The organism is Lentzea rhizosphaerae (assembly GCF_042649515.1).
Taxonomy (GTDB): Bacteria; Actinomycetota; Actinomycetes; order Mycobacteriales; family Pseudonocardiaceae; genus Lentzea; species Lentzea aerocolonigenes.
Genome location: NZ_JBHRZI010000015.1, coordinates 394526 through 449905, shown reverse-complemented (window position 1 = coordinate 449905; position 55380 = coordinate 394526). Strand labels below are relative to the sequence as shown.

57 protein-coding genes and 1 pseudogene (2 of these 58 only partly in view) are annotated in these 55380 nt (G+C 68.5%); 37 read left to right on the top strand and 21 right to left on the bottom strand.

Annotation, left to right across the window (positions count from 1 at the left end; translation table 11 throughout):
* A protein-coding gene (gene dprA / locus ACFOWZ_RS19085; protein WP_382374245.1) for a DNA-processing protein DprA crosses the window boundary here: on the top strand, positions 1–816 show its 3' portion. It extends 318 nt beyond the left edge of the window; only the last 816 of its 1134 coding nucleotides appear in the window; its start codon lies off the left edge, out of view; its stop codon occupies positions 814–816.
* Positions 817–926: 110 nt separating this feature from the next.
* Here dprA and ACFOWZ_RS19080 read toward each other — a convergent pair whose 3' ends face one another.
* The gene (locus ACFOWZ_RS19080; protein ID WP_382374243.1) at positions 927–1463 is read right to left on the bottom strand and encodes a hypothetical protein; all 537 of its coding nucleotides are present in this window, start codon (positions 1461–1463) and stop codon (positions 927–929) included.
* Positions 1464–1620: 157 nt separating this feature from the next.
* On the opposite strand from ACFOWZ_RS19080, the gene ACFOWZ_RS19075 reads away from it, so the two are divergent.
* Positions 1621–2598: a tyrosine recombinase XerC gene (locus ACFOWZ_RS19075; RefSeq protein WP_382374241.1), complete on the top strand. Its 978-nt coding sequence runs from the start codon at positions 1621–1623 to the stop codon at positions 2596–2598.
* Between the two features lie 178 nt (positions 2599–2776).
* Positions 2777–3568 (top strand): FliA/WhiG family RNA polymerase sigma factor, encoded by a 792-nt coding sequence (locus ACFOWZ_RS19070; protein ID WP_082157643.1) that lies wholly within the window; start codon positions 2777–2779, stop codon positions 3566–3568.
* 1106 nt (positions 3569–4674) lie between these two features.
* Here the strand turns inward: ACFOWZ_RS19070 and ACFOWZ_RS19065 are convergent.
* On the bottom strand, positions 4675–5157 hold the full coding sequence (locus tag ACFOWZ_RS19065) for a M23 family metallopeptidase (protein ID WP_382374239.1): 483 nt from the start codon (positions 5155–5157) through the stop codon (positions 4675–4677).
* Positions 5158–5527: 370 nt separating this feature from the next.
* On the opposite strand from ACFOWZ_RS19065, the gene rpsB reads away from it, so the two are divergent.
* The 7 genes from rpsB (at position 5528) to ACFOWZ_RS19030 (ending at position 10694) form a co-directional block, all read left to right on the top strand.
* On the top strand, positions 5528–6349 hold the full coding sequence (gene rpsB, locus ACFOWZ_RS19060) for a 30S ribosomal protein S2 (protein ID WP_030468031.1): 822 nt from the start codon (positions 5528–5530) through the stop codon (positions 6347–6349).
* Between the two features lie 72 nt (positions 6350–6421).
* Positions 6422–7237, top strand: coding sequence for a translation elongation factor Ts (tsf, locus tag ACFOWZ_RS19055; protein ID WP_030468032.1), 816 nt, complete (start codon positions 6422–6424; stop codon positions 7235–7237).
* 64 nt (positions 7238–7301) lie between these two features.
* Positions 7302–8069 carry a UMP kinase gene (gene pyrH / locus ACFOWZ_RS19050; RefSeq protein ID WP_372497493.1) on the top strand — a complete coding sequence of 256 codons (768 nt, stop codon included), beginning with the start codon at positions 7302–7304 and terminating at the stop codon, positions 8067–8069.
* 61 nt (positions 8070–8130) lie between these two features.
* Positions 8131–8688, top strand: coding sequence for a ribosome recycling factor (gene frr, locus ACFOWZ_RS19045; RefSeq protein WP_030468034.1), 558 nt, complete (start codon positions 8131–8133; stop codon positions 8686–8688).
* A gap of 66 nt (positions 8689–8754) precedes the next feature.
* Positions 8755–9609 (top strand): phosphatidate cytidylyltransferase, encoded by an 855-nt coding sequence (locus ACFOWZ_RS19040; protein WP_382374236.1) that lies wholly within the window; start codon positions 8755–8757, stop codon positions 9607–9609.
* A 31-nt stretch (positions 9610–9640) separates the two neighbouring features.
* Positions 9641–10177: an RNA polymerase sigma factor gene (locus ACFOWZ_RS19035; RefSeq protein ID WP_382374234.1), complete on the top strand. Its 537-nt coding sequence runs from the start codon at positions 9641–9643 to the stop codon at positions 10175–10177.
* Complete coding sequence (locus ACFOWZ_RS19030) at positions 10164–10694, top strand: hypothetical protein (RefSeq protein WP_382374232.1); 531 nt, start codon at positions 10164–10166, stop codon at positions 10692–10694. The genes ACFOWZ_RS19035 and ACFOWZ_RS19030 overlap by 14 nt, the downstream gene beginning before the upstream one ends.
* Here the strand turns inward: ACFOWZ_RS19030 and ACFOWZ_RS19025 are convergent.
* A complete protein-coding gene (locus ACFOWZ_RS19025; RefSeq protein ID WP_382374230.1) occupies positions 10691–11509 on the bottom strand; it encodes a VOC family protein in 819 nt (272 codons plus the stop codon). The two genes, ACFOWZ_RS19030 and ACFOWZ_RS19025, sit on opposite strands and share 4 nt — an antisense overlap.
* 94 nt (positions 11510–11603) lie before the next feature.
* Here ACFOWZ_RS19025 and ACFOWZ_RS19020 point away from each other — a divergent pair, with 94 nt between their 5' ends.
* Together ACFOWZ_RS19020 and ACFOWZ_RS19015 are read left to right on the top strand one after the other, a co-directional pair.
* A complete protein-coding gene (locus ACFOWZ_RS19020) occupies positions 11604–12347 on the top strand; it encodes a class I SAM-dependent methyltransferase (RefSeq protein WP_382374228.1) in 744 nt (247 codons plus the stop codon).
* Positions 12348–12390: 43 nt separating this feature from the next.
* Complete coding sequence (locus tag ACFOWZ_RS19015; RefSeq protein ID WP_382374226.1) at positions 12391–13368, top strand: aldo/keto reductase; 978 nt, start codon at positions 12391–12393, stop codon at positions 13366–13368.
* A gap of 1 nt (position 13369) precedes the next feature.
* Here ACFOWZ_RS19015 and ACFOWZ_RS19010 read toward each other — a convergent pair whose 3' ends face one another.
* Positions 13370–13885, bottom strand: a complete 516-nt coding sequence (locus tag ACFOWZ_RS19010) for a PadR family transcriptional regulator (protein ID WP_382374224.1) — start codon at positions 13883–13885, stop codon at positions 13370–13372.
* A 77-nt stretch (positions 13886–13962) separates the two neighbouring features.
* Between ACFOWZ_RS19010 and rlmN the strand changes: the two genes are divergently transcribed.
* Together rlmN and ACFOWZ_RS19000 are read left to right on the top strand one after the other, a co-directional pair.
* Complete coding sequence (gene rlmN, locus ACFOWZ_RS19005; protein ID WP_382374222.1) at positions 13963–15069, top strand: 23S rRNA (adenine(2503)-C(2))-methyltransferase RlmN; 1107 nt, start codon at positions 13963–13965, stop codon at positions 15067–15069.
* Positions 15070–15221: 152 nt separating this feature from the next.
* Positions 15222–16772: a serine/threonine-protein kinase gene (locus ACFOWZ_RS19000; RefSeq protein WP_382374220.1), complete on the top strand. Its 1551-nt coding sequence runs from the start codon at positions 15222–15224 to the stop codon at positions 16770–16772.
* A gap of 165 nt (positions 16773–16937) precedes the next feature.
* Here the strand turns inward: ACFOWZ_RS19000 and ACFOWZ_RS18995 are convergent, their stop codons facing one another.
* Positions 16938–17294: a winged helix-turn-helix transcriptional regulator gene (locus tag ACFOWZ_RS18995; RefSeq protein WP_382375088.1), complete on the bottom strand. Its 357-nt coding sequence runs from the start codon at positions 17292–17294 to the stop codon at positions 16938–16940.
* A 104-nt stretch (positions 17295–17398) separates the two neighbouring features.
* Here ACFOWZ_RS18995 and ACFOWZ_RS18990 point away from each other — a divergent pair, with 104 nt between their 5' ends.
* Positions 17399–18301: an NADP-dependent oxidoreductase gene (locus ACFOWZ_RS18990; RefSeq protein ID WP_382374218.1), complete on the top strand. Its 903-nt coding sequence runs from the start codon at positions 17399–17401 to the stop codon at positions 18299–18301.
* Here the strand turns inward: ACFOWZ_RS18990 and ACFOWZ_RS18985 are convergent, their stop codons facing one another.
* Positions 18302–18559 (bottom strand): DUF2631 domain-containing protein, encoded by a 258-nt coding sequence (locus tag ACFOWZ_RS18985; RefSeq protein WP_382374216.1) that lies wholly within the window; start codon positions 18557–18559, stop codon positions 18302–18304.
* 46 nt (positions 18560–18605) lie between these two features.
* Here ACFOWZ_RS18985 and ACFOWZ_RS18980 point away from each other — a divergent pair.
* From ACFOWZ_RS18980 to ACFOWZ_RS18970, 3 genes and pseudogenes are all read left to right on the top strand, one after another.
* Positions 18606–19235: pseudogene (locus ACFOWZ_RS18980) on the top strand (ABC transporter ATP-binding protein); the annotation flags it as partial.
* Positions 19236–19292: 57 nt separating this feature from the next.
* Complete coding sequence (locus tag ACFOWZ_RS18975; RefSeq protein ID WP_382375086.1) at positions 19293–19856, top strand: ABC transporter ATP-binding protein; 564 nt, start codon at positions 19293–19295, stop codon at positions 19854–19856.
* Entirely contained in the window at positions 19849–20988 is a 1140-nt protein-coding gene (locus ACFOWZ_RS18970) for an ABC transporter substrate-binding protein (protein ID WP_382374214.1), read from the top strand. The genes ACFOWZ_RS18975 and ACFOWZ_RS18970 overlap by 8 nt, the downstream gene beginning before the upstream one ends.
* On the opposite strand, the gene ACFOWZ_RS18965 is transcribed toward ACFOWZ_RS18970, so the two are convergent.
* Positions 20975–21994: a cytochrome P450 gene (locus ACFOWZ_RS18965; RefSeq protein ID WP_382374212.1), complete on the bottom strand. Its 1020-nt coding sequence runs from the start codon at positions 21992–21994 to the stop codon at positions 20975–20977. The two genes, ACFOWZ_RS18970 and ACFOWZ_RS18965, sit on opposite strands and share 14 nt — an antisense overlap.
* Before the next feature lie 193 nt (positions 21995–22187).
* On the opposite strand from ACFOWZ_RS18965, the gene ACFOWZ_RS18960 reads away from it, so the two are divergent.
* From ACFOWZ_RS18960 to ACFOWZ_RS18950, 3 genes are all read left to right on the top strand, one after another.
* Positions 22188–23027, top strand: coding sequence for an ABC transporter permease (locus ACFOWZ_RS18960; RefSeq protein WP_382374210.1), 840 nt, complete (start codon positions 22188–22190; stop codon positions 23025–23027).
* A complete protein-coding gene (locus ACFOWZ_RS18955) occupies positions 23024–23830 on the top strand; it encodes an ABC transporter permease (RefSeq protein WP_382374208.1) in 807 nt (268 codons plus the stop codon). The genes ACFOWZ_RS18960 and ACFOWZ_RS18955 overlap by 4 nt, the downstream gene beginning before the upstream one ends.
* Before the next feature lie 78 nt (positions 23831–23908).
* Complete coding sequence (locus tag ACFOWZ_RS18950; RefSeq protein ID WP_382374206.1) at positions 23909–24895, top strand: ArsR/SmtB family transcription factor; 987 nt, start codon at positions 23909–23911, stop codon at positions 24893–24895.
* A gap of 41 nt (positions 24896–24936) precedes the next feature.
* On the opposite strand, the gene ACFOWZ_RS18945 is transcribed toward ACFOWZ_RS18950, so the two are convergent.
* Positions 24937–25392, bottom strand: coding sequence for a peptidase inhibitor family I36 protein (locus tag ACFOWZ_RS18945; RefSeq protein ID WP_382374204.1), 456 nt, complete (start codon positions 25390–25392; stop codon positions 24937–24939).
* Between the two features lie 182 nt (positions 25393–25574).
* On the opposite strand from ACFOWZ_RS18945, the gene ACFOWZ_RS18940 reads away from it, so the two are divergent.
* Together ACFOWZ_RS18940 and ACFOWZ_RS18935 are read left to right on the top strand one after the other, a co-directional pair.
* Positions 25575–27179: a sensor histidine kinase gene (locus tag ACFOWZ_RS18940; protein ID WP_382374202.1), complete on the top strand. Its 1605-nt coding sequence runs from the start codon at positions 25575–25577 to the stop codon at positions 27177–27179.
* Complete coding sequence (locus ACFOWZ_RS18935; RefSeq protein ID WP_382374199.1) at positions 27176–27826, top strand: response regulator; 651 nt, start codon at positions 27176–27178, stop codon at positions 27824–27826. Before ACFOWZ_RS18940 ends, ACFOWZ_RS18935 begins: the two co-directional genes overlap by 4 nt.
* A gap of 76 nt (positions 27827–27902) precedes the next feature.
* Here the strand turns inward: ACFOWZ_RS18935 and ACFOWZ_RS18930 are convergent, their stop codons facing one another.
* Positions 27903–28169: a GlsB/YeaQ/YmgE family stress response membrane protein gene (locus ACFOWZ_RS18930; RefSeq protein ID WP_382374197.1), complete on the bottom strand. Its 267-nt coding sequence runs from the start codon at positions 28167–28169 to the stop codon at positions 27903–27905.
* Between the two features lie 135 nt (positions 28170–28304).
* Between ACFOWZ_RS18930 and dxr the strand changes: the two genes are divergently transcribed.
* From dxr to map, 6 genes are all read left to right on the top strand, one after another.
* On the top strand, positions 28305–29435 hold the full coding sequence (dxr, locus tag ACFOWZ_RS18925; protein WP_382374195.1) for a 1-deoxy-D-xylulose-5-phosphate reductoisomerase: 1131 nt from the start codon (positions 28305–28307) through the stop codon (positions 29433–29435).
* A 7-nt stretch (positions 29436–29442) separates the two neighbouring features.
* Entirely contained in the window at positions 29443–30654 is a 1212-nt protein-coding gene (locus tag ACFOWZ_RS18920; RefSeq protein ID WP_382374193.1) for a M50 family metallopeptidase, read from the top strand.
* 48 nt (positions 30655–30702) lie between these two features.
* Positions 30703–31833 carry a flavodoxin-dependent (E)-4-hydroxy-3-methylbut-2-enyl-diphosphate synthase gene (gene ispG, locus ACFOWZ_RS18915; RefSeq protein WP_035910414.1) on the top strand — a complete coding sequence of 377 codons (1131 nt, stop codon included), beginning with the start codon at positions 30703–30705 and terminating at the stop codon, positions 31831–31833.
* A gap of 143 nt (positions 31834–31976) precedes the next feature.
* Positions 31977–32828: a GNAT family N-acetyltransferase gene (locus ACFOWZ_RS18910; RefSeq protein ID WP_382374191.1), complete on the top strand. Its 852-nt coding sequence runs from the start codon at positions 31977–31979 to the stop codon at positions 32826–32828.
* 18 nt (positions 32829–32846) lie between these two features.
* A complete protein-coding gene (locus tag ACFOWZ_RS18905) occupies positions 32847–34637 on the top strand; it encodes a penicillin-binding transpeptidase domain-containing protein (RefSeq protein WP_382374189.1) in 1791 nt (596 codons plus the stop codon).
* A gap of 21 nt (positions 34638–34658) precedes the next feature.
* The gene (map, locus tag ACFOWZ_RS18900; RefSeq protein ID WP_030468062.1) at positions 34659–35516 is read left to right on the top strand and encodes a type I methionyl aminopeptidase; all 858 of its coding nucleotides are present in this window, start codon (positions 34659–34661) and stop codon (positions 35514–35516) included.
* Here the strand turns inward: map and ACFOWZ_RS18895 are convergent.
* Positions 35503–36183: a hypothetical protein gene (locus ACFOWZ_RS18895; protein WP_382374187.1), complete on the bottom strand. Its 681-nt coding sequence runs from the start codon at positions 36181–36183 to the stop codon at positions 35503–35505. The genes map and ACFOWZ_RS18895 overlap by 14 nt on opposite strands.
* A 28-nt stretch (positions 36184–36211) precedes the next feature.
* Here ACFOWZ_RS18895 and ACFOWZ_RS18890 point away from each other — a divergent pair, with 28 nt between their 5' ends.
* Complete coding sequence (locus ACFOWZ_RS18890) at positions 36212–37711, top strand: cobyric acid synthase (RefSeq protein ID WP_382375084.1); 1500 nt, start codon at positions 36212–36214, stop codon at positions 37709–37711.
* Here ACFOWZ_RS18890 and ACFOWZ_RS18885 read toward each other — a convergent pair.
* On the bottom strand, positions 37635–38528 hold the full coding sequence (locus ACFOWZ_RS18885) for an EamA family transporter (RefSeq protein ID WP_382374185.1): 894 nt from the start codon (positions 38526–38528) through the stop codon (positions 37635–37637). The genes ACFOWZ_RS18890 and ACFOWZ_RS18885 overlap by 77 nt on opposite strands.
* Positions 38529–38601: 73 nt before the next feature.
* Between ACFOWZ_RS18885 and ACFOWZ_RS18880 the strand changes: the two genes are divergently transcribed.
* A complete protein-coding gene (locus ACFOWZ_RS18880; RefSeq protein WP_382374183.1) occupies positions 38602–39495 on the top strand; it encodes a LysR family transcriptional regulator in 894 nt (297 codons plus the stop codon).
* On the opposite strand, the gene ACFOWZ_RS18875 is transcribed toward ACFOWZ_RS18880, so the two are convergent.
* From ACFOWZ_RS18875 to ACFOWZ_RS18865, 3 genes are read right to left on the bottom strand one after another with little or no spacing between them, the layout of a single operon-like run.
* Positions 39492–40580, bottom strand: a complete 1089-nt coding sequence (locus tag ACFOWZ_RS18875; protein WP_382374181.1) for a winged helix DNA-binding domain-containing protein — start codon at positions 40578–40580, stop codon at positions 39492–39494. The two genes, ACFOWZ_RS18880 and ACFOWZ_RS18875, sit on opposite strands and share 4 nt — an antisense overlap.
* Positions 40577–41680 (bottom strand): epoxide hydrolase family protein, encoded by a 1104-nt coding sequence (locus ACFOWZ_RS18870; RefSeq protein WP_382374179.1) that lies wholly within the window; start codon positions 41678–41680, stop codon positions 40577–40579. The genes ACFOWZ_RS18875 and ACFOWZ_RS18870 overlap by 4 nt, the downstream gene beginning before the upstream one ends.
* 43 nt (positions 41681–41723) lie before the next feature.
* Complete coding sequence (locus ACFOWZ_RS18865; RefSeq protein ID WP_382374177.1) at positions 41724–42395, bottom strand: FadR/GntR family transcriptional regulator; 672 nt, start codon at positions 42393–42395, stop codon at positions 41724–41726.
* A 48-nt stretch (positions 42396–42443) separates the two neighbouring features.
* Between ACFOWZ_RS18865 and ACFOWZ_RS18860 the strand changes: the two genes are divergently transcribed.
* Both ACFOWZ_RS18860 and ACFOWZ_RS18855 read left to right on the top strand, forming a co-directional pair.
* Complete coding sequence (locus tag ACFOWZ_RS18860; RefSeq protein ID WP_382374175.1) at positions 42444–43688, top strand: CynX/NimT family MFS transporter; 1245 nt, start codon at positions 42444–42446, stop codon at positions 43686–43688.
* Positions 43689–43736: 48 nt separating this feature from the next.
* Positions 43737–44141: a VOC family protein gene (locus tag ACFOWZ_RS18855; RefSeq protein ID WP_382374173.1), complete on the top strand. Its 405-nt coding sequence runs from the start codon at positions 43737–43739 to the stop codon at positions 44139–44141.
* A 138-nt stretch (positions 44142–44279) separates the two neighbouring features.
* Here ACFOWZ_RS18855 and ACFOWZ_RS18850 read toward each other — a convergent pair whose 3' ends face one another.
* The 3 genes from ACFOWZ_RS18850 to ACFOWZ_RS18840 form a co-directional block, all read right to left on the bottom strand.
* Positions 44280–44693: a hypothetical protein gene (locus ACFOWZ_RS18850; protein ID WP_382374171.1), complete on the bottom strand. Its 414-nt coding sequence runs from the start codon at positions 44691–44693 to the stop codon at positions 44280–44282.
* 65 nt (positions 44694–44758) lie between these two features.
* A complete protein-coding gene (locus ACFOWZ_RS18845) occupies positions 44759–46132 on the bottom strand; it encodes a mycothione reductase (RefSeq protein WP_382374169.1) in 1374 nt (457 codons plus the stop codon).
* A gap of 185 nt (positions 46133–46317) precedes the next feature.
* Entirely contained in the window at positions 46318–46845 is a 528-nt protein-coding gene (locus ACFOWZ_RS18840) for a YbhB/YbcL family Raf kinase inhibitor-like protein (protein ID WP_382374167.1), read from the bottom strand.
* Between the two features lie 299 nt (positions 46846–47144).
* Between ACFOWZ_RS18840 and ACFOWZ_RS18835 the strand changes: the two genes are divergently transcribed.
* The 3 genes from ACFOWZ_RS18835 to ACFOWZ_RS18825 all read left to right on the top strand — a co-directional run bounded on the left by ACFOWZ_RS18835 (position 47145) and on the right by ACFOWZ_RS18825 (position 48706).
* On the top strand, positions 47145–47705 hold the full coding sequence (locus ACFOWZ_RS18835) for a polysaccharide deacetylase family protein (protein WP_382375082.1): 561 nt from the start codon (positions 47145–47147) through the stop codon (positions 47703–47705).
* A 20-nt stretch (positions 47706–47725) separates the two neighbouring features.
* Entirely contained in the window at positions 47726–48169 is a 444-nt protein-coding gene (locus ACFOWZ_RS18830) for an AMIN-like domain-containing (lipo)protein (RefSeq protein ID WP_382374165.1), read from the top strand.
* A gap of 126 nt (positions 48170–48295) precedes the next feature.
* On the top strand, positions 48296–48706 hold the full coding sequence (locus tag ACFOWZ_RS18825; protein WP_382374163.1) for an AMIN-like domain-containing (lipo)protein: 411 nt from the start codon (positions 48296–48298) through the stop codon (positions 48704–48706).
* Positions 48707–48773: 67 nt separating this feature from the next.
* Here the strand turns inward: ACFOWZ_RS18825 and lon are convergent, their stop codons facing one another.
* Positions 48774–51122 carry an endopeptidase La gene (gene lon / locus ACFOWZ_RS18820; protein WP_382374161.1) on the bottom strand — a complete coding sequence of 783 codons (2349 nt, stop codon included), beginning with the start codon at positions 51120–51122 and terminating at the stop codon, positions 48774–48776.
* A gap of 166 nt (positions 51123–51288) precedes the next feature.
* Here lon and ACFOWZ_RS18815 point away from each other — a divergent pair, with 166 nt between their 5' ends.
* Positions 51289–52083 (top strand): SAM-dependent methyltransferase, encoded by a 795-nt coding sequence (locus ACFOWZ_RS18815; RefSeq protein ID WP_382375080.1) that lies wholly within the window; start codon positions 51289–51291, stop codon positions 52081–52083.
* Here the strand turns inward: ACFOWZ_RS18815 and srmL are convergent.
* The 3 genes from srmL to ACFOWZ_RS18800 form a co-directional block, all read right to left on the bottom strand.
* On the bottom strand, positions 52056–53084 hold the full coding sequence (srmL, locus tag ACFOWZ_RS18810) for a PheS-related mystery ligase SrmL (RefSeq protein WP_382374159.1): 1029 nt from the start codon (positions 53082–53084) through the stop codon (positions 52056–52058). The genes ACFOWZ_RS18815 and srmL overlap by 28 nt on opposite strands.
* A 162-nt stretch (positions 53085–53246) precedes the next feature.
* Positions 53247–54230, bottom strand: a complete 984-nt coding sequence (locus tag ACFOWZ_RS18805) for a GNAT family N-acetyltransferase (protein WP_382374157.1) — start codon at positions 54228–54230, stop codon at positions 53247–53249.
* 53 nt (positions 54231–54283) lie between these two features.
* On the bottom strand, positions 54284–55380 hold the 3' portion of the coding sequence (locus ACFOWZ_RS18800) for a patatin (RefSeq protein ID WP_382374155.1). 784 nt of this gene lie beyond the right edge of the window; only the last 1097 of its 1881 coding nucleotides appear in the window; its start codon lies off the right edge, out of view — the gene reads right to left on this strand; the stop codon is at positions 54284–54286.

Genomic DNA, 55380 nt, shown 5'->3' with positions numbered 1-55380 from the left:
GCGTTGTGGGTTCGGGGGCCGCACGACCTGGCCGAGGCTGTGGACAAGGCCGTGGCGATCGTCGGGTCGCGGGCTGCTAGCGGGTACGGCGAGCATGTTGCCGCCGAGTTCGCGTACGGGTTGGCGCAGGCCGGTGTGACCGTCGTGTCCGGTGCGGCGTACGGGATTGATGGCGCTGCTCATCGCGGTGCGCTCGGGGCCGGCGGGTTGACTGTCGCGGTTTTGGCGTGCGGGGCCGACTTCGCTTATCCCGCTGGGCATCAGGGACTGCTCGGCAAGATCTCGCGGGAAGGTCTGATCGTCAGTGAGTACGCGCCGGGCGTGATGCCTGCGCGGCATCGGTTTCTCACTCGCAACCGGCTCATTGCCGCGTTGGGTGGTGGCACCGTTGTCGTGGAGGCCGGGAGGCGTAGCGGGGCCAAGAACACCGCTGCGATCACGCTTGCGCTGGGGCGGCAGTTGATGGTGGTGCCTGGGCCCGTGACGTCCGCGAGTTCGGTCGGGTGTCACGAGTTGTTGCGGGACGGGCAGGCCGTGTCGGTGAGCTCTGTGGCCGAGATCGTCGAGTCGGTGGGGCGGTTCGGGGACGACCTCGCCACCGAGCCCGCCGAGAAGGAGAGCGAGCTCGGGGCGCCGCAAGGGGAGGCCATGCGCGTGTACGAGGCCCTGGGCAAGCGGTGCGGGGTCAGTGACGAGGTCGTGTCGGTCGAGTCCGGGGTGCCGTTGGAACGGGTTCGGGCGTTGTTGCCCGAGCTGGAGCTCGCCGGACTGGCGCTGCAGGCCGACGAGGGCTGGCAGAAGCTGGAGGTGCGGTGATCAGCTGACGTGGATTCCGAGGTCCGCCGCACCAGGTCTGTCCACTGTGGACTGGAAGGTGCGGGTCCGAGCGAGCGGTGTGGAGGACGTGACCTGCGGCTTCGCTTTCCTCATCGAGAGGTGTCGCCGGCCTCGTTCCTGGTGTCGTTGTCGGTGTCCTGGTCGTTGTCGCGCAGCACGAGGGCGGCGATCACGGCGTCGGCGAGGGCTTCGGCCTTCTGCTGCTTCATGCCGAGTGAGAGGGCGCGGGTGAGCGCGATCTGGCGCACCTCGGCCAGTTGGCTCGTGGTGAGCGGCGTCGACGGCAGTTCGAGGGGCTTGAGCTGCTTGCCCCGCAGCCTGTGCCACGCCTTGCGCATGGCGTTGGCGGTGCCGTCTCGCACGGCTTTGCCGACGCTGTCCGAGACCGCGGTGATCACGCTGCCGGACACGAGGGCGATCACCGGGGTCGCCATCGCGACGATGTCGCCCAGACCGAAGCCCAGCGGGTCGTCGTAGGCGCGGCGCAACCTGCGTTCCGCCTGCTTGGGGCTTTCCAGGTAGGGGGTCGCGACCACGTCGAACGAAGGCAGCTCCTCTGGAGCGATCTTGCGTACGACTCGGCGGGCGAGCTCGTCGGCTGTTCGGACGGTGGTGCTGGCTACCATCGCTACTCCGAAAGGTGATCTGTGCGGGCCACCAAACCCCTGGTCGTCACAGGGAGTTGAAACGTTATCGTGTTCGCGATCATGAGAGCGCTCTCAAACGGCGCGGGGGTGTGGCGATACTTGACCAAACGCCCCGACTGGCGCAGCGTCTTGGCCTATGTCCCCGCCGCCGCATGGTCGGACACGTCGTGTCGATCTCGTTCGCCTGCGCGAAAAACTGCCGGCGTCCGTCGCAGACGTGTTGCGGCAGTACGAACGGCACTTGACGTTGGAACGTGACCTGTCACCGCACACCGTGCGTGCCTACGTCGGTGACGCTGTGGCGTTGCTGGGACATGTCGCCGGGAATAACCCTGATGAAGCCGACATCGGACGAATCGACCTGACGAGCTTGCGGTCCTGGCTTGCCGCACAACGCACTGCGGGCGCCAGTCGCACGACGCTCGCACGACGTGCCGCAGCTGCGCGGACGTTCACCGCGTGGGCACATCGTGGTGGCCATCTGGCTGCGGATCCGGGCCCTCGGCTCGCTGCGCCGAGGCCGCACCGGACGTTGCCGTCCGTGTTGCGCGCGGACCAGGCGAAGGACGCGATGGCCGCCGTATCCTCCGGTGCTTCCGAGGGCGATCCGGTTGCGCTGCGTGATCAGGCCGTGGTGGAGTTGCTGTACGCCACAGGTATCCGCGTGGCTGAGCTCTGTGGTCTTGATCTCGACGACGTGGACTACTCCCTAAGGGTGATTCGGGTTCTGGGCAAAGGTGGACGCGAGCGCAGCACGCCGTTCGGCGTGCCGGCTGAGCGAGCGCTGCGCCGGTGGCTCGACGAGGGGCGAAACACCCTGGTAGCACCGGATTCGCCACCGGCTTTGTTCCTCGGCGCCCGCGGCGGCCGGCTGAACCAGCGAGCCGTTCGGACTCTGGTGCACGAGGTCGTCGCCGTGGTACCGGATGCGCCGGACATCGGGCCGCACGGGTTGCGCCACTCCGCTGCGACCCATTTGCTGGAAGGAGGAGCGGACCTGCGCACCGTCCAAGAACTGCTTGGTCACGCTACGCTCGCAACGACTCAGCTTTACACACACGTCACTGTCGAACGGCTGAAGGCGATCCATGACCGAACCCACCCCCGTTCCTGACGCCCCAGGGGGAGGATCGCGTACGGCGACCGTGCCCCCTGAACCCGTCCTGCCCGCACCTGCGGCGAAGCAGGCGAGCAACGGGCAGCGTCAGAACGGCGCGCCGCGCACCGAGGCGAGTTCCGAGCCCGGTGCCGACACGCATGTCAACGGCACTCCCGCAGCCGTTCCGACTGCCGTGACGCGCGCGGATGTCAGGTCTGGTGACGACGTCGAGGCCGGCATCGTCGCGCTGTGGCGCAGCTACGGCGAGTCCCGTGATCAGGGTCAGCGCGACCGCCTGGTGTTGCACTACGCGCCGCTCGTCAAGTACGTCGCCGGTCGCGTCGGCACGGGCCTTCCCGCCCACGTGGACGTGGCCGACCTGATCCAGTCCGGCATCTTCGGCCTGGTCGACGCGATCGAGAAGTTCGAGCCGGAACGCGGCCTCAAGTTCGAGACCTACGCCATGCAGCGCATCCGCGGCGCGATCCTCGACGACCTGCGCTCCCAGGACTGGGTGCCGCGCTCGGTCCGCAGCCGCGCCCGCGACGTGGAGCGCGCCCTCGAACGCCTCGGCGCCAAGCTGCAGCGCACGCCCACCGACCGCGAGCTCGCCGCAGAGCTCAAGATCGGCCTGGCCGAGCTGCGCGAGCTCTACGGCCAGCTCCAGCTGACCAGCGTCGTCGCCCTCGACGAGCTGATCGCCCCGAACAAGGGCGGCGCCTCCCTGGCCGAGTCGTTGCCAGACGACGACGCGGAAGACCCCGTGGCGAGCCTCGTCGACCAGGACAGCCGCCGTCAGCTGGCCGACGCGATAGCCCAGCTCGCCGAACGCGACCGCGTGGTGGTGACCCTCTACTACTTCGAGAACCTGACCCTCGCCGAGATCGGCAAGGTCCTCGGCGTCACCGAGTCCAGGGTCTGTCAGCTGCACACCCGCGCCGTCCTGCGCCTGCGCACCAAGCTCAACGAGCAGTCCGAAGCCTGACCAGAGACCGCCCCGAACACCGAAAACGGGCCTTCAAACCTCCTTCCGCCGCTTGCCACGGCTAATTCACTCGAACGGGTGGCCGTTGGACTGCTCCAACCACGGGCCGTGGCGCAGGCCCGGTGCGGTCCGAGGCCAGGAGCAGGTGAGCCGGGAGGCGGTCGGTGAGCGTTGCCACCTCCCGGCACCTGCCGGGCGCCTGCGGCGCGCAACGGGGTCGCGCCGCGATCAACCGCCAGGACAGCGGCGGGAAGCGCCCGATCGGACCGCCGTGCGGCGTGACGGGTCGCCGCGTGGCGGAGGTCTGGCTGGTTGAGGTTGGGTGCCGCGTCTTTCAGCGGCGGCGGGGTTGTCGGTGGCAGCCGGGTTGTCAGCGGCGGCCGGGTTGTTGAGCCGTACTGGTCGGGATGCGGCGCTGTGGGCGTGGGGGCTGGTGGCTGCGCCGGGCGTTCTGGTGCAGGTGCGCGGTAGTGCTCGACCAGGGTTGTCGTGGGCGTATTGGGCCGCAGCGCGGCGGGGGCTAGCGGGGTTGGGTGCCGCGTCTTTCAGCGCGGGAGGGTTGTAAGCGGCGTCAAGGTTGTTGGCCGTACTGGTCGGGATGCGGCGCTGTGGGCGTGGGGCCCGGTCGCCGCGTCGGGCGTTCTCGTGCGGGTGAGCTGGCGTTCTGCGGTGGAAGGGCGGTCGTTCGGCCGGCCGGGGGATGAGCCGCTGTGGAGGCACGGACCGGATCGGTGGCCGCGTTGGCGGGTTGCGTGCAAGCACGGCGGTGGGAAGGGCACGGGTGGGCTTGCGGGGCGCGGTGTGGTTGGGGTGCCGCGTGGGTGGGTTCCGGGCGCACCGTGAGCAGCCCCTGATGCGTCGCCGCCGCGTGTAGCCGTTACGTGCAATCGCCGCCACGTGCGACCCGCTGCGTGCTACTCCCGCCACGTGCGACCCGCTGCGTGCGACTCCCGCCACGTGCGCCCGCTGTGGCGTGCAGCTGCCGTGAGCGGTCGTTGCGTGCAGTCGCCGTGACCAGTCGCCGCGTGCAGCCCTCGCGCGCAGTCGCTGTGACGAGCGACGAACGACGAGCGACTGGCGCGGTTGGGGCGGGCGCTGTTCGTTGGCTAGCCGCCTCTGGCTGGTGGTGCGGGGCCTAGCGGCAGGAGGCGTACTCGGCCCGTCGAGACCAGGCGTAGCGGGTCCAGGTACTCGTGGCCTCGGCGTGCGCCCCAGTGCAGGCAGGGGGATGGGCAGTGGCCCTCTTGCAGGTGGCCGATCACCTCGCCTCGGCGCACCTGGCGGCCGGTGGTGACCGCGGGTTCGACGGGTTCGTAGGTCGTGCGCAGGTTGCCGCGGTGTTCCAGGGACACCAGCGTTCGGGCGGCTACTGCGCCTGCGTAGATCACCACTCCGTCTGCTGCGGCCAGGACTGCTGTGCCTGCTGGGGCGGACAGGTCGACTCCTCGGTGGCCTGGGCCGAAGAGGGACGTGGGGGCTTGGAACGCGCGTACTACCGGGTGGGGTGGGGGTAGGGGCCAGGTGAAGCGGGTGGTGGGTGTCGGGGCCAGGAGGGCCGTGAGGAGCAGGGCGGTGGGGAGGAGGGGCATGGGTTCACCGTGGGGGATGGGGCACCCCGGGGACCAGCGGTGATCGGGGAACTGTGGATTACTCGCCGGTTGTGGACAACTACCCCGGGCGAGATGGGGGCGATTCGAAGTTTGTCGGGGGTGGGGAGTAGACTTTTGGGTGCGTCCCGTCTGTGCGCGGGACGACTTCGCGTGCCAACGCAGATCCGACCGGCTGATTTCAGCAGGGTCGAGTCACGACGTCCGACGGTCCTGACGGTGCAGAGATGCTCCGCGGGTGCGGACGGCGGCCACGGCACCAGGGCTGAAGGCCGACCGGCCGGAGGCGTCAACCGAACCGACGCGCAAAGGCGAGACCTGGCGCGTCCGACAGATGAGGTGCGAACCGGCCATGGCCGTCGTAACCATGAAGCAGCTGCTCGACAGCGGCGTGCACTTCGGGCACCAGACCCGGCGCTGGAACCCGAAGATGAAGCGCTACATCTTCACCGAGCGCAACGGCATCTACATCATCGACCTGCAGCAGACGCTGACCTACATCGACCGGGCTTACGAGTTCGTCAAGGAGACGGTCGCGCACGGCGGGTCGATCCTGTTCATCGGCACGAAGAAGCAGGCGCAGGAGGCCATCGCCAACGAGGCGCTCCGCGTCGGCATGCCCTACGTGAACCAGCGCTGGCTGGGCGGCATGCTCACCAACTTCTCGACCGTGCACAAGAGGCTCCAGCGCCTCAAGGAGCTCGAGTCGATGGAGCAGACCGGCGGCTTCCAGGGTTTCACCAAGAAGGAAATCCTGATGATGAACCGCGAGAAGGACAAGCTGGAGCGCACGCTCGGCGGTATCCGCGACATGTCCAAGGTGCCCAGCGCCGTGTGGATCGTGGACACCAAGAAGGAGCACATCGCGGTCGGTGAGGCTCGCAAGCTGAACATCCCGATCGTGGCGATCCTCGACACGAACTGCGACCCGGACGAGGTCGACTACCCGATCCCGGGCAACGACGACGCGATCCGTTCCGCCGCCCTGCTGACCAAGGTCGTGGCCGAGGCCGCCGCCGCCGGTCTCATGCAGCGCTCCGGCGCCCGTCGCGACGCCGCCGAGGGCCAGGACAAGCCCGAGGTCGCCGCTGACGAGCCGCTGGCGGAGTGGGAGCAGGAGCTCCTCACCAACACCACGGCCGAGGCTCCGGCCGAGCAGCCCGTCCAGTCCTGATCTCCCCCACGCGGCGCCCGCACACCAGCGGGCGCCGCGTGACTCAAGCGCGTACATCGCAGAAGGAAAACGATGGCGAACTACACCACCGCGGACGTCAAGAAGCTCCGCGAGCTGACCGCCGCCGGCATGATGGACTGCAAGAAGGCCCTGGACGAGGCTGACGGCGACTTCGACAAGGCCGTCGAGATCCTGCGCATCAAGGGCGCCAAGGACGTCGGCAAGCGCGCCGAGCGCACCACGTCCAACGGCCTCGTCGCCGTCAAGGACGGCGCGATGGTCGAGCTGCGCTGCGAGACCGACTTCGTGGCCAAGAACGCCGACTTCATCGCCCTGGCCGACGACATCGTCGCGATCGCCAAGGCCAACAAGGTCGCCGACGTCGAGGCCCTCAAGGCCGTCGAGGTCGACGGCAAGACCGTCGACGCGCTGGTCCAGGAGTTCTCCGCCAAGATCGGTGAGAAGCTCGAGCTGGCCAAGGCCGTCGACTTCGACGGCACCGTCTCGGTCTACCTCCACCGGCGTGCCGCCGACCTGCCGCCGGCCGTCGGCGTGCTGGTCGAGTACACCGGCGACAACGCCGAGGCCGCCAAGGGTGCCGCGATGCAGATCGCCGCGATGCGCCCGAAGTTCGTCACCCGTGACGAGGTTCCCGAGGAGCTCGTCGCCAACGAGCGCCGCATCGCCGAGGAGACCGCTCGCGAGGAGGGCAAGCCCGAGGGTGCGCTCCCCAAGATCGTCGAGGGTCGCGTCAACGGCTTCTTCAAGGACGTCGTGCTCCTCGAGCAGGCTTCCGTGACCGACAGCAAGAAGACGGTCAAGGCTCTTCTGGACGAGGCCGGCGTGACGGTGACCCGTTTCGCTCGGTTCGAGGTCGGCCAGAGCTGATTCGCATGAGGGCGGGGTTGCAAGCACCGGCGACCCCGCCCTTGGCGTGTCTACAGACTTCCCAATGGCGCGAGGAGAAGGACCTGTGAGCGAAGAAGGTAGCCACGGCTACAGCCGGGTGATGCTCAAGCTCGGTGGCGAGATGTTCGGCGGTGGTGGCGTCGGTGTTGATCCCGACGTCGTCCAGACAGTCGCCAAGCAGATCGCGGCCGTCCACAAGTCCGGCGTGCAGGTGGCCGTCGTGATCGGTGGTGGCAACTTCTTCCGCGGGTCCGAGCTCCAGCAGCGCGGCATGGACCGTTCGCGCGCCGACTACATGGGCATGCTCGGCACGGTCATGAACTGCCTGGCGTTGCAGGACTTCCTGGAACGCGAGCACGGCATCGACACCCGCGTGCAGACGTCGATCCAGATGACGCAGGTCGCCGAGTCCTACATCCCGCGCCGCGCGATGCGCCACCTCGACAAGGGCCGCGTCGTGATCTTCGGTGGCGGCGCCGGCCTGCCGTACTTCTCCACGGACACCACGGCCGCCCAGCGCGCGCTGGAGATCGGTTGCGAGATCGTCCTGATGGCCAAGGCCGTCGACGGCGTCTACACGGCCGACCCCAAGATCGACCCCGACGCGTTGATGTTCGACAACATCACCCACCGCGAGGTGCTGGAACGCGGCCTCAACGTCGCCGACGCCACGGCCTTCAGCCTCTGCATGGACAACAACATGCCGATCCTCGTCTTCAACCTCCTCACCGAGGGGAACATCGCGCGCGCGGTGCGTGGTGAGAAGATCGGAACTCTGGTCAGCACCCCCGGTGGCCGCCCGGCCTTCTAGACCTGGTGGGATCTGACCAGGACCGGGATTTGGGCACGTAAACGCAGAGCAAGGAGCAGTCGTGATCGACGAGACCCTCCTCGACGCCGAGGAGAAGATGGAAAAGGCGGTTTCGGTGGCGAAGGAGAACCTCGCCTCCGTTCGAACCGGTCGTGCGACTCCCTCGATGTTCAACCGAATCCACGTCGACTACTACGGCTCGCCCACGCCGCTGAACCAGATGGCCAGCATCAGCGTGCCTGAGGCGCGGATGGCGGTCGTGAAGCCGTACGACGCGAGCCAGCTGAACGCGATCGAGAAGGCGATCCGGGACTCCGACCTGGGCGTCAACCCCGGCAACGACGGCACCGTGATCCGCGTCGTGATCCCGCAGCTCTCCGAGGAGCGCCGCCGGGACATGGTGAAGGTCGCCAAGGCCAAGGGCGAGGACGCGCGCGTCTCCGTTCGCGGTGTCCGCCGCAAGGCGAAGGAAGAGATCGACAGGCTCGTCAAGGACGGCGAGGTCGGCGAGGACGACGGCGCTCGTGGTGAGAAGGAGCTCGACGCTCTCACCCACAAGTACACCGCGCAGGTCGACGAGCTCGTGAAGCACAAGGAAGCCGAGCTTCTCGAAGTCTGATGTTCCTGAAGGTTCGCCCGGCCGAGTCACGGCAGGCGTAGCAGCCCTGGCCGGGCGGAGGTCGTGATGGGAGCACAGGTGGCAGGCGGTCCAACGGACGTGCCCGCGTCGAAGCCGTCGCGCGCGGGACGTGACCTGCGTGCGGCGATCCTGGTCGGCGTCGGGCTCGGCGCCCTGGTCATCTTGTCGCTGCTGACCGTCCGCCAGACCTTCATCGGCATCGTCGCGGCAGCCGTGGCGGTGTCGACGTGGGAGCTGACGAACGCCTTCAAGAAGGGCGGCATCAACGTCGCCCTGTGGCCCGCGCTCATCGGCGGTCAGGCGATCATCTGGCTGTCCTGGCCGCTGGAGCGCGCCGGCATGATGACCGGGTTCGTGGTCACCGTGCTGGTGTGCATGATCTGGCGGTTCCGCGGCGGTTCCGACGGCTACCTGCGTGACCTCAGCGCATCCGTGTTCACCGTCGCGTACATCCCGGTCTTCGCGTCGTTCGCGGCGATGCTCGTCGTACCCGAGGACGGTGCGGGCCGCGCGTTCGCGTTCCTCATCGGTGTCGTGCTGTCCGACGTCGGCGGCTACGTGGCCGGTGTCTTCCTCGGCAAGCACCCGATGGCGCCGACGATCAGCCCGAAGAAGTCGTGGGAGGGCTTCGCCGGCTCGATGATCGCGGGCATGGTCGGTGGCGCGATCACCGTCACCACGCTGCTCGACGGCCAGTGGTGGCACGGTGTCCTGTTCGGTGCCGCCCTCGTCATCACGGCCACCGCAGGCGACCTGGTCGAGTCGTTGATCAAGCGCGACCTCGGCATCAAGGACATGGGCACGCTGCTGCCCGGCCACGGCGGACTGATGGACCGGATGGACTCGCTCCTGCCGTCCGCCGTCGCCTCCTGGCTGCTGCTGCACCTGTTCGTGCAGTGACGGTTTCCGCGCAACGCCGCAACTAGTGGTCGTGAGAGACCACGAGGCAATGGCGGCGTTCGAGCGGATCTACCGCGACAACGTCGGCGCGATCACTCGGTACTTCGCCAGGCGGTGCCTTGAACCGCAGCTAGTGGCCGACCTGACCGCGGACACCTTCGTTCGTGCGATCACGTCGTTCCCGACGTTCGACTCTTCGAGAGGAACGGCGGCCAGCTGGCTGTACGGCATCGCCCGCAAGGCCTTCGCCGCACACTGCGAACAGTCGGCTCGGGGCGCCGAGCTGGTGCGCCGGGTCGGCGGCAGGCGGGAGCTCGGCCGCGACGAGCTGGCCGAGCTGGAGGCGCGGATCGACGCCGAACAACGCGGCCGTCTGCTGCTCGGACGGCTGCGGTCGCTGCCCGAGATCGAACGAGAAGCGATCGAGCTCGTCCATCTCGATGGTCTCGCACCCAAGGAAGCGGCCGAAGCGCTCGGCGTGCCGAAAGGGGCGATGCGGTCTCGGCTGTACCGCGCCATGGCACGCATGCGCGATGACGTGGAGGTGCAGGCAGATGAGCAAGTTTGAGGACAACCTGTGGGCTGAGCTGCAGCAGGAGCACGGACAAGCGTTGCTGCAGAACATGGCGAAGCGGCAAAGCCGGCGCACGAAACGATGGATCGCCGCAGCAGCAGCGGTCACCGTTCTCGGAACCGGTGCGTTGGCCGCATCGGCCTACTTCGGTGGCGCGCCACCCGCGTATGCCGTGGTCGACAACCCGGACGGGTCGGTGACGTTGACCATCCGGGAGCTGGAGCGGTTCGACGAGGCCACGGCGAAGCTGCGCGACAGGGGTGTTCCGGCGGTCGCGGTGCCGTTGCGGCAGGACTGCGCCGAGAAGGGGGACAGCCTGCAGGTTCCGGTGGCTGCGGTGGACTTCGAGTCCACGCCGGGCCAGTCCAGGATCACGATCACGCCGGGTCGTGTTCCGTCCGGAGCCACGGTGGTGCTCGCGGCGGGTAGCGGTGCTGATGTCTGGATCATCAGCGGCGGGGTCTACCCGGCTGACCGAGTTCCCGCCTGCCTGCCCAGACGCGGAATCTAGTCGTCGTACGGGTCGTCCACCTCGGTGCGCGGTTCGGCCTCGATCACGCGGGACGGGTCGATCACCGAGAACGCCATTCCCGCGTGGTCCTCGACCACGGTGATGCGTCCGTACGGGGTGTCGTAGGGCTCGACGGTCACCCGGCCGCCGAGCTCCAGCACCCGGTACGCGACCGAGTCGATGCCGATCTCGGGAGCGGCGTTGAAGTACACCATCCAGTGCGAACGTTCCCCGTACGGGAACTCGCGGCCCATCTTCTGGCGTCCGATGACCTCGGTGCCCTCGACGGACCACGTCGCGTAGTCCAGCCGGTGCCCGTCGCCGATCTGCGTGATGTCGTAGTGGCAGAGCTCGCCGAAGAACTCGTCGGCCGCCGTGCCGTCACGGGTGTTCAGCTCTGCCCACGCGTAGGCGCCGTGGCCGCCCGTGCCGAAGCGCCAGTCCGGTGGCACGTGGCGGAATCCGACCACGGCGCCCGTCGGGTCGGCGATCACGGTGCTCTGCGTGTGGTCGGCGGCGTCCTCCGGGTTGCGCAGCACTGATCCGCCGAGGTGGAAAGCCTTCTCCGCGGTGGCCCTCGCATGCGGCGTGACCAGGTACAACCGCCACGGTTCCGGTTCGCCCTGCGGCAGTCCCGCCACCGGAATTCCGTCGACCATCGCCACGGTGTAGCCGGCGTCGTCGGCGTAGTGCCAGCCGAACAGGCCGGTGTAGAACTCGATCGCCGCTTTCAGGTCGTCGACGGTTCTCTCGGCCCAGCAAGGACTTCCCGCGAGCAACGGCGCGAGCTGGGGCGTGTTGGGCGCGATCGACACTGCCGCCTCCTGCAGGGAAGAGATGCGATCACGCTACGCCGTAACTGGACGAATTCGAACTGTCACCTGCAAATCGAGGCCCTACAGTGTCTCCGTGAGGGGATTCGTGCGGGCGGCGCTCAACGCGGTGCGTCCGGCAGACGTCGTACCAAGTCCGAACATCTGGCACTGGCCCGACGTGTACGAGGTCGAGAACCGTGCGCAGGACGTGCACGGTGCGATCTGGGCGGCGATACGCGAAGAATGTCCGTTCGCCGGGGTGGACGTCGTCGACATCGGATGCGGCGACGGCTTCCACCTGCCGATCTTCGGCTCGGCCGCGCGGTCGGTCGTCGGCGTCGAACCGCACCCGCCGCTCGTGGTGCGCGCGAAGAACCGCGTGGCGTCGTTGCCGAACGTCCGCGTCGTCTCCGGTCCCGCGCAACGGTTGCCGCTCGACGACGCCTGCGCCGACGTCGTGCACGCCCGCACCGCGTACTTCTTCGGGCCTGGCTGCGAGCCGGGGCTGCGCGAGGCGGACAGGGTGCTGCGGCCGGGCGGCGCGATCGCGATCGTGGACCTGGACGGCGCGGCCCCGCCGTACGGGCCGTGGCTGTGCGCGGACGAGCCGCGCTACGACCCGTCGGCGGTGGAGAAGTTCTTCGCGGACAACGGTTTCTCGCTCACCCGGATCACTGCGGAGTGGCGCTTCGGCAGCCGGGAGGACCTGGAGTCGGTGTTGCGCATCGAGTTCTCCGCCAAGGTCGCGGAACGCGCGATCGCGTCGGTCGACGGGTTGAGCTTCCCGGTCGGCTACCGGTTGCACGTGCGCCGCAAACCGCGGGGCCTGATCGTGTGATCGGCGCGCGCTCCACGCGCGATGGCGGACTAGGCTCAGGTTCGTGGAGAAGCGAAACGCAGGCAGGTTGAACCGCCAGGTGGGCGTCGTGGGGCTGGGTTGCTGGCAGCTCGGCGCCGACTGGGGCGAGGTGGACGAGAGCGAGGCGCTCGCGCTGCTGCACGCCGCCGCCGACACGGGTGTCGACTTCTTCGACACCGCGGACGTGTACGGCGACGGGCGCAGCGAGACCCTCGTCGGCCGTTTCCTCAAGGAGCGCAAGGACGACGGCGTCTTCGTCGCGACGAAGATGGGGCGGCGGCTGCCGGCGCAGGTCACGGAGGGGTACAACCGGGAGAACTTCCTCGCGTGGAACGACCGGAGCCGCCGCAACCTCGGTGTCGACACGTTGGACCTCGTGCAGCTGCACTGCCCGCCCACGCCGGTGTACAGCCGCGACGAGGTGTACGACACGCTCGATGAAATGGTTGAGCAGCAACGGATCGCTGCCTACGGCGTGTCCGTGGAGAAGGTCGAGGAGGCGTTGGAGGCGATCAGGCGTCCGCACGTGGCCAGCGTGCAGATCATCCTGAACGCGTTCCGGCTCAAGCCTCTCGAGGAGGTGCTGCCGGCCGCGGCCGAGGCGGGGGTCGCGATCATCGCGCGAGTGCCTCTCGCGTCCGGGTTGCTGACCGGGAAGTACGACAAGGCAACGACTTTCGGCGCGGACGATCACCGCAACTACAACCGCAACGGTGAGGCGTTCGACGTCGGCGAGACCTTCTCCGGGGTTCCCTACGAGGTCGGTCTGGAGGCCGTCGAGCGGTTGCGGCCGCTGGTGCCGGAGGGTGCCACGATGGCGCAGTTCGCGTTGCGCTGGATCATCGACCAGCCCGGTGTCACGGTCGTGATTCCCGGTGCGCGCAACGTGGAGCAGGCGCGGGCGAACTCGCAGGCGGCGGAACTGCAGCCCGTTGACGAGAAGGCCGTCGCGGCGGTGTACGACGAGCTGATCCGGCCGCACGTGCACGACCGGTGGTAGGTCACTCCTCGGCGAGGATGGAGTAGAGCTTGCGGCGCAGCTCGTTGTAGAGCTCGACCGCGCGCGCCTTCTGCTCGGGCGTGCCCGCGTGGGAGATCTGCTCCATCGCGCTGCCGAGCAGCGTGATCGCGGTGCGCAGCTCGCCGTCGACCGGGTCGAGCTGGATGTTGATGTCGCGCCAGGGCGGGGCCGTGTGCTCCGTCCTGCCGTGGTCGGTGAGCGTGAACAGCTTCTTGCCTCCTTCTTCCTCGGCGGAGATGAGGCCTTCGTCGGCGAGCATCTGCAGCGTCGGGTAGACCGAGCCGGGGCTCGGGCTCCAGCCGCCGCCGGTGCGCCTGGCGATCTCCTGAATGATCTCGTAACCGTGCATCGGCCGTTCTGCCAGCAACGACAGAACCGCCGCCCGGACGTTGCCGCGCCTCTGACGGCCGCCCCTGCCGCCGCCTCTTCCTCCGCCTCCGAAGGGGCCGTGGCGGTGCCTGTGGTGGTGCTCTCTGTGGTGTGGTCGCATCATCATGTCGTTAACGATATATCGGAATCTATCGCGATGCAACGGTCGTGGGTTGCCGAAGTTCGTGGGACACTAGATGTGCTATGACCTCGCTTCCCCTTGTCTTCGACGCGCCCAAGCGTGGCCTGCCGCCGCGCCACCTGGTCGACCTCACGCCGGCTCAGCGCGCTGAGGCCGTTGCCGCTCTCGGCGAGAAGCCGTTCCGCGCCAAGCAGCTGTCGAACCACTACTTCAGCCGCCTGACCGTCGACCCGGCCGAGATGACCGACATCCCGGCCACCTCGCGCGACAAGCTCGTCGCCGACCTGATGCCGCCGCTGTTCACGGTCGTGCGCAAGGTCACCACCGACGAGGGGACTACGGCCAAGACGCTCCTGCGCGCGCACGACGGCACGCTCATCGAGTCGGTTCTGATGCGCTACCCGGACCGCGCGACGCTGTGCATCTCGTCGCAGGCGGGCTGCGGCATGGCGTGCCCGTTCTGCGCGACCGGCCAGGGCGGCCTGCAGCGCAACCTGTCGACCGCGGAGATCGTGGACCAGGTGCGCCTGGGCGCCGCGGCGATGCGCGACGGCGAGCTGCCGGGCGGTCCCGGCCGCCTGTCGAACATCGTGTTCATGGGCATGGGCGAGCCGCTCGCGAACTACAAGCGTGTGATCGAGGCCGTGCACCGCATCACGGCGCCGGCACCGGACGGCCTGGGGATCTCGCAGCGCACGGTCACCGTGTCGACGGTGGGGCTGGTGCCGGCGATCCGGAAGCTGACCGAGGAGAAGCTGCAGGTGCGGCTGGCGGTGTCGCTGCACACGCCGGACGACGAGCTGCGCAACACGCTGGTGCCGGTCAACACGCGCTGGGACGTCGCCGAGGTGCTGGAGGCGGCGCGCGGGTACGCGGACCAGACCGGGCGGCGGGTGTCGATCGAGTACGCGCTGATCCGGGACATCAACGACCAGGGGTGGCGCGCCGACCTGCTCGGCAAGAAGCTGCGCAAGCACCTCGGGCAGCTGGTGCACGTGAACCTGATCCCGCTGAACCCGACGCCGGGGTCGAAGTGGGACGCGTCGCCGAAGCCGGTGGAGCGGGAGTTCGTGCGGCGGGTGCGGGAGCAGGGTGTCGAGTGCACCGTGCGGGACACTCGGGGGCAGGAGATCGCGGCTGCCTGTGGGCAGCTGGCCGCGGAGGGCTGAAAGGCCGAACAGAACGGGCTGGACGGAGCCGTCCGGCAGGTTGCCCACGATCGGACTGAGCAGGGACGACGCCACGTCCCCGGAGACACCGTCAGCGGACAGAGCCGGACAGGAAACTGCGCCACGAGACCGTGCGGCTACCATGCGGCGTCGTGGGGGAACCGACGAGACTGGTTGCGGGCCGGTACGCGACGATCAGAGAACTCGGCCGGGGCGGCATGGGGGTCGTCTGGCTGGCCGAGGACCGGGTCATCGGACGGCAGGTCGCGCTCAAGGAGCTGCGGACCACCGAGACCGACCGCGTGTTGCGCGAGGCTCGCACGGCAGGGCGGTTGAACAGCCCGAACGTCGTCGCCATCTACGACGTCATCGTCGAGGACGGCGTCACGTACCTCGTCATGGAACTCGTCGAGGCGCCCACGCTGTCCGAGGTGATGACGCGCCAGGCCCTCACCGAGGACCAGGTCGCCGACATCGGCCTGCAGACGCTGAACGCGCTGGAGGTGGCGCACGCGGCGGGCATCGTGCACCGGGACGTCAAGCCCAGCAACATCATGGTGTTGCCCGACGGCCGGGTGAAGCTCGCGGACTTCGGCATCGCCCGCGTGATGGACGATCCGGGTCTGACGGCGACCGGCGGCATCATGGGCTCGCCCGGTTACATGGCGCCGGAGTTGTTCGCCGGCAAGCACCCTTCACCGGCGAGCGACCTGTGGGCGTTGGGCGCCACCATGTTCCACGCGGCTGAGGGGCGCGCGCCGTTCCACCGCGACACCACCGCGGCCACCATGCACGCGATCATGTACGAGGAGCCTGTCCTCCAGCGCACCAGGGGGCCGCTCGGCGACACGATCATGGCGTTGCTCGCCCAGGACGAGACGCGGCGGCTCACGGCGGACCAGCTGCGGGAACGGCTCAGTGGCCGCACCACGGTGGTCAAGCCGCTTGCGGTGTCCGAGCAGACCGTCGTCATCGAACCTGTCACCACCTACGTCGCGCCGAACACGCCGACGCACGCGGACTGGGACGAGAAACCCAAGTCCCGCAAGAAGATCGGGGTGTTCGCCGGTGCCGCGGCCGCGCTGGTGGTGATCGCGCTCGCCGCCGTGTTCCTCCTCAAGCCGGAGACCCAGCCGGGTGCGGCCGCCGCGCAGCAGCGACCCAGCTCGGAACAGCCGCCGTCGAGCACCACGTCCAGTGCGCCGTCGAGCAGCAGCGCGGCGCCGAGCAGCAGTGCCGCGCCGTCCAGTTCTGCGGTGAGCAGCTCGAAGCCCGCCCAGACCACGCAACCGGCGGCCCAGCCGCCGACGAGCCAGCCGAAGCCGCCACGCAAGACGCTAGTGCTGAACCGGCACCTCAAGAGCGGTACCTACCACTTCAGCGGCACGCCGTCCGTGGGCACTCCCGCGGGGTTCAACGTCGAGTTCAGCATGGGCAAGCTGGCGGCCGAGCCCGAACCGGGCACCAAGCCCCTGTACGCCTGCCGCATCAACAACTCCGAGGACCACATGACGTCGCCGTCCTCGACGTGCGAGGGGCAGACCGTGCTCGGGACGCTCGGCTACATCTTCACCGAGAAGCCGTCCGACGCTCCGTCGCTGCCGCTGTACCGCTGCCTGTTCAACGGCACCCACTTCGACTCGAACCAAGCGAACTGCGAGGGCTACCAGCTCGAGTTCCAGTTCGGGTGGACCGTCCAGTGAACTAGCGCCTGTATCGAAGTCCGATCCGCGATAGCCGGGCCCGAGGCGGCCCCTGGCGGCACGGCCGAACGACCCACATACAACACCGGTATGCGGGTCGTCCGGCCGCACCACCAGGAACCACCTCAAGCTCGACTCTCATCGAACCGGACTTCGATACAGGCGCTAGCGGGCGGGTTCCAGCCCCAGGGGCTCCGCGGCGTCGAACGTCTCCCGGGCCTCCGCGACCGACTCGTAGTTGCGCTGCGCCCACGACCGCAGCGCGGCCAACGGCTCGGTGACACTGCGTCCCAACGAGGTCAGCTCGTACTCGACGCGCAACGGCACCGAGGGGTACACCGTGCGCGTGACGAGTCCATCGCGCTCCAACGTGCGCAACGTCTGGGTGAGCATCTTCTGGCTGATGCCGTCCAACCGCCGTTTGAGCTCACCGAACCTCATGGGTCCGTCTTCGAGCGCACCGATCGCCAACGCCGTCCACTTCGACGCGACCATGTCCAGCAGGTCGCGGCACGGGCACATCTTGAGGTAAACGTCCCTGATCACAGCTAGTTTCTATCAGGTACCTAGTGCACAAACTAGTGCCTGATTGCCAACGGAGACCAGATCCCTGAGGCTTACCAACCATGCGAGCGATCACCCAGAACGAGTTCGGCGGCCCGGAAGTCCTCACCCTCACCGACGTGCCCAAGCCCTCTCCGCTTCCGACGGAGGTGCTGGTCAGGGTGCACGCGGCCGGCATCAACCCGGTCGACTGGAAGACCCGCGCGGGCAGCGGCATGGCCGGTCTGCAGACGTTCCCGCTGATCCTCGGCTGGGACGTCTCGGGCGTCGTCGAGGAGGTCGGTTTCGGTGTGACGACGCTCAAGCCCGGCGACGAGGTCTACGGCATGCCGCGCTTCCCGCACGCCGCGAGTGCCTACGCCGAGTACGTCACCGCGCCGTCCCGCCACTTCGCGAAGAAGCCGAAGGGTCTCACCCACGTCGAGGCGGCAGGCCTCCCGCTCGCGGCGCTCACCGCGTGGCAGGTCCTGGTCGACACGGCTGACGTGCAGCCGGGGCAGAAGGTGCTGATCACGGCCGCGGCGGGCGGCGTCGGTCACCTCGCGGTCCAGATCGCGAAGGCCCGCGGCGCGCACGTCATCGGCACCGCGCGCGAGCCCAAGCACGCGTTCCTGAAGGACCTCGGCGCCGACGAGGTGATCGACTACACGAAGGCGGACTACGCCGGCACCGACGTCGACGTGTTCGTCGACCTGGTCGGGGGCGCCTCACCGGACTCGGTGCGTCCCGGCGGGCTGTTCGTCGGCGTGCCGTCCGGAGTGGACAGCGCGGTCCGCGACGACATCAGGACCAGCCCGATCCTGGTCGAGCCCGACCGTGCTGGCCTGGAGGCGATCGCGGCGCTGGTCGAGAGCGGCGACCTCAGGGTGCACGTCGACGTGACGTTCCCGCTCGAGGACGCCGGAAAAGCGCATGCCCTGGGCGAGACGGGTCGCACCCAGGGCAAGATCGTGCTCGAGGTCTAGCTAGCGGCGCCAGGGCTTCTTGCGGCGCGCGGCGTCCCACACCAGCAGTGCGATGATGGCCACACCGGTGGCGACGAGGTAGATGTTCTCGGTCTGACCGTGGTGGTTGCCGATCAGCATGAGGAACACGAAGATCGCGGAGAGCCAGCCGGCGATGCGCGTGCCCTTGGGCAGCTGGCCGTGCCAGCCCCACTCGTGCGACGGCTCCTCGTGAGGGTCGACGGCAGGACGCTTGTCCAGTTCCGAGGACGAAGCCACGGTTTCCTCCACTGCTCATCCGGATTACGAGGTCATCGTCGCACATGTGGGTGCGCACGGATGTGTGAGGTCGCGCGCGCACGACTTACCGGCCAGGTCGCGTGGCGTCTACGCTCAGCGCTGCCACTCCCGTCCGATCTTGCGAAGGCGCCTCGACTTGACCGGCTTCTCTCCCGCTGAGGCCTCCACCCCGGACACGTTCGCCCCCGTCGAGATCGGTCTCCACGGGGTGCGCAAGCGCTTCTCCGACCAGGTGGCGGTCGACGGCATCTCGCTCGACGTCCACGAGGGCGAGTTCTTCTCGGTGCTCGGCCCGTCCGGCTGCGGCAAGACCACGGTCCTGCGCATGATCGCCGGGTTCGTCGACCCCGACGAGGGCCGCATCGAGCTCGACGGCAACGACATGGTGGGCGTCCCTCCGTACCGGCGGGACGTCAACACCGTCTTCCAGTCGTACGCGTTGTTCCCGCACATGTCCGTGTAGGACAACGTCGCGTACGGCCTCAAGCGCAAGAAGATCCGCGGTGACGAGCTGAAGAGGCGCGTCGGCGAGCACCTCGAACTCGTGCGCCTCTCCCAGTTCGCCAAACGCAGGCCCTCGCAGCTGTCCGGCGGTCAGCAGCAGCGCGTCGCCATCGCCCGTGCGCTCGCCGCCGGTCCGCAGCTGCTGCTGCTCGACGAACCTCTCGGCGCGCTCGACGCCAAGCTCCGCAAGGAGCTGCAGATCGAGCTGATGCGCATCCAGCGCGAAGTCGGCACGACGTTCCTCTACGTCACGCACGACCAGGAAGAGGCGCTGGTCCTCTCGCACCGCATCGCCGTGATGAACGCGGGCAGGATCGAGCAGGTCGGTTACCCCGAGGACGTCTACGAACGCCCCGCCACGAGGTTCGTCGCCGGGTTCATCGGCACGTCGAACATCCTCGACGCCGAGGTGTCCGGTGTGGACGGTGAGTTCGCCGAACTGACGGCGCCCGGTGCGACGCGGTTGCGCGCCCGGTTCACCGGCACCCTCGGCCACGGCCGGAAGGTCGCCGCGACCGTCCGCCCGGAGAAGGTCCACCTCTTCAACACCACCGCCGAGCCACCGGCGGGCTGGTGCGTGCTCCAGGGCGTCGTGCACGACGTCGTCTACACGGGCGTTTCGACCCAGTTCGTGGTGGACACCCCTGGTGGCGAGCTGGTGGCGTTCGTGCAGAACGCCCAGCGCATCGACGACGCGGGCGCGCCGGGACAGCCGGTGCGGATGGCGTGGGACCCCGAGTTCACCGTGCTGCTGGAGAAGGTTGATGACTGACGACAAGATCCGGATCGCTCGGCTGTGGGACGTCGACAGCCCTCGGGTGACCCGGCGCACGATGCTGGGCTCGATGACCTTCTTCGCGCTCGCCGCGTGCGGTGTCGGTGAGGCGCCCTCGACCGGCGGCGGCTCGACCTCGGCCGCCAAGGCCACGAACCTGAAGAACGAGCCCAAGCTCAACTTCTACAACTGGACCGACTACATCGCGAAGGACACCCTGCCGGGCTTCCAGACCGCGACCGGCATCCAGGTCACCTACGACAACTTCTCCACCAACGACGAGATGGAAGCCAAGATCGCTTCCGGCTCGGCGGGCTACGACCTGGTGGTGCCGTCGGACAACTTCCTGCGCCGCTTCCTGCGTTCCGGCCTGGTGCAGCCGCTGGACCACTCGCTGCTGCCGAACCTCAAGAACCTGGAGAAGCGGTTCGTCGAGGCCGACTACGACGCCGGCAACAAGTACTCCGTGCCGTGGGCGTGGGGCACGACCGGTCTCGCGTACTCGAAGTCGCAGATCGGCGGCGACGTCACCGGGTTCTCCGCCTACGACCTGCCGAACGCGCAGGGCCGCAGCTCGATCCTCGACGAGGCCCGCGACGGCATGGCGCTCGGCCTGCTCAAGCTCGGCCACGACCCGAACACCACCGATCAGAAGCAGATCGACGACGCGGTGAACTTCTTGCTGTCGTTGAAGAAGAAGCTCGGCCAGATCACCTCCGACGTGATCGAGCCGCTGACCTCGGGCCAGGTCCGGCTCGCGCAGGCGTACTCCGGTGACGCGTTCCAGGCCCGCGAGGCCAACGAGGACGTCGGTTACGCCATCCCCGCCGAGGGTGGACTGTCCTACGTGGACCTCCTGGTCATCCCGAAGGACGCGCCGCACGCCGAGAACGCGCACCGGTTCATCGACTACGTCCTCGGCGCCGAAGCGGGAGCCGCGCTGTCCAACGCCGTGCGCTACGGCAGCCCCAACGCCGCCGCGAAGCCGTTGATCGACAAGGAGCTGCTGAACGACCCGCTGGTCTACCCGTCGGAGGACCAGCTCAAGAAGCTCCCGTTCACCAAGGACCTCGGTGGCGACGTCGAGGCGAAGTACGCCGACGCGTGGACGAAGGTCAAGACCGGCTGACGGGAAAGCTCCGCAACCCCCGGATCACGACCGAGTCGCGGAACGTCACCGGGCCTGCCTGGCGCAGGTCCGGCATCTTCCTCGCCAGCGCGCGGAACGCCACGTCGCCCTCCATGCGCGCGAGCGTCGCGCCCAGGCAGTAGTGGATGCCGCTGGAGAACGCGAGGTGCTCGGGCCTGTGCACGCGCATGACGTCGAACCGGTACGCCTCCGGGTAGACCTCGGGATCGCGGTTCGCCGCGCCGATGAGCAGCGTCACCATCTCGTCCTCGCCGATCCCGTCGACCCGCTCGTGCGCGATCCGGCTGGTCAGCTGAACCGGCGACGCCCACCTCAGCGTCTCCTCGACGACGGCGGGCGCGAGTTCGGGGTGGGCCTTGAACAGCGTCCACTGCGCCGGGTGGTCGAGCAGGGCGCGGGTGCCGTTGCCGATCAGGTTCACGGTGGTCTCGAAGCCCGCGACCAGCAGCAGCACCAGCGTGCCGAGCATCTCCTGCGCGGTGAGCTTCCGCTCGGCCTCGGCGGCGACCAGCGAGCTGATCACGTCATCGCCGGGCCTCCTGCGGCGCTCGGCGATGAGCCGGTCGAACAGCGCGAGCACCTTGTCGTTGGCGCCTGCCATCTCCGCGGTGACGCCCGTGTCGAACGAGGCGGCGACCAGCGCGCCGTAGTTCGCGAACTCGGCGGTGTCCGAGTCCGGAACGCCCAGCAGGTCGCTGATCACCGAGATCGGCAACGGTGCCGCGAAGTCCGCGATCAGGTCGAACTCGTCGCGGTCGAGCAGCGCGTCGGCGACCTTCTCGACGCGGGCGCGGTACTCGTCGATCCTCCTCGGGCTGAACGCGGGCGTGGCGAGCCTGCGCAGCCGGGTGTGGTCGGGTGGGTCGAGCTCCAGGAACGATTCGGGGAGCAACCCGCCGTTGACCGGGTAGCTGCCGTCGGAGAACCGGACGCCGAACCGCCGGTCGCGCAGGATCTTGCCGGCGAGCCGGTGGCCCGTCGTCACCCAAAGGCCACCATCGCGCGTGAGCGGCCCGTGCGCGCGTAGCCGCTCATAGATCGGATGCGGGTCTTCATGGCCGGTCAGCTGCTCCAACATGGCTTACCCCGAAGCTCTTGCGGAGTGTGGTCCTGCTGACACAACCGTACAGACGTGTTCACTCGGTCCTCCAGGAACGCCACTGGCATGATTCGCACTCGTGTCGCGACGCTGGCTGAAGGCCAACGCCCTGCTCACGCCCACCGGGCTGTGGCTGGGGATCTTCCTGATCGCGCCGTTGGCCCTGGTGGTCCAGTTCAGCTTCGCCACGCGCGACACGGGTGTCGCCCGCGCGGTGCTGCCGTGGACGACGCAGGCGTATCTGACGGCGCTCGATCCGGCGTTCCTGCCGATCTTCGGCCGGACCCTGGTGTACGCGGTGGCGACGACGGTCGCCTGTCTGTTGCTGGGGTTCCCTCTGGCGTGGTTCATCGCACGGCACGGCGGCAAGTACCGCACCGTGCTGCTCGCGGCCGTCCTCATCCCGTTCTGGTCGAGCTATCTCGCGCGCATCTACGCGTGGAAGGCGCTGCTGGACGGTGAGGGCTTGGTCAACACGATGCTCGGATGGGTCGGCTTGGGCCGTGACGGCGGTTTTCTGCTCACGCACGGAGCAGTGATCCTCGGGCTGACGTACGGCTTTCTGCCGTTCATGGTGTTGCCGCTCTACGTCGCGTGCGAGCGCTTCGACTTCCGTTTGGTGGAGGCGTCCTACGACCTCGGCCACGGGCGTGCGTCGACGTTCTTCCGAGTGGTGCTGCCTGGGGTGATGACCGGTGTTCTGGCCGGGTCGCTGCTCGTGCTGGTGCCGTCGGCGGGTGACTTCGTGACGCCGAAGCTGCTCGGTGGCGTCGACCAGTCCACGTTCGGGTCGGTGATCGACGACCAGTTCCGCGGTGGCAACAACTGGCCGTTGGGCTCGGCGATGGCCGTGCTGCTGCTCGTGCTGGTGGTGCTCGTCCTCGTGTTGCGCGGACGGCGTGGGGAGGACGTGCTGTGAACCGTCGTCCGTGGATTTTGGGTTTCGTGGCGTTCCTCGTGTTCGCGTTCTTGTACGCGCCGATCGCGTGGCTGGCTATCGCGTCGTTCAACTCCTCACGGTCGTTGTCGCGTATCAGCGGTGTGTCGACGCAGTGGTACGTCGAGCTGTTCGACGACTCACGGGTGTTGGAGTCGTTGCAGCTGACCTTGCAGCTGGCGCTGGCGTCCGCGGTGATCTCGACGGTGATCGGGACGCTGGCGGCGTTCGGGTTGCGGCGGGCGTTTCCCGGACGCGGGTTGTGGACGGTGCTGCTGTCGCTGCCGCTCGTGGTGCCCGAGGTCGTCATGGGCGTGGCGATGCTGGGGTTCTTCGTGAAGATCGCCGGGATCCCGCTCGGGTTCGGGGCTCTGTTGTTCGCGCACGTGGCGTTCTCGCTGAGCTTCGTGGTCGTCGTGGTGCGGTCGAGGGTGTCCGGAATGGACGTCCGGATGGAGGAGGCGGCCGCGGATCTCGGGGCGTCGCCGTTCGTCGCGTTCCGAACCGTGACGCTGCCGCTGGTGGCACCGGCGGTGGTGGCCGGTGCGGCGTTCGCGTTCCTGCTGTCGTTCGACGACGTGGTGATCTCGTCGTACCTCACCGGCGTCGGCTCGACGACGTTGCCGGTGTTCGTCTACGCGCAGGCCTCCAAGCGCGGGATCTCGCCGGAGATCGTGGCCCTGTCGACGTTGATGGTGACGGCCACGGCGGTCCTGCTGGTCATCGGCGTGATGGTCGCGTCGTGGCGCGCCCGCAAGGCGGGATCCTCCGCGCAGCTGGTCTAACTTCCTGCCGCAGCGGTATCCCCGCAGGTGCGCGGACGGCATCTTGACCGGAAGTCACCGGCAGCCATGGGGGATGACGTGCCGCAGTTGCGTGTCCACTTCACCGACCGAGACATCGCGCGCACCCGGTTGAAACTGGAACCCGACCTGATGTGGGAGATCGTCAGCAGCGCGCAGATCCTGCAACACCGCGACGGTGACCTGTCCTTCGGTCCGTGGCGCCGCCATGTGCGCGAGCTTGCCGCACGCGATCCCGACCTGCGCACGGCGCTGCACACCTTGGTCACGGTGGCGCCCCACGCGACGTATTTCCCGGACCTCCTCACCCCGTCAGCGGACCTGTCCGGCATCGACGAGTGCGCCGACGCGGTGCTCTCGACCCCGCCGCGGCGCCTGCGCGAGGAGATCGGCCGGATCCGCCCGGCGGCCGGCGCGGACGCGTGCTGGCTGGACGAGCTCGCCAGAGGCAGGCCGACCGCGCTTCTGCAGCTGCGGCACGCCTTGCGCGTCTACTTCAGGTCCGTGATCGAGCCGCACCTGCCGGTCATCGAGGAGGGGCGGTGCACCGACGTGGCGGCCGGGGTTCAGCAGTACCTGCACCGCGGTCCGGAAGGGCTGCTGGGCGCGCTCGGGCCTGCGACGCGGTGGGATCCGCCGGTGCTGTCCGTCAGATATCCGCACGACCGGGACCTGTACCTGCGCGGACGAGGTCTCGTGCTGATCCCCTGCTACTTCGCCGTGCACCACCCGGTGGCGCTGGCGGATCCCGAGCTGCCACCGGTGCTGGCGTTCCCGATCCGGACCGGGTCGCGGCTGCTGGCCGGTGGCCGGGTGGGAGGCTCCCTGACCGCGCTGCTGGGCACGACCAGGGCCTCGATCCTGCGGTTGGTGATCGCCGGCAGCACCACGACCGCGCTGGCGAAGATGGTGGGGGTCGCTCCCGCCACGGTGAGCCACCACACCGGAGTCCTGCGCGAGGCCGGGCTCATCGCCACCGAGCGCGAGGAGAACTACGCGCGGCACCTGATCACACCGCTGGGGCTGAGGGTGCTCTCGGGCACCTGAAAGAGGGCCGCCACGACGTGACGGCCCTCGTGATCAGCTGATCAGCACGTGGTGCCGCCGGCGCCCGCGACCCACCTGTGGGAACGGATCCGCACGCCGGGGAACGCCGTGCCGGACAGCACGCGCTGGCGGATGTACCAGGCGCTGCCCGTGTAGTTCGCGCCCGTGTACAGGCACACCCGGTCGTAGGACGAGCTGGCCCCGTTGTTGTACACGCGCATCACGGCCCTGGACGACGCCCACGAACACGTGACCGGAGCGTTCCACCAGTCGGCGTCGCGGTTCGTCCAGCTGCAGCGGCTGCTGCTGCCGTCGTTGTTCGGCCACACGCACAGGTCGCCGGAAGGGCACGTCAGGGCCAGAGCCGAGACGTCTTCCTGCACCACCGGTGCTTCGATCGCCGGGATGGTCAGCGCGTCGGGGTCGGCCGCCGCCGTCCCCGCCAACGTCAGCAGCACCATGACCGCGGCGAACAGCACACTCAGCGTTTTTCTCATCTTTCCCCCTGTGAGAAGTGATGTGCAGGACGCGGAGTCTGCCGAGGGCGTCGCGTTCCGGGAGGGTGCTTCGAACGTCGTCTAAGCGTTTCCACCTGACGTGGAAAAGCATCAACTTTCGTCGCGCGAATTCGATACTCCAGCGTGCCGCGCGGACATGGGACGTCTCGTAGCTTGAGGGCGTGACTACTGCTCTGCGGGCAAGGGCGGAGGCGTTCCGCGCCGACACCCTGGCCCGGCTCAAGGCGATGACCCCGGTGCGGGTCATCGGTGACGTGATCGTCGTGGTCGCCGCGATCCTGCTGGACCTGTGGCCGGGACCGTGGGGGGAGCAGAAGGCGTCGGGCTGGACGCTCGTCGCGTACGTCGCGGTCTACCTGGTGCTGCTGCCGTTGCGGCACGTGCTGCCGGCGACGGCCATGATCGTGGGCGCGGCGATTCCGTTCATCGGCCCGGCCGTGATGGTCGTGCTGAGCTACACGGCGGGGCGCCGGATCGAGTCGTGGGTCAAAGCGGTGGTGTCGACCACGATCACGTTCGTCGTCGTGGTGCTGGTGTGGGACTGGGACGCGCGGCCGATCGACATCGAACCGGTCTACGGGGTGCTGATCCTCGTCACGATCTTCGGTGTGGGCGTGGCGCTGCCGTTCCTGGTCGGCCGGTACCTGGCGCAGCGCGAGGCGCTCGTGCAGGCCGTGCAGGACCGCGAGGCGCGGATGCAGGCGGAGCACAAGATGCTGTCCCGGCAGGTCCGCCTGCGCGAACGCAGCCGCATCGCCCAGGACATGCACGACAGCCTCGGCCACCGGCTGTCGCTGATCTCCGTGCACGCCGGTGCGCTGGCCATGGACCCGTCGCTGGGGGAGAAGCAGCGCGAGGCCATCGGCGTGCTGCGTTCGGCGGCGTTGACCGGCATGGAGGAACTGCGGGCGATCATCGGCGTGCTGCGAGCCGAGGACGGTCCCGACGACGACCCGGCGACACGGACCGTGGAGTCCATCGACTCGTTGGTGGGCGACGCGCGCAAGGCGGGTGTGCTGGTGAGTCTGGTGCGGGGCGGGCAGGCCCACCCGTTGCCGTCCCGTGTCTCTCACGCGGCCTATCGGGTGGCACAGGAGGGTTTGACCAACGCGTCCAAGCACGCTCCGGGCGCCGCCGTGCAGGTGACGGTGAAGTACGAGCCGGACGCGCTCGTCGTCGAGGTGCGCAACAACCCGTCGCGCAGCGGTTCATCGGGCGGTGAGCCGGGCGTGGGGCTCATCGGCCTGAGCGAACGCGTGCGCGTGGCGGGCGGCATCCTGCACGTGGGCGCGCTTCCGTCGGGAGGCTTCCGAATCGCGGCCGTGCTGCCGTACGAGGAAACGGCGCTGCCCGGCGAACCAGAGGACGAGCAGGACGAGACGGAGTCGCCGCGCGGCATCCGCAAGTGGGCGGGCGTCGGCTCGATCGCGGGCGCGTCGGTCGTGCTGACCGTGATCATCGGCGGCTTCACCTACCTGGGCGCGCAGCCGGTGACCGAGGTCGTGACGCAGGAGAACCTCGACCGGATCCGGGAGGGTCAGCCCGAGGCGGAGGTGATGAAGCTGCTGCCCTCCGGCGACGAACCGCTGGTCGGCGACGGCGAACGCAAGTCGCAGGCCTCTCCGGAGCCGACGGGCGCACGCTGCGTCTATCACATCACCGACGAGCAGTCGTACCTCGCGAAGGGCACCCGAGTGGTGCGTTTCTGCTTCCGGGACGGCAAGCTGGTCGAGAAGAAGATCCACGTGCAGAGGACTAATCCATGATCCGGGTGCTCATCGCCGACGACGAGCCGCTGATGCGCGCCGGCATCAAGGCCATCCTCGGCACCGCCGACGACATCGAACTGGTGGCAGAGGCAGGCGACGGCCTCGAGGCGCTGCAGATCGTCCGCGAACGCCGCGTCGACGTGGCAGTGCTGGACATCCGCATGCCACGGATGGACGGCCTCGCATGCGCACGCGAGCTCCATGTGCTCGCACCGTCCGTGCGCGTCGTCATGCTGACGACGTTCGGCGAGGACGAGAACATCGTGCGCGCGCTGTCCGAAGGCGCCGCAGGCTTCCTGCTGAAGGACTCCGCACCCGAGGAACTGCTACGGGCCGTGCGAGCGGTCAACAACGGCGAGGCGTACCTCTCGCCGATGGTGACCTCACGGGTCGTAGGCATGGTGGCGACGTCCGGACAGCCGAAGCGGCAGGAGGCGCAGAAGGCCGTCGCGGGGCTGACCGAGCGCGAGGTCGAGGTGCTGGCGCTGCTCGGGCAGGGGATGTCGAACGCGGACATCGGCGCGAAGCTGCACATGTCCGAGGCGACGGTGAAGACGTACGTGTCGCGGTTGCTGGCGAAGCTGGGGCTGACGAACCGGGTGCAGGCGGCGTTGCTGGCTCGGGACGCGGGGATCGCGAGCTGACGACTGACGTCACGAGCTCCCACAACGAGAAGAGGCCGTCCGGGGGTCACCCGAACGGCCTCAAACGTCTCACGCGCTAGACGCGACTTCGCCTGCCCGTCACCAGGCGGTAGACGCCGAGCAGGATGAGAGATCCGACGATCGCCAGCAGCCAGGTCCTCAGGTCGAAGAAGGACCCGAGGTCGGTCCCGAAGAGCGCGGACCCGATGAAACCACCGAGAATCGCGCCCACGATGCCGAGCAGCATCGTGATGATGAAACCACCGGGATCGTTACCAGGCATGATGGCCTTGGCGATGGCACCGGCCAGCAGGCCGAGCACGATCCATCCCAGGATGCCCACGGAGAGTCTCCTTCCATCCGCTTGTCGCGAAGGGAATGCCCCCGAACTGGCGACTTCACGCCTCCAAAACCACTCCGTTATCAAAGTAACGGGCTGTGCCGGGCTCTCAGGCACTCTCCGGAACAATGAGGGGCGATGAGTACTCCACGCACTGTCCTGATCCTGGGCTCGACCGGCTCCGTCGGAACCCAGGCGCTCGACGTCATCCGCCGCAACCGCGACCGCTTCCGGGTCGTCGGGCTCGGTGCGGGTGGGCGTCAGCTCGACCTGCTGAAACAGCAGGCGGCAGAGTTCGACGTGACCACGGTCGCCGTCGCCAGCGGGGCCGAGATCCCCGGCGTCAAGACGCTGACCAGCATGGTCGACCTGATCGAGGCGTGTCCCGCGGACGTCGTGCTCAACGGCATGGATGGCTCGCGCGGGCTCGAACCGTCGTTGAAGGCGCTGGAGGTCGGCGCCACGCTCGCGCTCGCCAACAAGGAGTCGCTCATCGCGGGCGGGCCGCTCGTGCTGAAGGCGGCCAAGCCCGACCAGATCGTGCCGGTCGACTCGGAGCACTCGGCGCTCGCACAGTGTCTGCGGGGCGGTGCGCCGCACGAGGTGCACAAGCTGGTGCTGACGGCGTCCGGTGGTCCGTTCCGCGGCAAGACCCGCGCGGAACTCGACGGCATCACCGTGCAGCAGGCCATGGCGCACCCGACGTGGTCGATGGGCCAGGTCGTGACGATCAACTCGGCGAACCTGGTCAACAAGGGCCTGGAGCTGATCGAGGCGCACCTGCTGTTCGGGGTGCCCTACGACCGCGTCGACGTGGTGGTGCACCCGCAGTCCATCATTCACTCGATGGTGACCTTCACGGACGGCTCGACGCTGGCCCAGGCGTCGCCTCCGGACATGCGCCTGCCCATCTCACTGGGCCTCGGGTGGCCCGAGCGCGTCGCCGGTGCCGCGGCCGCCTGTACCTTTGACACCGCCACCTCGTGGACGTTCGAGCCGCTGGACAACACCACGTTCCCGGCGGTCGAGCTGGCACGGCAGGCGGGAACCGCGGGCGGGTGCCTGCCCGCGATCTACAACGCCGCGAACGAGGAGGCTCTGGCGAGTTTCGTCGCGGGCAAGACGTCGTTCCTGTCGATCGTGGACACCATCGGCCAGGTTCTCGGCGAGGCGAACGACTGGCGGAGCGACCCCGCGGACGTCGCGGAGGTCCTCGCTGCCGAGGACTGGGCACGCGCACGTGCCCGCGAGCTGGTTGGAAGGAACTGAACGTCTCGTGAACACATTCATCAACATCCTCGGGGTGCTGCTGTTCGCGTTCGGCATCGCGGTGTCCATCGCGCTGCACGAGTTCGGGCACCTGCTGACCGCGAAGGCCTTCGGCATGAAGGTCACCCGCTACTTCATCGGCTTCGGCCCGAAGCTCTTCTCGTTCCGCAAGGGCGAGACCGAGTACGGCCTGAAGGCGATCCCGGCCGGCGGCTTCTGCGAGATCACCGGCATGACCGCGCTGGAGGAGGTGCACCCCGACGACAAGAAGCGCGCCTTCTACAAGCAGAAGGTGTGGAAGCGCGTCGTCGTGCTGTCCGCCGGCTCCATCACGCACTTCCTGCTCGGCTTCATCATCCTGCTGATCCTCGCGATGTCGCTGGGCCTGCCGAACAACAAGGACGTCCCCGTCCTCGCGCAGGTCTCCGACTGCGTGCAGGACTACACGGTCCCCTACGACGCGCCGTGCCCCGCGGGAGCGCCGTCCCCCGCCAAGAGCGCGGGCCTCAAGCCCGGTGACCAGATCGTCTCGATCGCGGGCAAGCCGATCGCGACCTGGTCGGACATGCAGAAGGTCACCCGCGACCTCAGCGGCCCCAACGAGTTCAAGGTCCTGCGCGACGACAAGGAGCTCGCGCTCACCGTCGACGTGCCGAAGGTCACCCGCCAGATCTCCGACGGCAAGGGCGGCCTGGAGGTCAAGCAGGTCGGCGCGATCGGCGTGATGGTGCAGCAGGCCTTCACCTACGGCCCGATCGACGCCGTTCCGGCCGCCGTGTCGTTCACCGGCGAGATGTTCGTGAACACCTGGAAGGGCCTCATGCGCTTCCCGGAGCGCATCCCGGCCGTGGTCAAGGCCATCGGCGGCGGCGAGCGCGACCTCGACACCCCGATCTCCGTCGTCGGTGCCTCCCGCCTGGGCGGCGACGCGGCGGAACGCGGGCTCTGGGCGTTCTTCATCCTGATGCTCGCGGGCCTGAACTTCTTCGTGGGTGTGTTCAACCTCCTGCCGCTGCTCCCGCTTGACGGTGGTCACATCGCCGTCAACCTCTACGAACGGGTGCGAGACTGGATCAGGAAGCTGCGCGGGAAGCCCGCCGGCGCGCCGGTCAACTACATGCGCCTGTTGCCGCTCACCTACGTGGTCATCTTCATCGGCGGCGCCATCACGCTGCTGACCGTGACCGCCGACATCGTCAACCCGATCAGGTTGCAGTAGTGAATCACGAAAGGTGCACACCCCATGAGTGACGGCGTGATGCTCGGAATGCCGGCACTGCCGCCGCCGGTGCTGTCGGAACGCCGCAAGACCCGGCAGCTGATGGTCGGCAACGTCGGTGTCGGCAGCGAGTTCCCCGTCTCCGTCCAGTCGATGACGACGACCCTGACGTCGGACGTCAACGCGACGCTGCAGCAGATCGCGGAACTCACCGCGTCCGGCTGCGACATCGTCCGGGTCGCCTGCCCGTCGCAGGACGACGCGGACGCCCTGCCGGCGATCGCCAAGAAGTCCCAGATCCCGGTGATCGCGGACATCCACTTCCAGCCGAAGTACGTCTTCGCCGCCATCGAGGCCGGTTGTGCCGCGGTCCGCGTGAACCCCGGCAACATCCGCAAGTTCGACGACCAGGTCAAGGAGATCGCGGCCGCCGCGAAGGACCACGGCACCCCGATCCGGATCGGCGTGAACGCCGGTTCGCTCGACCCGCGCCTGCTCAAGAAGTACGGCAAGGCCACCCCGGAGGCCCTCGCCGAGAGCGCGATGTGGGAGGCCTCGCTCTTCGCGGAGCACGACTTCCACGACATCAAGATCTCGGTGAAGCACAACGACCCGGTGGTCATGATCCGCGCGTACGAGCTGCTCGCCGAGCAGTGCGACTACCCGCTGCACCTGGGTGTCACGGAGGCCGGTCCCGCCTTCCAGGGCACGATCAAGTCGGCCGTGGCGTTCGGTGCGCTGCTCCGGCAGGGCATCGGCGACACCATCCGGGTGTCGCTGAGCGCGCCGCCGGTCGAGGAGATCAAGGTCGGCCACCAGATCCTCCAGTCGCTCAACCTGCGCCCGCGCAAGCTGGAGATCGTGTCCTGCCCGTCCTGCGGCCGCGCCCAGGTGGACGTGTACACGCTCGCCGAGCAGGTCACGGCCGGTCTGGAGGGCATGGAGGTGCCGCTGCGCGTCGCGGTCATGGGCTGCGTCGTGAACGGCCCCGGTGAGGCCCGCGAGGCCGATCTGGGCGTGGCGAGCGGCAACGGCAAGGGCCAGATCTTCGTCAAGGGCAAGGTCATCAAGACCGTGCCCGAGCACGCGATCGTGGAGACCCTCATCGAAGAGGCGATGCGCATCGCCGAGGAGATGGAGCCGGTCGAAGGCGGAGCCCCCGCCGTCACCGTCGGCTAGTTCAAATGATGAACGGCGCTTTTGTCCACCTCAGGTGAACGAAAGCGCCGTTCATCGTGTAAAGGCGCGGGTGCGGGGCGTCACGGGCGGTAGGCACTGTTGGCTGATGCCACACACACGTCCCATCTGGCACGCTAGTCAACGTGCTGAGGCTTGCCGGAGCGCGCGTGCTGGACGAACGCGACCTGATCGACGTACGCGGGGTCTTCGACAGGGACCCCGTCGCTGCGTGCATGGTCGCGGCAAGGGTGGAAGTGGCCGGCCTGGACCCGTGGCGCCTGGGCGGCGAGATGTGGGGCTCGGACTCCCGGCCCCTGCGCGGTCGCGTCGACGGCCTGTGCTTCTCCGGCCCGAACCTCATCCCGCTCAGGGGCGGCGCGTCGGCCATGCGGATGTTCGCCGACCGCGCGCGACGCCGCGGCCGCATGTGTTCCAGCCTCGTCGGCCCGGCCGAGCAGGTCCTGACGCTCTGGGACGAGCTGCAGCCCGACTGGGGACCCGCCCGCGAGGTGCGGGGCGACCAGCCGTTGATGGCGATCTCGTCGAGCCCGAAGGTCACCCCGGACCCGATGGTCCGCCAGGTCCGCCCGAGCGAGCTCAGCCGCTACCTCCCGGCCGCCATCTCCATGTTCGTCGAGGAGGTCGGCATCGACCCGTGTGCCGAGGACGGCGGTGCGGGCTACCGGGCACGCGTGAGCGAGCTCATCGCCGCGGGCAGGGCCTTCGCCAGGTTCGAACACGGCGAGGTCGTCTTCAAGGCCGAGATCGGCGCCATGTCGTCCAGGGTCGGTCAGATCCAGGGCGTCTGGGTCCGCCCGGACCGCAGGGGCGAGGGCCTCGGCACCACGGGCACCGCGGCCGTGGCCGACCGCCTGACCCGCGTTCTCAACCGCACGGCCAGCCTCTACGTGAACGGCTACAACCACGTGGCGCAGGCCGCCTACCGCCGAATCGGCTTCGAACAGGTCGGGCAATACGCCACTGTGCTCTTCTGAACGGGCATACTCGCGCGGGTGCGCCTTCTCGCGACGATCACGGTGGCCCTGCTGACGCTGAGCGGCTGCGGCCTGTTCAAGTCCGAACCCGGAGCACCGGAGATCACCAACGACTTCCTGGCGAAGCTCGCGTCCGGTGACGTGCAGGGCGCGGCCGGGATGACCGACAACCCGAACGACGCCAAGGACACCCTGGAGAAGTTCCGCAACGCGCTCAAGCCGGAGGGGCTGACCAGCAAGGTCGACCAGCTCCGCAAGAACGGCGAGACCGCGTCCGAGGCGTCGGTGACGCTCGACTGGAACCTCGGCAAGAACCGCCACTGGACGTACCCGACGAAGTTCGACGTGCGCCAGGAGGGCGACACGTGGAAGGTGCACTGGCAGTCGTCGGTGGCGCACCCGAAGCTCGCGGCGCAGCAGTCCATCAAGCTCACCGAGCTCAAGCCGGACCCGGCACCGGTGCTCGACCGCGACGGAACGCCCCTGCTGGCCCCTGAGCGCGTCGTCTCGGTGCTCCTCGTCGCGAAGGAGGCCGGTGACGTCCCGGCCGTCGCGAAGACGCTCGCGGACGCGCTGAACCCGTTCGACAAGGCGATCACCCAGCAGTCGATCACCGAGGGCGTCGGCAAGACCCCCGAGGGCCAGGCCTACCAGGTGGCGGCGCTGCGCGACCCCGACTACCAGTCGGTGAAGCCGAAGATCTACGAGCTGCCCGGTGTGCGGTTCAGCTCGCAGACGTCGCTGCTGGCACCGAGCCGCAACTTCGGCTCCCAGGTGCTGCCCGCGGTCCGCAAGCTCGTCGAGAACGACATCGCCGGCAACTCGGGCTTCCGCGTCGCCACGGTCGACGCGCAGGGCACGGAGGTCGAGGAGCTGTACTCGAAGGCCCCAGAGCCCGCCAAGGCCGTGAACATCGCGCTGTCCCGCGCGATCCAGGCCGCGGCCGAGGACGCCGTCGAGCCCGTGCAGCAGCCCACGGTCCTGGTGGCGATCCAGCCGTCGACCGGCGACATCCTGGCCGTCGCGCAGAACGACCCCGCCGACGCCCAGGGCGCGCTCTCGCTCACCGGCCGCTTCCCGCCGGGCTCGACGATGAAGGCGGTGTCCGCGCTGGCCGCGCTCCAGTCCGGCAAGGTGGGCGCCGACACCCCGCTGCCGTGCCCCGGCAAGACGACCATCGACGGACGGCGGATCGTGCCGAACTCCAGCGAGTTCGACAAGGGCACCATCCCGCTGCGGTCGGCGTTCGCGTTCTCCTGCAACACGACGTTCGCCCAGCTCGCCGTGGACATGCCGCCGGACCTGCTGACGACCACCGCGCAGTCCCTCGGCCTCGGCGTCGACTTCGACATCCCCGGCCTGACGACGATCACCGGTTCCGTGCCGCCCGCGACCGACGTGGTGGAACGGGCGGAGGACGCGTTCGGCCAGGGCAAGGTGCTGGCGTCGCCGTTCGGCATGGCGCTCGTCAGCGCGTCCATTGCGAAGGGCTCGATGCCGGTGCCGCAGCTCGTCCGCGGCAAGGAGACCAAGGCGGACAAGCAGCCCGCCGCGCCGCCCGCCGCGATGCTCGACCCGGTGCGGCAGATGATGCGCGAGGTCGTCGACTACGGCACCGCACCGCAGCTCAAGCCGTACGGGGACGTGCGGGGCAAGACCGGCACCGCGCAGTTCGGCGACGGCGTGCACTCGCACGGCTGGTTCATGGGCTACCGGGGCGATGTCGCGTTCGCGACGATCGTGCTGAGCGGGGAGACCTCGACACCGGCCGTGGAGGTGGCGGCGAGGTTCCTCAAGGCGGTGCCGTGACGGACGGCTAATGTGGAGCGCATGGCTGTTCGTGCTCCGCTGGAACCCGGTGTGCAATCTCCGCGTCGTCAGGTGCCCTCGCGCATCGTGCGTCCCGAGTACGTGGACAAGCCCGCGCCGCAGAAGAGCACCGACCCGTGGGTGCAGACCCCGGAGATCATCGAGGCCATGCGGGTCGCGGGCAGGCTCGCCGCGCAGGCGTTGCAGGAGGCGGGCAAGGTCGTCGTTCCCGGCGTGACGACGGACGAGATCGACGCGGTGGCGCACGAGTTCCTGTGCGACAACGGCGCGTACCCGTCGACGCTCGGCTACCGGGGCTTCCCGAAGTCCTGCTGCACCTCGCTCAACGAGGTCATCTGCCACGGCATTCCGGACTCCACGGTCGTCGAGGACGGCGACATCGTGAACATCGACGTCACCGCGTTCATCGGTGGCGTGCACGGCGACACCAACGCCACCTTCCTCGCGGGCAACGTCTCCGAGGAGGCGAAGCTGCTGGTCGAGCGCACGCACGAGGCGACCATGCGCGCCATCAAGGCCGTCAAGCCCGGCCGCGAGATCAACGTCATCGGCCGCGTGATCGAGGCGTACGCGAACCGCTTCGGCTACGGCGTCGTGCGCGACTTCACCGGCCACGGCATCGGGCGCGCGTTCCACAGCGGTCTCGTGGTCCTGCACTACGACGAGCCGTCGATGAAGACCGTGCTCGAGCCCGGCATGACGTTCACGATCGAGCCGATGATCACGCTCGGCGACTACGAGGGCGACATGTGGGACGACGGCTGGACCGTCACCACGAAGGACAAGAGCTGGACCGCTCAGTTCGAGCACACGATCGTCGTCACCGAGACCGGCTCGGAGATCCTCACAGTCTGCTGACCACTGCCTTGAGCGCGGCCGCGACCGTCGAGGGCGACGTGGCGGCCGCCAGGTGGTGCGACTCGACGCGCTCGACCGGCCAGCCCAGCGCCTCCGCCTGCGCCGCCGCCTCCTCGTAGGCGGACGACAGCAGCACGTACCCGCACGCTCCGGACCACTCGACGACCGGGCGCTGCTCCTTCAGGAACTCCCACGGCACCTCGGGTGCCTCGTCGCGCATCTCCTCGCGCAGACCGGCCGGCACGAGCCGCAGCGGGTCCTCGGGGAACCACCGGTCCCAGCGCGGCAGCCTGCCGTCGCGGACCGACGCCTTCACCTGGCGGACCAGGGCGGGGTCCACTGTCTCGCGCCACGCCCTGCCCGGCGTCGGCAGGTCCGAGTCGAGGAACACCAGGCCCGCCACGTCCAGTTCGAGGGCGTCGGCGAAAGCCGGCAGCAACGGTCCCGCGCCGCTGTGGCCGACCAGGACCAGTGGTCCCGCGACGCCCGAGTCGTCCAGGGCGTCGGCGAACGCGCCGATCAGCCGCTGGTGGACAGGGGCCTCGTTCACGGTCATCTGCAGGTCGACCAGCAGGACGGCCACCCCGTCGGAGGCCAGTTCGTCGGCGAGCGGGCGCATGCTCGACGGGCCGAGGAACGGGCTGTGCATGAGCACGACGGTGACCATGGTGGTGATGATGGCAGCATTGGCGTCCATGCGGGGCTCGATGTTGATCTGCGGGACGACCTCCGACGCCGGGAAGAGCGTCCTGGTCGCGGGTTTGTGCCGCTTCCTGGCACGCCAGGGCGTCGACGTCGTGCCGTTCAAGGCTCAGAACATGTCGAACAACTCGTTCGTCACGCTCGACGGCGGTGAGATCGGGCGCGCGCAGGCGTTGCAGGCGCGGGCGGCGTTCAAGGAGCCCAGCGTGCGGTTCAACCCCGTGCTGCTCAAGCCCGGAAGTGATCGCACGTCCCAGGTCGTCGTGCTCGGCCAGGCGGTCGGCGAGGTCTCGGCGCTGAGCTACCGCGAACGCAAGCAGCAACTGCTCGACACCGTTCTGTCCACTTTGGATGGACTCCGTCAAGACCACGAGGTCGTCATCTGCGAGGGCGCCGGTTCGCCCGCCGAGATCAACCTGCGCGCCAACGACATCGCGAACATGGGCCTGGCCACCAGGGCGAACCTGCCGGTGCTCGTCATCGGCGACATCGACCGCGGCGGTGTGTTCGCCCACCTCTTCGGCACGGTCGCGGTGCTCGACGCGGCCGACCAGGCATTGGTCTCGGGCTTCGTCATCAACAAGTTCCGCGGTGACGAGCGTCTGCTCGAACCGGGTCTGCGGCAGCTCAAGGCACTCACCGGACGGCCGGTGCTCGGTGTGCTGCCGTGGCGGGAGGAGCTCTGGCTCGACGCCGAGGACTCCTTGTCCTACAACGCGGACGGCGTGATCGGCAGGCCGCAGCCGCCACGGAAAGACTGGCTGCGGGTCGCCGTCATCCGGCTGCCGCGCATCTCCAACGCGACCGACGCCGAGGCGCTGGCGTGCGAACCCGGCGTGTCCGTGCGGTTCGTGACCGAGCCGTCACGGCTGGCCGACGCGGACGTCGTCGTGCTGCCCGGCTCCAAGGCCACCGTCTCCGACCTCGCCTGGTTGCGCGAAACCGGTCTGGCACGGGCGATCGAGCGTTTCGACGGCCCTGTTCTCGGCATCTGCGGCGGGTTCCAGATGCTCTCCAAGCGCATCGAGGACGACGTGGAGTCCGGGCGCGGCACGGTCGACGGTCTGGGCCTGCTCGACGTCGACATCCGCTTCCAGCCCCGGAAAACCCTCGCCACACCGGTGAGCACGGCGTGGGGCGAACCCGTCACCGGCTACGAGATCCACCACGGCCAGGTCGTGCGCAGCACCGAGAACCCGCTCATCGGCGACGAGGGCGCCCAGACCGATCGGATCCTCGGCACGCACTGGCACGGCCTGTTGGAGAACGACGCGTTCCGCCGCAAGTTCCTGTGCTGGGCCGCCGAACGCGCCGGCCGGGACTTCGAACCGGGCGAGGTGAGCTTCCAGGCCGCCCGCGAGGCCCAGCTGGACCTGCTGGGCGACCTGGTCGCCGATCACCTCGACACGAAGGCCGTCATCGACCTGCTGGAACGAGGAGCTCCCGCGGGGCTTCCGTTCGTACCGCCCGGCGCCCCACCAGTTGCGGAATAGCGAGCCCTGCCAGCACGAGGCCACCGGCCGCGGCCTGCAGCCAGCTCAGGGCCTCCCCGAGGAACACCCACGCCGAGAACATCCCGAACACCGGCACCAGCAACGAGAACGGCGCCACGACGGACGACTCGTACTGGCGCAGCAGGAACCCCCACACGGCGAACCCGAGCAGCGTCGAGATCCACGAGACGTACCCGACCGCGCCGATCCCGGCCCAGTCGAGGCGGCCGAGCGCGCTCATGTCCTCGGTGAGCGCCGACAGCGCGAACAGCGGCAGCACCGCGACCGCGCTCACCCACACCATGAACCGCAACGTGTCCGCGGGCCGCGCGTACCGCATCAGCACGTTCGACACGCCCCAGCAGGCCGCCGCGGCGATCAGCAGCACGAACCCGAGCAACGGCGACGAGAGCCCGTAGTCCCACGCGATCACCCCGATGCCCGCGACGGCCAGCGCGATCCCGGTGATCTGCACGGACTTCGGCCGTTCGCGCAGCACGACCGCCGCGAACAGCGTCGTGAAGATCACCTGGCTCTGCAGCACCAGCGATCCCAGTCCGGCCGGCATGCCCGCCTTCAGGCCGATGAACAGGAAGCTGAACTTCGCCACGCCCAGCACGAGCCCGACCGAGATGACCCACTTCCACGCGACGGACGGCCGTCCGACGAAGAAGATCGCGGGCACGGCCGCCGCGAGGAATCGCAGAGCGGAGAACAGGATCGGCGGGAACTCGTCCAGGCCCACCTTCAACACGACGAAGTTGAAGCCCCAGATGGCGGCGACCAGCACAGCGAGCAAGACGTGGCGGGGACTCATGCACTCAAGCTTGCGCGTGCTAACTGTTTAGCACCAGTTCCGTTTCCTACGTCGTTAGGTTTAGCATCGCTACATGCTCGATCTGGGAAGGCTGAAGGCGCTGCACGCCATCGCCGTGCACGGCACGGTCGGCGCCGCGGCGGACGTGCTCGGCTACACGCCCTCCGCGGTCTCGCAGCAGATCGCCAAGCTCGAACGCGAAACCCGCACCACGCTGCTGGAACGCAACGGCAGGGGCGTCCGCCTCACCGACGCCGCCCGCCTGCTCGCCGACACCGCGGGCCAGGTCCTCAAGCTGGTCGAGGAGGCCGAGGTCGCGCTGGAGGAACAGCGCGGCGCCGCGATCGGCCGCCTGTGCATCGGCTCGTTCGCCACCGCCGCGCGCGGTCTGCTGCCCGACGTCCTCGTGGGACTGGGTGAGCAGCACCCGGCCCTCGACGTGCGGCTCACGGAGATCGACCCGCCGCACGCCACCGAGGCCGTCGCACGCGGCGAGCTCGACCTGGCGATCGTGCACGACTGGGCGAACACGCCACTTCCCGTGCCGCAGTCGCTGTCCCGCAGCTACATCGGTGACGACGTCGCCGAGGTGATGGTCCCGGTCACGAACCCGTTGTCGGACAGGGAGTTCCTCGAACCCGCCGACCTCGCCGGTGAGCGGTGGATCTGCCAGACGGAGGGGTCGATCTGCTTCGACTGGCTGGAGCGGACGTTCCACGGCGCGGGCATCGAACCCGTTGTGGCGTACCGGATCAGCGAGTACCGGACGCAGATGGCGTTGCTGGCCAAGGGGATCGGGGTGGCCCTGATCCCGCGCCTGGGCAGGGGAGAGGTGCCGGGCAACGTCCACGCCATCCCGTTGCGGCCCACGCCCACGCGGCGGTTGTACGCGGTGTGGCGAACGCAGGCCTCGCGCCGCCCGGCGATCAAGGCCGCGTTGGAGGTGATCGAGCAGGTCGCCGTCTAAGGGGCGACGACCACGTGCGCCTTGCCGGGCGCCATGGCCGTCAGCAGCGCCTTGGCCTCGCTGACCACGGCCTTGAGGTCCTTCGCCGCGGTCTGGAAGTAGGGCTCGATCGTGAGCGTCGCGGTGTCCTTGGTCTCCACGACGTTCCACGTGCCGTGCAGGTACCCGTCCACGAGGAACGTCGGGGGGAACACGCCGTTGCGCACCGCGCCCCACCGCGACCGCGCGTCCTCGTTCATGATCCGCGACCGGTCCGCGTGGCCCAGCAGCACGTTGTCGAACGAGGGCAGCAGCCGCGCGGGCGCCGGGGTGTCCTCCGGCACGAGCACGCCGTCCGGCACGTCGAACAGCACCTTGCCGTCGGAGTTCCGGTACTGGACGAGATCCATGCGCGCCGCGTGCGCCTTCAGCCCGGTCATCCGCGACCAGGCCTGCACGTCCGCGATCGTCGACGGCCCGAACGCCCGCAGGTACCGCGTGATCAGCTCCGGCACGGCGGCCTCGGACGGCAGATCGCGGCCGAGCCACGTGGCCATCGCGACGTTCTGCGGAACTCCTCCCACGCCCCAGATCCCGCGCGGCGGCACCTGGACCATCGGCACCAGCATCTGCGCCTGCGTCGACAGCTCGCGGGCCGTCGGCCCGGGGAAGTGCTCCTGCAGGTGCGCGCCGATCTCCGCGACCGTGCGCGGTTCTGAGTGGACGAACTCGCGCGTGATCCGAGCCAGCTTCTCGAAGTCGGTCTCGACGCGGGTGGCCGGCGGCACGACGTTCTTCGCCCACTTGTCGAGCTCCGGCTGCAACGCCGTGCGCATCAGGTACACGTCGTCGGCCGAGATCAGGTGCAACGTGCCGCGCCACAACGTCATGCGCACCAGCGAGCGATCGATGATCAGCTCGCTCAGCGCGCCGAAGTCGAACGAGCGCAGCCGTGTCCACAGCGCGAGGTACGGCGGCACCGGCGCCTGGGCCTGGAGGCCGCCGAGGTGCTCGACGGCCGCGACGATCGGCATGTCCGTGCGCTCCAGCAGCATCTGCCGCGCGAGGAGCGTCCGGTTGAGAGTGCGGTTCGAAAGAGTGTTCACAGTGACCCGAAGAACTTCCTGATGTCCTGGACCAGCAGGTCCGGTTCCTCCATCGCGGCGAAGTGACCGCCGCGGTCGAACTCGCTCCAGTGCACGATCGTCGGGATCATCTTGTCCGCCAGCGACCGCACCGGCGTGCCGACGTCGTGCGGGAACACCGCCACGCCCGTCGGCACCGTCGTCGGCTGCTGCTGACCCCACGACGCGGACTGCTCCTTGTACAGCTGAGCCGAGGAGCCCGCGGTGCCGGTGAACCAGTACACGGACACGTTGGTCAGCATCTGGTCGCGGTCCACCGCGTCCTCGGGCACGTCCGCGCAGTCGGTCCAGTCGTGGAACTTCTCCACGATCCACGCGAGCTGCCCGACGGGTGAGTCGGTCAGCCCGTAGGCGAGCGTGCGCGGCCGGGTGCGCTGGACGTGCATGTAGCCGGAGAGCTCCTTCTGGTAGTGGTCGAGCGTCTCCAACGCCTTGAGCTCGTCGGCGGTCAGGTCGTTGACGCCCTGCGGCCGGAAGGTCAGCAGCATGTTCACGTGCACGCCGACCACGTGCTCGGGGAAGACCCTGCCGATCTCCTGCGCGATGCCGGAGCCCCAGTCGCCGCCCTGCGCGCCGTAGCGGTCGTAGCCCAGGCCCTCCATGAGCTTCGCGAAGGCCCACGCGACGCGCAGCACGTTCCAGCCGGTCCTGCGCACCGGCCCGGAGAAGCCGAAGCCGGGGATCGACGGGATGACCAGGTGGAAGTCCTCGGACAGCGGCTCGATCACGTTCAGGAACTCGACGAACGAGCCGGGCCAGCCGTGGATCAGCAGCAGCGGGAGCGCGTCCGGGTTCTTCGACCGCACGTGCAGGAAGTGGATGCGCTGCCCGCCGATCTCCGTCGTGAACTGCGGGTAGGAGTTGATCCGAGCTTCCTGCGCACGCCAGTCGAACCCGTCGGCCCAGTACTCGGCGAGCGGCCTCAGGTACGTCAGCGGGATGCCGTAGGACCAGCCGACGTCCGGCAGGTCCTCGTCCGGCCAGCGCGTCCTGGCCAGGCGCGAGCGGAGGTCGTCGACCTCGGCCTGCGGGACCTCGATGCGGAACGGCGTGATCTCCATGGCCCCCACGCTATGAGCTCTTGCGGACAGCTTCCGTCCGCGATCAGCAGAACTTCTCGATCAACTCCTCGAAGAACCCGCCGGCCTCGATCGCCGCCTTCTCCTGGTCGCCGTCGCGGACCGCGTGCAGCAGCCCGGTGTGCGACACCTGGTCACGTCCCGGCTGGCTGGTGTCGACAGAAGCCGCCACCGAAGCTTTGACCGCCTCGGTCAAGCCCTGGTACAGCTCCGCCAGAAGCGTGTTGTGCGAGCACTGGACGAGCAGCACGTGGAACGCGGTGTCGTGCTCGATCACCTCGGTCCACTGCTCGGCCTCCATCGCCGCGTCGCGCTTGTGCAGCAGCTCAGTGAGACGTGCCAGCTCGGCGTCCGTGCGGTGCTTCGCGGCCAGGCGCGCGCCCTCCATCTCGAGGGTGCGGCGGACCTGAAGCACCTCCTTCAGCTCCGTTCCGCACATGCGGCGGACCGCGCCGGAGATCTCGCTGGTCGCGCGGACGAACGTGCCGTCGCCCTGCCGCACCTCCAGCAGGCCGGCGTGCGAAAGCGCGCGCACGGCCTCGCGGACCGTGTTCCTGCCCACCCCGAGCGCGGTGACCAGCTCGGGCTCGGGCGGGATGCGCTGCCCGACGGGCCATTCGCCGCTGGTGATCGCACCCCTCATCTGGTCGATCACCTGGTCGACGAGGCCTGCACGTCGGGTAGTGGCCAACGGCACAGCGTCATCCTTTCATCCGAACATCCCATGTCTGCGATAGTGGTGCCCGTGACGATTCAGCAGACGACTCTTTCCGCACAGACTGCCACCGATCCGGGTCGCAGGGTGTTGGTCGTCAAGAATCGTCACGTTCCGCTGGTCGGGTCCACGCTGCTCGCGATCGGGGTCGCCCTCGCGGCGGCGAATCTCCGCCCTGCGGTGACCAGTCTGGCCTCGGTGCTCGGCGATGTCCGCGCCGCCCTTGGGGTTTCGGCCGCTTGGACCAGCGCGTTGACGGCCGTTCCGGCGCTTTGCTTCGGCTTCGCGGCGTTCGCGGCGCCGTGGCTCGGCCGCCGCCTCGGCATGGCCCGCGCGATCGGACTTTCCCTGGGGGTGCTCACGCTCGGCCTGGTCCTGCGCGTGATCGACGGTCCGTGGGTCGTGCTGGGCGGCACTTTCATCGCGTGTGCGGGCATCGCGGTGTCCAACGTGCTCATCCCGGTGGTGGTGAAGGCCTCCTTCCCGGACAAGGTCGGCCTCATCACCGGTGTCTACACGGGAGCGCTCGCTGCGGGCGCCGCGGTTGCTGCTGCGCTGACTCCACGGCTGGAGGACTACCTCGGCTCGTGGCGCCTCGCTGTCGGTGCGTGGGCGTTGCTGTCGGCCGGTGCGGTGATCGTGTGGTTCGCCGGTGCGCGGCACGGTTCCTCGGCGTCCGTGGTGCGGTCGGCCGCGCCGGCGGAGAAGCGGTCGCTGGTGCGCAGCCCGCTGGCATGGGTGATCACGGTGTTCTTCGGCCTGCAGTCGCTGTTCGCCTACACCGTCATGGGCTGGCTGCCCGCGATGCTCGTCGACTCCGGCGTGGACCGGAACACCGCCGGCATGCTGCTCGCGGTGTCGATGCTGCTCGGTGTGCCGGTCAGCCTCTTCGTGCCGCCGATCGCGGCCAGGTTCTCCAGCCAGGCGCCGATGGTGCTGGCGCTCGGCGTGCTGTCGTTCGCGGGCATGCTCGGGATGCTGCTCGCGCCCGCGGTCGCTCCCGGCCTGTGGGTGGTGCTGATCGGGTTCGGCATGGGCATGTTCCCGCTGGCGCTGCTGATCATGTCGCTGCGCACCAAGTCCACTTCGGACACCGCACGTCTGTCCGCGATGGCGCAGAGCCTCGGCTACCTGATCGCGGCTTCTGGCCCGTTCGCGTTCGGTCTGTTGCGTGACGCCACCGGCTCGTGGTCGGTGTCGCTGGTGCTGCAGCTCGTGCTGCTGGCGGCGCTGACCGGCCTGGGCGTGGTCGCGGGACGTCCCCGCTACATCTAGTCAGGAATCGAGAAGCTTCGCGTTCTCGCTGGTCCTAGCGTTGTCGGCATGGACATCACCATTCACGCCACGTTCCTCCCGCACACCGACCCCGAGGCGTCGCTGGCCTTCTACCGCGACCTGCTCGGCTGGGAGGTCCGCGCCGACGTCGGCCAGGGCGCGATGCGCTGGATCACGGTCGCGCCCGCCGGTTCCGGTTCGTCCGTCGTGCTCGAACCGCCGGCCATGGCCGAGGGACTCACCGACGTGCAACGCACCGTGATCGCCGAAATGATCGAAGGCGGCTCGTACGGGTACATCCAGCTGTCGACGCCCGATCTCGAAGCCGTGTTCGACAAGCTGCAGGGCAGCGGCGCCGACGTCGTGCAGGAGCCGACCGATCAGCCGTGGGGTGCGCGGGACTGCGTGTTCCGCGACCCGGCCGGCAACAACGTCCGCATCATCCAGGCTTAGCGCCTGTATCGAACTAGAGCAACTCAGACATACCAGACATGGTTTTTTGGCGCGAAAAGCACGTTCGGGCCATCTATCGGCCCGAACGTGCTTTTCGCGCCAAACAGCAGGCGCTTGGTGGCGACTTCGATACAGGCACTAGTTCGAGGCGAAACCGCGGTGCAGCACCGTGAGCTGGTCGGCGAGGTAACGGGCCCACGCCTTCGCCCGGTCCCAGTCCGGTGCGGCACCGCCGAAGCTGACGGGCCCGATTGCGCCGAGCCTGCGCACCATGCGGGTGACGTCGTTGGGCACGGGCGGAGTGCCGCGGTGGAACAACCACATGGGCGTGTGTTTGAGGGAAACCTTGTGCCGCCGCACGAACCGGTGCGCGTCGCGCGTGGCGGCGTCACCCATGATCACGGCACCGAACCCGTGCAACGTGTCGGCCGCGGCGACCGAGAGCACCGTGACACTCAGCCCGCAGCCCGCGAGTTCGGTGCCGATGATCTCGGCGATCTCGTCGGTGGCGGCGATTCTCGAGGTGTACGCGACGAGGACTCTGTCAGTCATCGCTGCATCGTTGTTGGTGGTTCTGGTTTTCGGCAGCGTCAGAAGTCCCTGTCGTGCAAGGCCTTTCAGTCCAACGGCAGGTTCAGGAGCGCGTTTTCCACGAGCTCTGGCATAGCCGGATGGATCCAGTACTGCCCGCGCGCCATGGATTTCGCGTCCAGACCGAAGCTCATCGCCTGGATGATCGGCTGGATCACCGTCGACGCCTGCGGCCCGATGATGTGCGCGCCGAGCAGCTGCCCGGTCGCGGGGTCCGCGATCAGCTTCGCGAAACCGGTCGTGTCCTCCATCGCCCAGCCGTACGCGATGCTGGCGTAGGCCTGGCTCGCGGTGACGTACCGGATGCCCTTCTCCTTGGCCTGCTCCTCGGTGAGACCGACGCTCGCGATCTGCGGGCTGGAGAACACCGCGGCGGGCACGAACCGGTGGTCGCTCTTGATCGGGTCGTCGGGGTTCAGCAGGTTGTGCTGCACGACCTTGGCTTCGTGGTTCGCGACGTGCTTGAGCTGGTAGTCCGAGCTGATGTCGCCCAGCGCGAGGATGTGCGGCTGGCTGGTGCGCTGGTACTCGTCGACCTTGATCCGGCCGTCGTCGTGGGTCTCGATGCCGGCGTTGCGCACGTCGAGGAGGTCGGTGTTCGGCTTGCGGCCGGTCGCGATGAGGAGCTGGGCCGCCTCAACGGTTTCCGCGCCCTCGGGGCCTTCGAGGTGGAGCTTGACGCCCGTCGCGGTCTTCTCGGCGCGGGTGGTCTTGCGGTTGAGGCGGACGTCCCACTTCTGCTTCGCGACGTCGGTGAAGCGCTCGGCGATCTCCAGGTCCTCGTGGCGGAGGAGGAGGTTCGAGCGGGCGATCACGGTGACCTTCACGCCGAAGCTGCTGAAGACGTGGGCGAACTCGGAGGCGATGAAACCGCTGCCGACGATGATCAGGCTCTCGGGGAGCTCGTCGAGGCGCATGATCGTGTCGCTGGTGTGGTAGCCGGTGGTGTCCAGGTCCGCGATGTCGGGGATGGTGGGGCGGCTGCCTGCTGCTACGACGATCCGGTCCGCTGTGATGGTTTCGCCGGTGCCCGTGTTGATCGTGTGGGCGTCTTCGAACGTTGCTGTGCCCTCGTAGACGGTCACGTTGGGGTTTTCGTTGGCGCGCCAGTTGCGGCCGCCCTCGGCGATCGGGTCGATGCGGTTGAAGATTCGGTCCCGGATTTGTGGCCAGTGGACTGCGTCCAGCGTTGCGTCTACGCCTAGTTTTTTGGCGTTTTGCGGGGCCGCGGCCTGGTCGGCGGTGTGGACGAACATTTTGGTGGGGATGCAGCCCACGTTGAGGCAGGTGCCGCCGAAGGTGCCCTTTTCGAGGATGGCGATCTGCCAGCCTGCCATCGCGTCGTTCGGGATGGAGTTGCCGGAGCCGGTGCCGATGATGACCAGGTCGAAGTGCCTCACGTGTGGATCCAACCACCTTGTTGCTGGTGGTGTTCCCCGGTTGGGGTTACGCGGGGCTTACGGCGACCTTGGCCGGTCGGTGCCGAAGTGGATGAACGGCGCATTCGTCCACCTGAGGTGAACGAATGCGCCGTTCATCGCCAGCCTGTGGGCCTCGCGCAGAACACGACGACGGGCCTTGGGCGTCAGTGCTGGTAGGTGGGGGTGATGATGGCCCTGGCCAGGGTGTGGAAGGCCAGGTTGAAGCTCACGACTGCGGGAGAGGCGTTCTCGTCCACGTCGAGCTTCTCGACGTCCACTGCGTGGACCACGAAGTAGTAGCGGTGCGGGTGGTCGCCCTTCGGTGGGGCGGCTCCTCCGAAGGCTCGGGTGCTGTAGTCCGAGCGGACGTGGAAGGCGTCGCCTGGCAGGGTGGCGTCCGAGGCGCCTGCGCCGGTGTCCAGGGAGGTGGTGGTGGCTGGGATGTTCACGGCCACCCAGTGCCAGAAGCCTGAGGGGGTGGGGGCGTCCGGGTCGTAGCAGGTGACCACGAAGCTCCGGGTTTCGGCCGGGTGGCCGGACCAGGAGAGTTGGGGTGAGGTGTTGCCGCCCTCGAAGACCTGGGCTTCCGGGAGCTGCTTGCCGTCTTCTACGTCGGTGGACGTCACTGTGAACGTGCCCACCTTCGGGAGCAGCTGGTAGGGGTCGGGAGCGACTGGACGCTCAAGGCTCATCGGAACTCCTCCGTCTCGTGATCAGTTCGAGCCTATCCCCGTGCAACCATGAGTGCCTGCGCGACGTCTTTCGCGTGGAGGGGGATTCATCGATGTCCAGGTTGCGGCTTGTTGCTGCGTTTGCGTTGGTTGCCGGGATCGTGTCATGTGGACAGACGCCCGATGAGCAGCCCAGTGGCCCCGTTCTCACCACGGCGCCGCCTGCTACGTCTGCCACGCCTGAGAAGCCGAAGCGGATGTTCGAACCGGCCTATGCGTATGGAACGGTGCAGGCTCATGCTCCTGCGGTCGTGGACGGGATGGTGCCCGTCGTCACGCGCATTCCAACGGACAAGCCATATGTCTTCATCACGATCGACGACGGGGCTGTGCAGCATCCGAAGGCTCGTGAGCTGATGATCGAGGCCGGGGTGTGGCCTTCGGTGTTCCTCAACACGAAGTACGCGGAGGGGCACAAGGACTACTTCAAGGCCCTGCCGGTCACCGTGCACAGCCACACGTCCAACCACCCGAACCTGCTGGGCAAGCCGTACGAGTTCCAGAAGCAGGAGATCTGTGGCAACGCCGACTTCCTGGCTCAGGACTACGGCAAGCGGCCCACGTTGTTCCGGCCGCCGTTCGGCAACTACGACGCGACCACGCGCAAGGCTGCTGCCAGTTGCGGGTTCAAGGCGCTGGTCAACTGGACGGCCGCGGTCAACGACGGGCGAGTGCAGTTCCAGCAGGGGGACAAGCTCAAGCCCGGGGACATCGTGCTGATGCACTTCCGGACGACGTTCGTCGAGGACTTCACGGCGTTCTTGAACCGGGCCAAGCAAGATGGACTCACTCCAGTGCCACTGGAGGACTTTCTGGGGTAGTACGGCAACAGGGGGAAGGCATGAAGCGGATTGCAGCAGCGCTCCTCGCCGCTGGGGTGGCGTTGAGCATCGTTCCGGCGGCTTCTGCGGCTGAGTACGCGCAGCTCACCAACGTGCGGACTGGGCAGCACGCGACGTTCGACCGGGTCGTGTTCGACCTGACCGGTGGGCAGGTGCAGGACAGCGTTCAGTCGATCTCGGAGCCGGTGAGCTGCGGGTCGGGCAAGCCGATCTCGGCGCCTGGGGTCGAGTTCCTGGAGGTGCGGTTGACGCCCGCCGACGGGCACTCGTACACCGGGTCGCGGAAGCTCACGCCGGGCCTGCCGAACGTGAAGAGCGTGGTGTTCACGTGCGACTTCGAGGCTGACCTGTCGATCGCGATCGGGGTGGGGAAGGCGAGCCCGACGTACCGGGCCTACTACCTCACCAGCCCGCTGCGGTACGTGGTCGACATCGACCACTGACGCAACTGTGGCGCGCGCCACGCGTCTGTTCTTTCATCGAGTCGCCCTGAGAGGGGGCCAATGATGAGGAACAGACGCTTGGCCGCGTTGCTTCTGGCAGTGCTCGCGGTCTTCACGTTTGTCCCGATGGCGTCTGCGCAGACCACGCCGACGCTGTCGAACATCCGGACCGGCCTGCACACCGACTACAACCGGATCGTGCTGGACATGTCCGGCCTGCCCGCCGAGTACCGGCTCCGCGAGGTCTCCGGCGTGTCGGACTGCGGGTCCGGCAACCCGGTGTCCATGCCGGGCAGCAACGAGATCCTCGAAGTGGTCATGTTCGGTGCCGCCGCGCACGACGACAACGGGAATCCCACCTACACCGGGCCGCGGAACTTCACGCCGCCCAACCTCAACAACGTCCGCAGGGTCGCGCTGACGTGCGACTTCGAAGCGGTGCTCACCGTTGCCGTCGGGTACACCAACACCAGCTCGTGGCACCGGGTCTTCACGCTGACAAACCCGAACAGGGTCGTCATCGACATCGGTCTCTAGCAGCGAAAAGCCTCGTGGGGGCAGTAGTCGCCGCTACTGCCCCCACGAGGGGTCTTGCCGGGAACCGTTACGCCGCAACGGTCGCGACGGTCTCCTTCGAGAGCGCGTGCTCCAGGACCTCTGCCACGTCCGAGACGAAGTGCACGGTCAGCTGCTCACGCACCGACTCCGGCACGTCGTCCAGATCGGGCTCGTTGCGCTGAGGCAGCAGCACGGTCGTGATGCCCGCACGGTGCGCGGCGAGCAGCTTCTGCTTCACGCCGCCGATCGGCAGGACCCTGCCGGTCAACGAGATCTCGCCCGTCATTGCCACGTCCGAGCGCACCGGGCGGCCGGACAGCAGGGACGCGAGCGCCGTCGTCATCGTGACGCCCGCGGACGGGCCGTCCTTCGGCACCGCGCCCGCCGGGACGTGGATGTGCACACCCCGGTCGGCCAGTGCCGCGGCCTTGTCGTCGTGCGAACGCAGGTACGACAACGCGATCTGCGCGGACTCCTTCATCACGTCGCCAAGCTGGCCGGTCAGCGTGACGCCGGTCGAGCCGGTGTCCTTCGGGGCCAGCGAGGCCTCGATGAACAGGACGTCACCGCCGACGCCCGTGACGGCCAGACCCGTTGCCACGCCGGGAACCGAGGTGCGTTCGGCCGACTCGGGCGTGTTCTTCGGGCTTCCCAGGTACGACTTCAGCGACGGCTGGTCGACGGTGATCGGCAGCTCGGACTCGCCGAGCGCCACCTTCGCGGTCACCTTGCGCAGGATGCGCGCGAGGGCCCGTTCCAGCTGCCGCACACCGGCTTCCCGCGTGTACTCGCTCGCCAGCTGGTGCAGCGCGGGCTTGTCGAACGTGACGTCCTCAGACGCGAGGCCGGCGCGTTCGACCTGGCGCGGCAGCAGGTGGTCGCTCGCGATCGTGACCTTCTCGTCCTCGGTGTAGCCGTCGAGCTGCACCAGTTCCATGCGGTCGAGCAACGGCGCGGGGATCGACTCCAGCACGTTCGCGGTCGCGAGGAACACGACGTCCGAGAGGTCGAGCTCGACCTCCAGGTAGTGGTCGCGGAACGTGTGGTTCTGCGCCGGGTCCAGCACCTCGAGCAACGCCGCCGTGGGGTCGCCGCGGTAGTCGGAGCCGACCTTGTCGATCTCGTCGAGCAGCACGACCGGGTTCATCGAACCGGCTTCGCTGATCGCGCGGACGATCCGGCCCGGCAGCGCACCGACGTACGTGCGGCGGTGACCGCGGATCTCGGCCTCGTCGCGGACGCCACCGAGCGCCACGCGGACGAACTTGCGGCCCATCGCGCGTGCCACGGACTCGCCGAGCGAGGTCTTGCCGACGCCGGGAGGACCGACGAGGGCCAGCACGGCACCGGAACGACGTCCGCCGACGACACCCATGCCGCGGTCGGCACGACGCTTGCGGACGGCCAGGTACTCGGTGATGCGCTGCTTCACGTCGTCCAGGCCGGCGTGGTCCGCGTCGAGGACCTCGCGGGCGGCCTTGATGTCGTAGGCGTCCTCGGTCCGCTCGTTCCACGGCATCTCGAGGACGGTGTCGAGCCACGTCCGGATCCAGCCGACCTCAGGCGACTGCTCGGAAGTGCGCTCCAGCTTGTCGACCTCGGCCAGGGCGGCCTTGAGGACCTTCTCCGGCAGTTCGGCGGCCTCGACGCGCGCCCGGTAGTCCTCCTGCTCGGTGGCGGGCTTGCCGTCGAGCTCGGCCAGCTCCTTGCGGATCGCGGCCATCTGCTGGCGCAGCAGGAACTCCCGCTGCTGCTTCTCGACGCCTTCCTTGACGTCCTTCGCGATCGTCTCGTTGACGTCGAGCTCGGTCAGGTGCGCCTGACCCCACTCGACCAGCTTCTCCAGCCGGGTGGTGACGTCGGACGTCTCCAGCAGCCAGATCTTCTGCTTCTCGTCGAGGTAGGAGGCGTAACCGGCGAGGTCGGCCAGCGCCGACGGGTCGCTGATCTGCTGCACCGAGTCGACCATCTGCCACGCGCCGCGCGTCTGCAGGATGTTCGTGACGAGCGCGCGGTACTGCTTCGCGAGCTCACGGGTGCGGTCGGTGATCTCGGACTCGTCCGCGACCGTCGCGTTCACCCACAGCGCCGCACCCGGCCCCGTGGTGCCCGTGCCGATGCGCACGCGCTTGGTGCCGCGCACGACGGCGGCGCGCTCGCCACCGGGCAGACGACCGACCTGCTCGATCTCGGCCAGTGTGCCGACCGAGGCGTACTTCCCGTCCAGCCGCGGGACGAGCAGCACTTGATGATTTGCTGCGGTCGTGGCCGCGTCTACGGCCGCACGGGCCTCGGCGCTCGCGTCTGCACCGGAGATGCGGATCGGCACCACCATGCCGGGGAGCACCACGACGTCGTCCAGCGGCAGTACCGGCAGGGCCAGGGTTTCGCCCATCTCGTCATCCTCCAAAGTTGAGTCTGTATCGCTCAACCAACTGGAGCGTAGTGGTGTTCCCCTCTGGTGTTCGCTGTCAGCGAGCGGCCCCCGACCTGCAACACGATCGTGGGTCGCGCGTGTGGCGGTGGACACTCGTGTGCGCACGGGCGAGGATGCGCGCGTGATGGAAGAGCTGAAGTGGGTCCCGTCCACGGTCGACGTCACGCGCCCGAGCGTCGCGCGGATGTACGACTACTACCTGGGCGGCTCGCACAACTTCGAAGCCGACCGCGCCGCCGCCAAGCAGGTGGAGCAGATCTTCCCTGGCATCGCCCAGAGCGCCCAGGCGAACCGCTCGTTCCTGCGCAGGGTCGTCCGCCACCTTTCCGCCGAGGGCGTGGACCAGTTCCTCGACCTGGGCTCCGGCATCCCGACCGTGGGCAACGTCCACGAGATCGCCCAGCAGGCCAACCCGTCCGCGCGCGTGGTCTACGTCGACTACGAGCCGGTCGCCGTCTCGCACAGCAACGCCCTGCTGGCCGACAACCCGAACGCCACCGCGATCCTCGCCGACCTGCGCGCGACCTCCGCGGTGCTGGCAGGCGCCCGCGAGACGCTCGACTTCTCCCGCCCCGTCGGCGTCCTGATCATCGCCGCGCTGCACTTCGTCCCCGACTCCGACGACCCGTACGCCGCGGTCGCCGAGTACATGGCGGACCTCCCGTCCGGCTCGTACCTGGCCATCACCCACGCCACCTGGGACAGCCTCACCGAGCAGGAGGCCGCGGAGGCCAAGCAGGTCGCGCAGATCTACAGCAACTCGGACAACAAGCTCGCCATCCGCACGCACGCCGAGGTGAGCAGGTTCTTCGAGGGCCTGGACCTGCTGGAGCCGGGCATCGTCACGGTGGACGAGTGGCGCCCGGACTCCTTCGAGGACCACACGGGCATCTACGGCGCCGTCGCCCGCAAGCCCTGAAGCAGGCGGTCGCGGATCTCGTTCGTCTCGCGGTCGGTGAGGGTGCGCTCCGGCGCCCTCATCGTCACGCGGATGAGCACGTTCTTCTGGCCCGGCAAGGCTTCCAGGCGTTTCTGGACGTGCGCGGGCAGGTCTTCGGTCCTGGTTTCGCTCAGGATCTCGATCTCCTCGACCACGTCCTCCGGCACGAGCGCACGGATCCGGTCGCCCAGCGTCTCGACGTCGTCGTTCGCGCTCGCCATGACCGAGATGTCCCTGATGGCGGCCGGATGACGTGAGATCGGCCGGTACTCGGTGAGGTCCAGCATCTGGGTCGCGATGCGCGGATCCTCGTTGCGCAACAGGCGGATGTCGGGGATTCCCTTGCGCAGCATCAGAATCCGGTCCAGTCCGAGCCCCATCGCCAGCCCGTGCGGGTGGTGCTTCAACACGTGCCGCGCCGCCAGCCCGCACTCACCGATCTCTACCCACTGACCGTCCTGCTCGACGTCGATCTGCTTGCCGTGCGTGGTGTACGGGTGCTCCGCGTCGATCGTGCGGTAGCGCCTGCCGGGCAGAAGTGTCGTGACGACGCGGTCGATCAGGTCGTTCAGTTCTTCTCTCTCGTTGGAGATCCGCCAGACGTCGAGCTGGTGCGGCGTGCCGGTGTGCAGCCGGTCGACCGTGTCGCGGCGGTAGACGAGACCGGGGCACAGCAACGTCACGTCCGGGGTGGCGTCCTTGAGCGCGGGCGGAATCATCGCCGTGGTGTGGCTGCGCAACATGCACGTCTCGCTGACGTACCTGGTGTAGCGGGCGTCCCGGGTGATCGCGTCGGCCGGATAACCGAGGTGTTCGTAGTTGTGCTCGACCGGGACGAGCGGGTGGTGGCGGACCTGCCTCGGGTGGTCGAGGGCTGCTTCGAGGTCGGCGATCAGGTGCTGCATCGCGTGCGGGCCCTGCGCGGGATCGGTGAGGTCGCGGACGTTCAGGGCGTGCAGGAGTTCATCGGTGCGGTACATGGGACTTCCCGTCTTCTTGGTCGTGGGTGGGGTGCGGAGTCCCCCGACCAACGGGAAGGTTTCAGGCGCGCGCCACCGCCGCAGGTCGGGGGTGGCTAAATCGCGTCATGGACCCAGGTTAGCGCGCACCGTCAAGGCGTTGGCGCCGAGATGACCGGTCGATCAATCCAGCGGCTTGCGGTAACGGACGTACTCGTTCTGCCGCCGGAACCCCACGCTCTCGTAGAGGTCGTAGGACCGGTGCGGATTTGCCGTGCCCGTGAACAGTCGTGCGGTCGTCGCACCGTGCTCGCGAAGACTTCGCAGCCCGTCCAGCAGCAGGACCCGGCCGATTCCCAGGCGCCGGTGGTCCGCCCGGACGCTCAACTCTTCGACCTCGCCCACAGCGCGGTCGTGACGGCGGATGGAGCAGAGGGCGACGCCGACCAGGTCCTGCCCGTTCCACGCAGCTCGCCAGCAAGCCGGGTCAGCAGTGTCGACGAACTCCTGGAAAGTCCACTTCGGAGTCCAACTGGTATTCGCATATGAATTGACGACCGTGCTCCAGGCGGCATGGTGATGGCTCGTTCCGATCGGCCCTGTCCGGATCCCGGCCGGCAGTTCGGTTCCCGGCTCTGGCAGCTGCTGGAGATCGCGCAGCTCCAGCTCGACCAGGCTGAAGACACGTCGGTAGCCGGCTGCGAGCAGCAGCGCCGCGGCGTCCTGCTCCCAGGCCGCGGCGTTCGCGCCGATCACTGCGGTGCGGGCCGTTCCGTGCTGTTCGACGAGCCGGCGGATCCGCTCTTCGGCCCAGCTCAGCATGACTGAGCCGATGCCCTGACCGCGGTGTTCGGGCAAGAGGTGGCCGCGGTGCAGGTACAACCACGTGTCGTCCCGTTCCTGCCACCACCGGATCGTCGAGTAGCCGACCACGTTCCCGTCGCGCACCACCAGGATCTGGTTCCTGGACGGTTCCTCCAGCTTGGCAGAAGCTTCGGCGATCTCGGCCGCTGTCGGGAGCCCCTCCACAACCGAGCGGGCGTCGATCCGGTCCCGTTCAGCGCACCCCAGCCGCACCGCGGCCATGGGCCCGTGGTCTTCGTCGCCGCGATACGGCCGGAACCCGAAGCCCGCCGGAAGGATCTGCCCTGGCGCATCATCGGACATGGCCCGATGATGTCGAACTTCGAGAAAGGTCCGCCACCCCTTTCCCGACCCGGCTACTCGGGTGGCGTCAGCCGCAAATCCGGATCCACGGGCGGCGCCCCGTCGAACGGCCCGTCGTCCTTCAACCGGCCCACGTGGTCCAGCGCCACGTCGATCTCCGCCCGGAACGGGTCACCGTCGGCCGGGGGAGTGCGGAACCACTCGTGCAGCGCCTCGGGGATCTGGAAGCGTTCCAGCAGCTCCTCGTACATCGCGTCCCGTTCCGCGGCCTGCACTCCGAGCTCCTGGTACTCCCGCATCGCGATGCGCAGCCGGATCCAGCGGTAGCGGTCGGTGTTCTGCTGCTGCTCGAACCGTTCGCGCAGCAGGTCGCCGGCACGCTGCCCGCGCAACGCGAGCTTCCTGATCGTCGCCGGTGGCATGAACAGGTTCGTGCCGCCCTCGTCCTCGGCTTGCCGCACGTGTGCGATCCGGCCGCGGTAGCCGGGCAGAGCGGACTGCATGGTGTCGCGCCAGTCCAGGAAAGTGTCCAAGATGGACACCAGGAAGCGCGGTACCGTGTTCAGAGAGGCGTAGCGCGTGCCGGAGGTCGACGCGTCCTGCTCCGGCAGCCACACCTCGTCCGTGTCGCCGTTCGGGTAGGGCTGGAGGCTCAGGCCGAACGTGGGCCAGCGCGGCAGCAGCGAGTCGAAGAAGTGGATCGGGAAGTTGCTGGTGATGCCGCCGTCGGAGAACCAGTGCACGCGGCCGTCCCGGTACAACGGCACGGCCGCGATCAGGCCGGGGAACGACAGCGACATCCGCACGGCGAGCACGACCGGCAGCTGTTCCCCGGCCGGCAGATCCCGCAACGGCATGTGCGTGTGCTGCGGGCATTTCGCGGTGCTGACAGCGCCGTTCATCTGCTCGACCACCCGGCGCGGCAGCACGTAGCCGAGGCACTCCTCGCAGTACTGCCAGCTCTCCTTGAACGGCAACCGGTACGGCCGCCCCTCGGACAGGTCGGTGGTCATCAGCACGAGGTTGATGTCGCCCAGGTCGCCGAACGTCAGCGCGTCCTCGGTGCCGGCCAGCGAGTCGAGCTGGTCGGCGATCCAGTCGGCGAGCGGCGGCACGCCCGTCGACCTCGGCATGCCCGCCAGCCGGTCGA

Bases quoted from the DNA above. Each gene is read 5' to 3' on its own strand.
- ACFOWZ_RS18990 (WP_382374218.1), top strand. From the start codon at position 17,399: ATGCGAGCGATCACCCAGAACGAGTTCGGCGGCCCGGAAGTCCTCACC.
- ACFOWZ_RS19075 (WP_382374241.1), top strand. From the start codon at position 1,621: ATGTCCCCGCCGCCGCATGGTCGGACACGTCGTGTCGATCTCGTTCGC.
- ACFOWZ_RS18945 (WP_382374204.1), bottom strand. From the start codon at position 25,392: ATGAGAAAAACGCTGAGTGTGCTGTTCGCCGCGGTCATGGTGCTGCTG.
- srmL (WP_382374159.1), bottom strand. From the start codon at position 53,084: ATGTACCGCACCGATGAACTCCTGCACGCCCTGAACGTCCGCGACCTC.
- rlmN (WP_382374222.1), top strand. From the start codon at position 13,963: ATGACCTCGCTTCCCCTTGTCTTCGACGCGCCCAAGCGTGGCCTGCCG.
- tsf (WP_030468032.1), top strand. From the start codon at position 6,422: ATGGCGAACTACACCACCGCGGACGTCAAGAAGCTCCGCGAGCTGACC.
- ACFOWZ_RS18840 (WP_382374167.1), bottom strand. From the start codon at position 46,845: ATGAGCCTTGAGCGTCCAGTCGCTCCCGACCCCTACCAGCTGCTCCCG.
- ACFOWZ_RS18825 (WP_382374163.1), top strand. From the start codon at position 48,296: ATGGCGTCTGCGCAGACCACGCCGACGCTGTCGAACATCCGGACCGGC.
- ACFOWZ_RS19010 (WP_382374224.1), bottom strand. From the start codon at position 13,885: ATGATGATGCGACCACACCACAGAGAGCACCACCACAGGCACCGCCAC.
- ACFOWZ_RS18880 (WP_382374183.1), top strand. From the start codon at position 38,602: ATGCTCGATCTGGGAAGGCTGAAGGCGCTGCACGCCATCGCCGTGCAC.
- ACFOWZ_RS19080 (WP_382374243.1), bottom strand. From the start codon at position 1,463: ATGGTAGCCAGCACCACCGTCCGAACAGCCGACGAGCTCGCCCGCCGA.
- ACFOWZ_RS18995 (WP_382375088.1), bottom strand. From the start codon at position 17,294: ATGTGCCCGTGCCGCGACCTGCTGGACATGGTCGCGTCGAAGTGGACG.
- ACFOWZ_RS18850 (WP_382374171.1), bottom strand. From the start codon at position 44,693: ATGACTGACAGAGTCCTCGTCGCGTACACCTCGAGAATCGCCGCCACC.
- ispG (WP_035910414.1), top strand. From the start codon at position 30,703: ATGCCGGCACTGCCGCCGCCGGTGCTGTCGGAACGCCGCAAGACCCGG.
- ACFOWZ_RS18890 (WP_382375084.1), top strand. From the start codon at position 36,212: ATGCGGGGCTCGATGTTGATCTGCGGGACGACCTCCGACGCCGGGAAG.
- ACFOWZ_RS18830 (WP_382374165.1), top strand. From the start codon at position 47,726: ATGAAGCGGATTGCAGCAGCGCTCCTCGCCGCTGGGGTGGCGTTGAGC.
- rpsB (WP_030468031.1), top strand. From the start codon at position 5,528: ATGGCCGTCGTAACCATGAAGCAGCTGCTCGACAGCGGCGTGCACTTC.
- ACFOWZ_RS18835 (WP_382375082.1), top strand. From the start codon at position 47,145: ATGGTGCCCGTCGTCACGCGCATTCCAACGGACAAGCCATATGTCTTC.
- dxr (WP_382374195.1), top strand. From the start codon at position 28,305: ATGAGTACTCCACGCACTGTCCTGATCCTGGGCTCGACCGGCTCCGTC.
- ACFOWZ_RS18870 (WP_382374179.1), bottom strand. From the start codon at position 41,680: ATGGAGATCACGCCGTTCCGCATCGAGGTCCCGCAGGCCGAGGTCGAC.
- ACFOWZ_RS18935 (WP_382374199.1), top strand. From the start codon at position 27,176: ATGATCCGGGTGCTCATCGCCGACGACGAGCCGCTGATGCGCGCCGGC.
- ACFOWZ_RS18970 (WP_382374214.1), top strand. From the start codon at position 19,849: ATGACTGACGACAAGATCCGGATCGCTCGGCTGTGGGACGTCGACAGC.
- map (WP_030468062.1), top strand. From the start codon at position 34,659: ATGGCTGTTCGTGCTCCGCTGGAACCCGGTGTGCAATCTCCGCGTCGT.
- ACFOWZ_RS18805 (WP_382374157.1), bottom strand. From the start codon at position 54,230: ATGTCCGATGATGCGCCAGGGCAGATCCTTCCGGCGGGCTTCGGGTTC.
- ACFOWZ_RS18975 (WP_382375086.1), top strand. From the start codon at position 19,293: ATGCGCATCCAGCGCGAAGTCGGCACGACGTTCCTCTACGTCACGCAC.
- ACFOWZ_RS18815 (WP_382375080.1), top strand. From the start codon at position 51,289: ATGGAAGAGCTGAAGTGGGTCCCGTCCACGGTCGACGTCACGCGCCCG.
- ACFOWZ_RS19065 (WP_382374239.1), bottom strand. From the start codon at position 5,157: ATGCCCCTCCTCCCCACCGCCCTGCTCCTCACGGCCCTCCTGGCCCCG.
- ACFOWZ_RS18895 (WP_382374187.1), bottom strand. From the start codon at position 36,183: ATGGTCACCGTCGTGCTCATGCACAGCCCGTTCCTCGGCCCGTCGAGC.
- pyrH (WP_372497493.1), top strand. From the start codon at position 7,302: ATGGCGCGAGGAGAAGGACCTGTGAGCGAAGAAGGTAGCCACGGCTAC.
- ACFOWZ_RS19030 (WP_382374232.1), top strand. From the start codon at position 10,164: ATGAGCAAGTTTGAGGACAACCTGTGGGCTGAGCTGCAGCAGGAGCAC.
- ACFOWZ_RS19040 (WP_382374236.1), top strand. From the start codon at position 8,755: ATGGGAGCACAGGTGGCAGGCGGTCCAACGGACGTGCCCGCGTCGAAG.
- lon (WP_382374161.1), bottom strand. From the start codon at position 51,122: ATGGGCGAAACCCTGGCCCTGCCGGTACTGCCGCTGGACGACGTCGTG.
- ACFOWZ_RS18885 (WP_382374185.1), bottom strand. From the start codon at position 38,528: ATGAGTCCCCGCCACGTCTTGCTCGCTGTGCTGGTCGCCGCCATCTGG.
- ACFOWZ_RS18855 (WP_382374173.1), top strand. From the start codon at position 43,737: ATGGACATCACCATTCACGCCACGTTCCTCCCGCACACCGACCCCGAG.